This window comes from Ramlibacter sp. WS9 (assembly GCF_003797765.1).
In the GTDB taxonomy this organism is placed as follows: Bacteria; Pseudomonadota; Gammaproteobacteria; order Burkholderiales; family Burkholderiaceae_C; genus Ramlibacter.
Window position 1 is genome coordinate 1 of the sequence record NZ_RKMB01000021.1, and the last position, 57,671, is coordinate 57,671.

Here is a 57,671-nt window from a genome sequence, read left to right on the forward strand (position 1 = left end):
TTGCCGCTTAGCTGCGATCAGCTGAGCCTTGAATTCTATACCAGTTTTTGATCACCAGTCAAACTCGATTTTCTTTTTTTCCGCCGCACCCGCCGCTTTCGCGTCGTCTTCAGCAGAGCCTGCGATTCTATACCGGAATTTTCGCATCCGTCAAAAATTTTTAACCTTCTTCACTCGGCACCTGCGACGCGAAGTCAGCCTCCATCCCCATCTTCTGACGCTGACTTCCGATCGGCGCGCTTTCGGGTGATGCCATACGACGTGGCGGCCAATGTTCTTGTCTATCTTGGCGCTGCACAATCGACCATCACGATGGCAACCCAGGGGAGCGCATCAATCGATCCGACTTCCTGGTACTCGCCACCGACGAGCCCCACCGCATTCAGCACCCGAGGGATGAGCGCGTTATCGACCGATGCGGGTCTGTGCAGCGGATATCCCAGATTCGCTCAGCGTTGCCATGCAGGCGAAGAGAGATTTGAAACTTGCGAGACGCGGGGCGTTGCCTCAGCTCGCCTTGCCGCACTGCCACGCGTCCGGTTCCAGGGGGTTGCGAAATGACATTGCAGATTCGATGCCGGCGCGCAGGCTAGTACATGGCCGATTGTCGTGAGCAATGGCTCACGACACCGCGGAATAGCCAGGGCCCCAATACTCAATCGCAACAACAACTCGCAACCAAGTCGCTAGGATCAGAGCGGCACAAAGAAAACGGCACCGCATTTGACTGCGGTGCCGTGTGAGCGTGTTGTTGAATCGAATCGAACAAACTCGAAAGTCTGTTGACTCGCAACGATAACTGGCGGAGTGGACGGGACTCGAACCCGCGACCCCCGGCGTGACAGGCTCAATATAGTATGATCTTGGAACCTAGTATTCGTGCGGGTTCCAGCGAAATTGGGCCGGGATTTCTCCCAAACGGGGACAATTTGGGGACAGTAAGGATTCGTTGATGGCAACTTTCACTCAGCGAGCCGGTGGCCGCTGGCAGGCCAAGATTCGCAGGTTAGGTTGGCCTTCACAGAGCGAGACCTTCCAGACGCGCGCGGCCGCCGAGGCTTGGGCTCGCCACATTGAGCGGGCAATGGACACTGAATCGTTCCTGCCTTCGGACGATGCAGCTCGAACGACGTTCGCCCAGCTGGTCGAGAGATATCAAAACGAGAAGCTGCCAAAACTTCGCGGCCAAGTCCAAGACCAGTATCTTCTCAAGCGTGTCGCGGAGGCGTTCGGGGAGTATTCCCTGGCGAGAATTACGCCGGCCATGTTGTCCGAGTACCGAGACACGCGATTAAAGGCAGTGAAAGAACAGACTGTGGCCCACGAACTCGGCATGGTTTCACGCCTGTTCAATGCCGCAATTCTTGACTGGAAGATCGCAATCCCCAAGGGCAACCCGGTCCAACAGGTGCGCAAGCCAAGCATCTCGAACGATCGGGATCGGCGTCTGGAGGGCACCGAGGAACAGCTACTCCTCGATGCCCTCCTAGATCGGGAGTCGCCGTGGCCGCACGCCGCGGCGGTCTTAGCGATCGAAACGGCTGCACGGATGTCCGAGTTGTTGGCCCTTCGATGGGCGGAGATCGACCTCGATGTACGAGTCGCCCGTGTCCGAGGCAAGGACGGGGGCGTGACCAAGGGTGGAGACCTCTACAGAGATGTCCCGCTGACTTCCCGTGCAGCGGCCCTGCTCAAGGACTTGCCCCGCTCAATCAACGGCCTGGTTCTGCCGATATCCCAGAACGCGCTGCAGATTGCATGGGGGCGCGCCCTGAGGCAGGCACGCAAACGCCATGTGCACGGCGTGCTTTGCCAACAACTCGGCTCTGCAGGGTACAACGAAGAAGAGCAGGCACGGGAAGTCCGGGCGCTCGTCTACAAGAAGCGAGAGCCGCTTGCGCTGACGCGTCAGCTCGTGGAAAAGATCGAGACCGAGGATCAAGTTCTGGTGAACCTCCACTTTCACGACTTGCGGCATGAGGCAACTTCCCGTCTGGCCGAAAAACTCGCCATGCACGAACTCATGAAAATCACCGGCCACAAGTCAAGTCGCATGCTGGCGCGGTATTACCATCCTCGGGCGGCCGACCTGGCGCGAAAACTTGCCTGATTTCGGACGGTCCCATGGGCGCATGGCAAGTGTTCGTCGCTTGCACTAGCGAGCAGACGGACTCTTAATCCGTAGGTCGAGTGTTCGAGTCACTCAGGGCCCACCACCCACTGCCTTGCACGGCCGGTTAGCAGCAGCTAACCGGCCTTTGCACGTAGGGGTCCATGTAATCGCCATGTAAGCGGTTTGCATCGAAAAAAAATGTTCGCCGTGCAACCCGTGTGTAAAGTGGCAAGAGCATTTCCGGGGCTATCAACTTGAAGAGTCTTCTTCTTTTTATCCTCGCGTTTCTTGCAGCGGCTTCTGCGGTCACCGTCACTGCACCGTATGCTCTGGGCCGTGTGCTGACAGGCACGGAGTTCGCCGCTGTCGCCCTGCTGATAGTCGCGGTGCTGGCTCGCTTGGCTCTGCTGGTACGCAGGCGTCAAAGGCGAAAGGTCGAGGGAATGCGGGACTCGGCACTTTGGTAGCGGCCGTCCGCCGAAGAACATCATCAGATGTTATCCAACCCACGGCGAGGGCATTCTTCAAGTTCGTATGTCGGAAACCACCAAGCTCTGCCGACTTTGCCGCACGCGAAGCGACTTCATCAAGGCCCATTGCATTCCGGAGGCGTTCTTCCGCGAACTTCGGCAGGGCCATCGTGCCCCGCTGATGGTCGCTGACCGCTCAGCAGGACCCGTGAGGCGCGCACCGATCGGCGTTTACGACTCCGAAATCCTGTGCACCGACTGCGAATCATCGTTCGCGGCGGTGGACACGTATGGGGTGCAGGTGCTGCTGCAGCGCTTCGAGGAGCTGTTTGCGCCCATGTACAACGGCAGTCGGCTTGTCGCCTGGAGTAGCCAGGACGTGGACTGCCCGACGCTTCTGAAATTCCTGGTGGCGGTGCTTTGGTGGGCTTCGGTATCCAGCCATCCGTTCTACGCGCGGGTACAGCTGGGACCGCACGAGGAGGCTGCCCGCGCGATGCTCCTGCAGCCCGAAGGCAACTCACCACCAAGGTTCGATGCAGTCTTCCCGCGATGGGGAGACGCCCAGGATACGGTAGACCTCACCACTTCCATCAACCAAGCGGGGCGAGCAATGCTGCCCAGCTCCGAGCCGCAGCCTGCATCCGGCGTTGCTCCCGCACGGGCAAGTTGGGCCACACGGTACCAAGATGGACATCCAGATCGGACGGCAGATCGATCCCGGCGGCCTGAATCATGAGGATTCTCTGCGCCGCGACTTTTCGATGACCACGGCGCATGCTCTGCCGGGCGAGCTGTTCAAGTGAACGCGCATTGCCTGCAGCTCTTGCCGCTGGCAGAGGCTTCGCAGCAGGTGGGGATTGCTTGGGCCACGGAGGACCCCCAATCCAGGATGTAGCGATGGGCAGCCGCGGCATAGCGCCTTGCTCAATTGCTCTCAAAATACTCCGCACTCACCGGCCCTCATCTACAGAGGCCTGAACCCGCTGAGGGCACATAGCCGATCGCAACGGGTTAATTGCGCAGTGGCTTACCCGTCGCGAGCATATGCTCCATGCGCGCGAGGGCGACGTCAGTCTTGGCCAAGCTCACCATGCACTCCACCTCGAGCCTGAGGATGTCGGTCGCAGTCAATACCGATCCCGCCGCCGCACTGCCGCCGGTCATCACGTAGGCGATCGCCCGCGCGATCTGAACATCGCTACCAGTCAACTTTCCCGCGGCCTGCCCGGCATCGATCTGCTCCACGAGGCGATTGAAGCCGACGGGACCTGCTGAGATCCACTGCGGCATGGGCGCCGGCGAGTAGCCCGCACCAGACAACGCAATCGCGTGAGCATGGGCATCCGCAACCAGCCGGTCACGGTTCATGGTGATGGGATCGCTCTCGCGCAACAGTCCCTTGTCGCGGGCGAGCAGCGCCGAGCCCGAAGGCGTGCCATCCAGGATCACCGCAAGGGCGGCCTGCGCACCCGCAACGACATCGCCTTCATTGCGCAAGGTCCACCGCTGCAGCAAGCGCATGCAACCGCCCCAACCCGGCAGGATGCCGACCTTCAACTCGGGCAGTCCGGCATTCAGTTCGGCATGGGCGACGCTGGCATCGCAAGCCAGTTGCAGTTCACAGCCGCCGCCCAGCGCCAGGCCGAACGGGGCGGCCACCACCGGGAAATTCGTGCCGGCAAGCGCATACAGTGCGTCCTGGCCGCGCTTGACGAATGCCGTCAGCCCCGCCCAGTTGCCCGCCTTGACGAGCGACACGAAGCTTCCCAGGTCCGCACCCACCGAAAAGGCCCGCGGATGGTCACTGGCGACCACGAGAGCGCGGAAGCCCCGACTCACGTGCGAGGGTGCCGACTCGATGACCTCGACCACCTGCTCGTTGCAAGCGTTCATCTTGGTGTGCACTTCCAGACCCAGCACGCCCTCGCCCAGGTCCCAGAGCGAAGCCGCGGCATTGCCCGCCACCGGGGTCTTGCTCTTCTTGGTGAGCGACAAGGTGCCGCCGTTGGCAACACGCCCGCCGGCGGGGACTGCCTGGGAGGTGGGCATAGCCACACCACCGCCGTAGAAGCCGTTGCCGGCCGCGGCTCGGGCCAGCAGCGGCGGCACCGGGTCGCCCTGCGCCTGCAGCCGCTTCGCGATCCAGTCGGCGCCGACCTTGTCGGCCAGTTCGAACGGGCCTGCCGACCAGTTGTACCCAAGCTTCATGGCCGTGTCGATCGCGGCGACGTCGTCCGCGATCTCGGGGCCGACCTCGGCTGCGTACACGACGGCGTGCGACAAAACACGCCACGCGTACTGGCCACCGCGATCAGGTTGCTCGCACAGTGCCTTCAGGTCACGCGCGGCCAAGGACAGGCTTTCGAGCGCGGCGGGCTGAACCGCGTGGTAGTCGCCCTTGACCAGATCCAGCGCTTCCCGGACCTTGCGGCCATCCACGTCACGCGTGCGGTAGAAGCCGGCGCCGGCACCACGCCCGGTCCAGCCCTTACGGGTCATGTCGGCGATGAGCGGGTTGCGGGTGATGTCGTGGCGCCGGTGCGCGTCGTCTGCGGCCAGGGCTTTCATGAAACTGCCCCAGACCAGCGGGACCAGGTTGAGCCCCACATAGTCGAACAGTCCGAATATACCGGTCCGCGGAATGCCGAAGGGTTGGCCCATCACGGCGTCGGCCTCTTCCACGGTCAAACCCAAGGCCATGGCTTCCAGCACGGCAACCGACATCCAGTAGTTGCCGATGCGGTTGGCGATGAAACCGGGGGTGTCGCGGCAGGAGATCACTGTCTTGCCCAGCACGTGGTCGCAGATGTCGCCTGCTCGCTGCAGGGTGGTGGGCAGGGTCTTGGCCCCGCCAACAAGTTCGAGCAGCTTCATCACCCTCGGAGGGTTGAAGAAATGCGTGACCACGAAGTCTTCCTGGAACGAAAGCGGCAGCCCTTCGGTCAGCTGGTGCAGGGGAATGGTCGAGGTGTTGGAGGACACGATGGACCTGGGCTTACGCAGTGGCTCGAGCTTGCGGTAAAGCTCTTGCTTGATCGCGAGATCCTCGAAGACCGCCTCGACGATCCAGTCGGCCTCGGACACCCTGTGCAGATCATCTTCGACATTGCCTGTCTCGATCAGGCTGGCCCGGTCCGCGTGCATGAAGCCACCAGTTTTGAGCTGCCTCTGCACAGCCTGTTCCGCCAGCGAATTGCGCGATGCGCTCTGGGGATCAACCCTGTCGAGCAGGATGACTGGCACCCCGGCATTGGCCAGGTGCGCTGCGATGCCCGCACCCATGTTGCCGGCGCCGACGACCGCGGCTTTCGAAATGAGTTTGTTGGTCATGCCGATTCCTACCGAACCAGGTTTTCAACGACGAGCGCAATGCCCTGCCCGCCGCCAATGCACATCGTCACTACGCCGTATTTCCCGCCGGAACGTTGCAGTTCGTACAGCGCTTTCACCGTAAGGATGGCGCCGGTCGCACCCAGCGGATGGCCCAGTGCGACAGCGCCGCCGTTGGGGTTGACCTTGGCCGGATCGAGCTTCAGTCCGTCGATGACCGACAAGGCCTGAACGGCAAAGGCCTCGTTGGATTCGAAAACATCGATGTCAGCGATGCCCAGGCCGGCACGCTCGAGCGCTACAGGCACAGCGTGCACCGGACCGATGCCCATGATCTCCGGCGGCACGCCGGCCAGGCCCCACGAAACCAGCCGGCCTATCGGCGTCAACCCGCGCTCGCGCACAGCCTGCTCGCTTGCCAGCACAACGGCCGCGGCACCATCGTTGATCCCGGAGGAATTCCCCGCCGTCACCGACCCTGCCTTGTCGAAGGCCGGCTTGAGCTTGGCGAGGTCCTCCATGGTGGTGTTCGGCCGCACATGTTCGTCGGTGCCGAACAGCACCATCCCCTTTTTGGTCTTGACCTCGATCGGAACGATCTGGCTGGCGAACCGGCCGTCGGCGATGGCGGCCGTGGCCCTTCTGTGGCTTTCGACCGCGAAGGCATCCTGGCGCTCACGGCCGATGCCGTATTTGTTGGCCACGTTTTCCGCCGTGCAACCCATGGCGCCATGGCCGAAAGGATCGGCCAGCGTGTTGTGGAGCCAGTCGTAAATCAGGCCATCGCCCATGCGCTGGCCGTAGCGGTGCCCCTGAATGGAAAACGGCGCCCGGCTCATCGCCTCGGCACCGCCTGCGACAGCAATGGAGGACTCTCCGAGGCGGATCATCTGGGCAGCGCTGATGATCGCCTGGGCGCCCGAGCCACACAGGCGGTTCACCGTCAGGCCCATGGAACTGACTCGCATGCCTGCTTCGATGGCGGCTGTCCTGCCCAGAAAGAGGTCAGCCGCTTCGGTGGGGATCACCGTTCCGAACACGGAATGATCGGGGACATCCAGTTCCAGTTTCGCGCGGCTGATCGCTTCGCGCACGACGGTCTTCGCCAGGTGCGTGGGCGAGAAGTCCTTGAGGGAGCCTCCAAAGCCACCGATGGCCGTCCGGGCGCCTGCCAGGATGTAGATGGGTTCTTGCATGAAAATTTTTGAGTTTGAGAAAAAAACGTCTTGCCTGTTGCCAACCGGCGGAGCTCAGGCAGCCTGGGTTCACGCCTGCCTGGCTCTGGACTGTCTGGCTCAGGCCTGGTAGAAGGTTTCGCCGCCCGCCGCCATCTCGCGCATGCGCGGCGTGACGTGGAAAACAGCGCCCAGCGGGGCGAGCTTGTCGGCGCGCGCGACCACCTCGGCCAAGCCGAGCCAGTCGGCGTATTTCAATGCCCCGCCGAGGTAGGCCGGCAAGCCGACCCCGAGCAGCAGAGCCATGTCGAGTTCGGCCGGCGTGCGCACCACGCCCTCCTCCAGCGCGCGGGCGGCCTCAAGCATCAGCGGCAGCATCATGCGGTCGACGATCTCCTGCGGCGCAAACTCCCGCGGGCCATCGGACTGCAGCGTTGCCAGCAGCGCATGGGTGTCCTGCGCAGTGCTGCGGCGTGGCTTGCCTTCCGCGTCGGCCTCGTATTTGTAGAAGCCGCTGCCGCTTTTCTGGCCCAGCCGCCCGTGCTCCACCATCAGGCGCAGCGCGTTGCGCGGCGGCGGGGTGAGCCGCTCGGGGTAGCCCGCGCCAATGACGTCGCTGACGTGGCGGCTCGTGTCCATGCCCACCACGTCCTGCAGGTAGGCCGGCCCCATGGGCCAGCCGAACTCCTCCATCACCTGGTCGACCTTGACGAAGTCGGCACCCTCGTTGATAAGCTGCAGGAAGCCCGAAACGTAGGCCGTCAGAATCCGATTGACGAGGAAGCCTGGACAGTCCTTCACCACGATCGGTGTCTTGCCCATCGCGACGCAATGGCCCACGGCCATCGCGACGGCGGCATCGCTGGTACGCGCGCCACGGATCACCTCAACCAGCGGCATGACGGGCACCGGGTTGAAGAAGTGCATGCCGACGAAGTTCTCGGGCCGCTTCAGTGGCGCCGCGATGTCGTCAATGCGCAGGCTGGACGTGTTGGTCGCAATCACTGCGTCGGGCCTCACACGCTGCTCCAGCTCGGCGAGCACTGTGTGCTTGAGCTGCAGGTTCTCCACCACGGCCTCGATGGTCAGGTCCACCTCATCGAAGCCGGCGTAGTCAAGCTGCGGCTTCACGGTAGCCAGGATGGACTCCGCCTCTGCGGGCTGCTTGCGGGCACCCTTGACCAGCCGCTGAAGCTGCTTGCGCACCTCCGCGACGCCCAGGTCAAGTTGGGGCTGGGAGATGTCCTTCAGGCGGACGGGAACGCCTTTGAGCACGCTGGTGTAGGCGATACCGCCCCCCATGATGCCGGCGCCGAGCACCGCCGCCTGGCGCACCGGTTGGCCCTGGCGCGCCAGTTGCCTGGCCTGCTTCTTGACTGCCTGATCGTTGAGGAAGTTTTGAACCAGCGACGCGGCCGCCTGGGTGCGCGCTACCTCGCCGAACCAGGCCGCTTCCCGGCCAAGCGCCTCGGCCCGCGGCAGGACCGCGGCCTCGCGCATCATGTCGAGCGCCATCAAGGCGGCCGGCTGATGCCTGGGTGCCCGGGCAATCAACTTTGCGCGCATCTCGTCGAAGAGCGCCGACTGCACCCCGGCCGCCATGGGCACCGGTTGGCGCTTGCGCTCCTGGGCGGCTTTCCAATCGACCTCGCCAGCCATCGCGCGGCGCAGCAGGGCCAGCGCTTCGTCGCGAACCGCGGCTGGCTCGGCCACTGCATCGACCACCTTGGCGGCAAGCGCCGCCGCGGCCTTCACGGGCTTGCCACCGCAAACCCACTCGAGGGCGACCGGCAGCCCGGCGATGCGAGACAGGCGCACCGTGCCGCCAAGACCGGGGAACAGTCCGAGGTTCACCTCCGGCAAGCCGATCTGGCTGTTGGACGACATCACGCGCAAGCTGGCGCCCAGCGCGAGTTCCAGCCCGCCCCCCAGAGCAAAGCCGTTGATGGCGACCACCGAGGGCACCGCCAGGTCCTCGAACGCGATGAGTCCCTGGTTCTTCTCCTTCGCCAATTCCGCGATGGCCGCCGGCGACCGCGAAAAGCTGGCACCGAACTCGGTGATGTCGGCGCCGGCGATGAACATGTCCTTCGCGCTGCTAACAAGCACTCCTCGCACCCCCGGCGTGTTGCGTATCTCGGCAACGGCCTGCTCGAACTCGACGAGCGTGCGGTCGTCGAGCTTGTTGATGGCTTCGTTCTCACGGTCGAAGCGCAGCTCGAGCACGCCCTCGCCCAAATCCAGAATCTGGATGCTCTTTCCCTTCATCGAATCGTTCTCCTTGCGCGGCTTCTTGCCGGGTACTGACTGCGGGCGGCGGACCGCCACGCGAGTAGCGATCCTTGAAGCCATCTTCCTGCGAAGGCGCGCGCGAGGCGTCGTCGAAAGCGACGAAAGTCGCCTACCCGCCGATCGGAGCCGGCTCGCGCCGCATCAAGGCCGCGAGCGCGGGGATCAGCAGCACGGCGCCGACCATGTTCCACAGGAACATGAAGGTCAGCAGCAGGCCCATGTCGGCCTGGAACTTGATGTTCGAACCCACCCAGGTGAGAACCCCCGCGGCCAGCGTGACACCGGTGAACAGCACGGCCAGGCCGGTGGTGCGCATGGTGCGGTAGTAGGCCTCTTCAAGGTTGAGGCCTTCGGCGAGAAAGCCCTGCAGCCGGTTGTACAGATAGATGCCGTAATCCACGCCGATGCCCACACCCAGTGTGATCACGGGCAAGGTCGCCACCTTCACGCCCAGGCCGAGCTTGGCCATCACCGCCTCGCACAGCACCGATGAGATGAGCAGCGGCACGAGCACGGCGAGCATCACCTTCAGCGAGCGAAACTCCAACAACAGCAGCAGCGCGACGATGGCGTAGACCATCGCCAGCATCGGCCACCAGGCGCGGCGCACCACCTCGTTGGTGGCCGCTTCGACACCGGAATTGCCAGCGGCCAACAGCAACTGCGCCTGCGCGGCAGGATGCGCGGCGGAAAACTTGCGCACCGCGTCCACCGCCCGGTCGAGCGTCTCGGCTTTGTGGTCGTTGAGGTAGACCATCACAGGCAGCATCGAGCAGTCGTTGTTGTACATGGCCTGCGGCACGTTCTTGTGGGCGGCGTTCGAGATATAGCGGTTGCGCGTGATGGTGGCCCACTTCAGATTGCCCCCATAGTTGCTGACGATGGCCTTCTTCATCACATCGAAGAGCGACACCGTGCTCTGGACACCGGGGGTCTCCTCCATCTGCCACTGCAGCCGGCTTACGAGGCTGGCCACCGCGTACGAGCCACACTCGCCGGAGGCGGTCTTCACCATCACCACGAATACGTCTGCGCTGGTGGCGTAATGGTCGGTGAACCAGCCGGAGTCGCGGTTGTAGCGCGAGTCGGCCCGCAGTTCGGGCGCCCCCGCGTCCAGGTCGCCGATCTTGAGGTCGCGGCTGGCGGCATAGCCCCAACCGCCGATCACGGCCGCGACCGCGACGACGACCCAGGCGCGGCCAGGCCGCGCGAACGAGGCAATGAAGCGGGCGGGGCGATGGCGGCCTTTGTCGCGCTCGACCGCTTTGCGCAGCCCCGCGGGCGACAGCCCCGCATACGACATCAGGATCGGCAGCAGGAACATCTTGGTAAAGATGATCACGCCCACGCCGACGCTGGAACTCACCGCCAACTCGCGGATGACGCCAATGTCGATCATCAGCATCGTCGAGAAGCCGACAACGTTGCACAGCAAGGCGACGGTGCCAGGCACGAACAGCTGGCGGAATGTGGCGCGGGCGGCGTCGATCCGGCTGGCCCCGGCCAGGCTTTCACTGGCCAGGGTGTTGACGTTCTGCATCGCGTGCGAGACGCCGATGGCAAACGTCAGGAACGGCACCAGCATCGAGTACGGGTCCAGGCCGAAGCCCAGCAGGTGCATGATGCCCAGGTGCCAGATCACGGCCAGCAGGCAGCAGCCCACCGTAGCCGCGGTGCTTCGCCAGCATCGGGAATAGACATACACCAGTGTGGTGGTGAGCAGCACGGTCACCAGGAAGAACAACACGATGTCGCGGGCGCCCTCGATGAGGTCGCCGATGAGCTTCGCGAAGCCGACGATGTGCACCCGCACGCCTTCCTTCTCGAAGCGCTCGCGCACGCGCTCCTCCAGCCGCTGCGAGAACACCGCGTAGTCGATGTGCTGGCCGGTCTGCGGATCGGCCTCGAGCACCGGCGCGAGAATCATCGAGGAGCGATGGTCGTTTGCTACCAGCTGGCCGACCAGCCCGGCCTTGAGCACGCTATTGCGCACCCCGGCCACCTGCTCCGGCGTGCCACTGAAGTTGGCGGGCACCACCAATCCGGATCGAAGGCCGTCCTCCGACGCTTCGATCCACAGCGTGTTCGCCGTCGTCAGCGATCGCAGGTTGCCGCGGTCGATGCCGGGGACGTAGAAAACCTCGTCGGTGATCTCCTTGAGCAAGCGGAGATAGCGCGCGTTGTAGATGTCGCCGTCGGGCGCCTCGACCGCGATGCGGATGCTGTTGCTCAGCGGGCGAAGCTGGTTCTCGTACTTCAGGTAGTTCTGTACGAACTGATGTCCGAGCGGCACCATTTTCTGCAGGCTCGCGTCGGGGCGCAGCATCACCGCCTGCCACAGCAGCAGGGCCGATACGACCAGGAACCCCAGCAGCCACAGCGGGCGGCGCGCGAACAGAGCACGCTCGGCCAGGTCGATGACACGGGTCGTCTTCATTGATTCACCTTCTGTACCGGCACATTCATTCCGGTCATGCCCTGGGTACCGGCCACCAGGAGACGCTCGCCGACGGCCAGGAAATGGTTGACGTTCTCGCCGGGCACCCTGCCCGCGGCAGTGAAGGTCCGGCCTGCGTCGTCGCTGCGCAAGAGCTCGCCATTCTGCGCAAGGAGCCAGATGATTCCATCCTTGACCATGCCGTGCACCAGCGTATGGGCTACGGGTGCCCGTACTGGCGCCCAGCGCTCGCCGCCATCCTCGGAGCGGAACAAGTGCCCGTTGAAGCCGTAGGCGATGCGGACCGCCCCGCCCGGCAGCGCGAGCACGCCGTAGATATGACCGGCGTACCCGAGCTCGATCGCCTTCCAGGCCCGTCCGCCGTCAGTGGATCGAAACACCGTGCCTGCCTCGGCCGCGACCAGAAGGTCACCGTTTGATGCGACGGCGATTCCGTTCAGGTGGTAGCCATTGGGATTGTCCAGCCGGTCGCCGATGGATTCCCAATGGGCTCCGCCGTCCCGCGTGGCCAACAGCTGTCCAAAGGAGCCGGCGGCGTACCCGACCTTTGCATCGACGAAGGCCACGCCCAGCAGCGGGCGCGAGGGTCCCACCTGAGTCAATTCCTCGGCCTCGGCGAGACGGTCCTGAGCCCGCGCCAGGTTGCGCTGCGCGTCCTCCGACGCCGCGGGACGCGACCGCAGTTCCTGCAGCCGGCGTTGCGCAGACGCGAGCACCTGCTCGTTCGCCTGCCGGCCGTCGAACTGGCGCTGCCAGGTCTGCCCGCCATCGGCCGTGTGCAGGATGAGTCCGTCATGCCCCACGACCCACCCGCTGCGTTCATCGACGAAGGTCACGGCGGTGAGCATTACCGACGACGGTGCGGTGACCTGCTTCCAGCCTTGGCCGCCGTCCTCCGAACGAAGGATGAGGCCGCCCTCGCCCACCGCCACGATACGCGAGCCGGCCTGGCTCGCCTGCAGCAACAGCCGCCGCTCGCCGTGCGAGGTTTGGCTCGAAGGCAGCAGCAGCAGATCCAGCTCGCGCGGGACCACTTGTGTCAGTGGGGCGCCGATGGCGAGCGCGGCCGCGATGCAGGCGGCAGACAGCAGTGCCACACCCCCGAGCCGCTTGCGAACGCGACCTGACGGATTGACATTGAACTTCATGGAGTCTCCTCAGTGCGGGCTCCGCAGTCTTGGCGGGCCTCATGGTATGCGGCGGGACGAATCCCGGATCAGCACCCAGTCTATGGAGCGCCCTGTTGACGAGCGTCGTCGAAATCGACGAATTGCCGCACCGTCTCGGCACGCGCACGGCGCAGTGGACGCGCCGGGTTCAGCGGCTACGCCAAACCGGCGCGCGTTTTCCGAAGAAGGCCTTGAACCCTTCTTGAAGATCCTCACTGTGCTTGATCGTCTCGAACGCGGCCTCGGTGGCGGCCCAGCCATGCAAATCGTCCGCCGCCAGCACGTCGTTGACCGCACGCAGGCTGTGCTGTACCGAAAGCGGCGCATGCGCGGCGATCCGCTGCGCGAGAGAGAGCGCCGCCGCCAGCGTGCCGCCTGCAGGCGTCAAGACGTTGACGAAGCCAAGGACATGCGCTCGCGCGGCATCGATGGGGTCACCCGTGAGCACGAGCTCCCGAGCCACATTCGCCGGCAAGGCCCTGGGCGCGCGGAAAAGCGCCCCGCAGGTCGGTACCACCCCGATAGCCACCTCGGGCAGGCCGAACAGTGCGTTGTCGGCCGCCACGACCATGTCACAGGCCAGCACGACTTCGAACCCGCCGCCCAATGCACGCCCTTCGACGGCAGCCACCAGCGGCTTGCGGCGACGGCGGCGAATCAACCCGTACTCGCCTCCACGGGGAGTGACGTAGTCGCCCTTCGCGTTGAGGTCGCTGCCCGCGCAGAAGTCACGGTTGCCGCCGCTCAACACGCCCACGTACAGATCGGGGTCATCGTCGAGTTCGTTGAAGGCGAGTTCGAGGGCGTCGGCCATCGCCCGGTCGATGGCATTGCGCTTGGCCTCGCGCCGTAGGGTAATCACCAGCACGTGACCGTGTCGCTCGGTGCGCACCCGCTGTGAAGCGGGCGTTGCGTCTGCTGCGTCCGCCATGCCGGTCATGCCTCCACCCATTGCACTGACTGGTCGAGGCTTGCCCGGCTGGTGCGGAACCGATTGGCCGGATGGTCAGGATCCTCGTAGCCGAACGAAATGCCGCAGAACACCTGCCGATGCGCGGGCAGTTCGAACCACGATCGCAGGAAGGCCGATCGCGATGCGAGCGCCGCCTGTGCGATGCAGGCGACGCCCAGGCTGCGTGCCGCCAACATGAAGTTCGACACGTAGGCACCACAGTCGGCGGTACCGTAGGGCCCGAGCACGGCCTCGGTGGTCACGAGGGCCATATGCGGCGCGCCGAAGAAGCGCAGGTTTTCTAGCGCTTGACGAGCGGACGCTTCGCGGTCCCCGGGAGTAACCCCCACGCTCTCGTACAGTTGCAGGCCGCATTCGCGGCGCCGCTCGCGGTAAACGCCGTCGTAGGCCTGCGGTGGTGCGATGTCGTAGCTGTCAGCCGCGCGGAACACCTCGGGGCCGAACATGGCCTGCCGCAGGCGCTCGGTCGCCAACGGCGTGGTGACGATCACCTGCCACGGCTGCGAGTTGCACCACGACGCAGTGCGCTGCGCCATGCGCAGGATCTGCTCAATGACATCGCGTTCGACGGGGCGCGCCAGAAAGCCACGGCAGCTGTAGCGCGTCTGCAGCAAGGTTTCGAAGTTGTCGGCGGGGGTCGAGTTGGAGGGTTCGGTTAGCATGTAAGTATGTCGACGAGGTCGGATGAAAAGGTCAAATTCGCAGAGTCAGGCCGCCGTCGACCACCAGGCCATGCCCGGTGATGAAGTCGGCTTCGTCACTGGCCAGCAATAGCGCGGCCCGGGCGACGTCGATCGGCTGGCCCAATCGGCGCAGGGCCGTTTTCTTCTCCCAGACCTTTCGAATCGGGTCCTGGTCGAACCTTTGGCGGGTCATTCCGGTGTAGATGGCGCCCGGCAGCAGGTAGTTGACGGTAATGCCCCAACGGCCGAGGTCCAGCGCCATCGTCTTGCTGAGCCCGGCCACCGCGTGCTTGGAACTGGCATAGGCGCTCAGGCCGAAGTCGGTGCGTTCAGCCATCACCGAGGCCGTGTTGATGATGCGCGCCCGACCGGTCTGTTCGGCGCGGCTGCGCAGGTGTGGAATGGCCTCGCGGGAAAGCCGGAACACGGCGCGTGTGTTGACGGCGAAGACGTGGTCCCAGGTTTCATCTTCGATGATCGCGTCGCCTGGATCAGTGCCGACGCCGGCATTGTTGAAAAGGATGTCGATGCCGCCAGCCGCGCGCAATGCCGCCGCGACGATCGCAGCGGGCGCGCTGTCCTGCGTGATGTCCTGCTCGAACGGGACGATGCGCTCGCAACCCTCGTGGGCCGCCTGCACGGCAGCGCCCGGACGATCAACCGCCAGCACCGTGGCCCCCTCCTGCGCGAACAGCCGTGTGGCTGCGTGCCCGATGCCTGACGCCGCCCCCGTGACAATTGCCAGCTTGCCGGCCAGCCGATGCTGCTGACTCACAGGCTATTGCGGCTTGAATTGGGCGCGCAGCGCCTTCTTGTCGAGCTTTCCAAGCCCCGTCACCGGCAGCTGATCGATGAAATGAATGGCCTTGGGCGCGTAAACAGGTCCCTTGCGTTCCTTCACCAGCGCAATCAATTCCGCTGCATCCACTACGACGCCCGGCCGCCGCACCACGGCCGCCGTGACCGCCTCGCCCCACTTGGGATCGGGTAGGCCGAACACCGCCACGGCCTGCACGCCCGCATGGCCGGCGATGGCATCTTCGACCTCGCGGGGATAGACATTGAAGCCACCGGTGATGACCATGTCCTTGGACCGGTCGACGATGTAGAGAAAGCCGTCGGCATCGCGGCGCGCCCGGTCGCCGGTGTACAGCCAGCCGTCGCGCCACGCCTGCGCTGTCTCCTCGGGGTTGTCGATGTAGCCATGCGTCACCAGCGGCCCGCGCAGGCAGATCTCGCCCACCTCGTCCCCGGTGACCTCGCGTCCGGCATCGTCGAGCAGCTTGAGCTGGGCACCGAACATCGGCCGACCGCAAGACGAGAGCCGCTGCGGATATTTCACCGGATCATGGTCGTCTCGGCGCATGACGGTGATGCACATCGGCACCTCGCTCTGGCCGTAGATCTGCATGAAGATCGACCCGAAGCGCTCGATGGCCTCGGCCAGCCGGCTCGCCAGCATGGGCGCGGCGCCATAAGCAATGAGTTCCAGGCTGCTCAGGTCCGCCGCGCGCGCGCGCGGATGCTCGAGCAACGCGTAAACCATGGTCGGCACCAGGAAGGTCGCCGTGATCCGGTGGCGCTGCACGAGGTCGACGAAGCGGTCAGGGCTGAAGCCCTGGTGCGTGACCACGGTGCCGCCGCGCAGCAACGTGGACGTGATGAATGCGCCGCCGCCATGCGTGATGGGAGACATCACCAGGTAGCGCACCTCCTTCGGCCAGTCCCAGTCAGCCATCTGCAGCAGCGTCATCGTGACCTGCACGCCATGGCGATGCGAAACGCCCTTGGGCTTGCCGGTCGTTCCGCCGGAGAAGACGACGAGACACTCGTCGTCGCTGTTCGCGCAGGGCTGCAGCGGCTTGGCCTCGAAGGACTGGGCCACGTCGAGCAGGTCGTCAAACCCCTCGAAGGGGCCCAGGCCGAAACACATTTCCAGGCCCGGCACGCGCGCTTTCAGTCGCCTGGCCCGGTCGCCGAAGTTCGGCGGATCGACGAAGAGCGCACGCACCCCGGCAGTCTCGAGGATCAACGCATGGTCGTCCTCGGAAGCATTCGGGTTGATCAAGGTGATGCGAAACCCGGCCACGTGGCTGGCCGCCTGCATCAGGTAGGCCTCGGGGCGGTTGGCCGACAGCGTGGCGACCGAGTCGCCCTTTTTGAGGCCACGCGCTTCCAGTGCCTGGATGATGCGGCTGATCAAGTCGCCGCATTGGCGAAAGCTCAGCTCCGCATCGCCGTGGATGAAGGCGACGCGGTCGCCACCGAACTGGAATGCCGAGGCGATGATCTCGCCCATCGAGGGTCCCTGGTGGAAAAGATCAATGCTCATAGTCGATCCTTGCACTACGCCGCGACGCGGTGCTTGGCGCTGGGACTTTGCGCCACCCAAACGTCCCGCCGGTCGCCGTAGCGCTTGATGAGCAGGCGCGCGAGCTGGTCCAGGTGCACCTCGTCCGGGCCGTCGGCGATGCGGATGACGCGAGAATTCGTCCAGTAGATCGCTGCCGGCGTGTCATCGGACACGCCCATGCCGCCATGCACCTGGATCGTCCGGTCGGCCACCTGCTGAGCCATACGTGGCGCAGCGACGGTGATCGCGGCGATGAGGTCCATCGCCGCCTTGTTGCCCTCGCGGTCCATCTTGTCGGCTGCTTGCAGGGTCAGCAGGCGCACTTGCTGGGTCTCGTAGTACGACAGCGCGATGTCTTGGCGGATGGAGCTTTGCTCGCTCAGCTTGCGGCCGAAAGCCACGCGCGATTCGGCGCGCTCGATCATCAGTTCCAGGCAGCGCTGGGCCGAGCCGATCATGCGCATGCTGTGGTGAATGCGGCCCGGGCCGAGCCGGCCTTGCGCCACTTCGAAACCTCTGCCCTCGCCCAGAATCAGGTTCTCCTTGGGCACACGCACGTTCGTCAGCGACACCTCCGCCTCGCCGCCGGGCGAGTTGTGGCGGCCGAAACATAGCATCGTGCGTTCGATCTTGACGCCAGGGGCATTGCGCGGCACCAGGATCATGGACTGCTGGCGATGCTTGGGCGCCGTTGGGTCCGTCTTGCCCAGGACGATCAGGACTTCGCAGCGCTCGTCCATGATCCCGGAAATCCACCACTTGAGGCCGTTGATGACGTAGTCGTCGCCATCACGCACGATCGACGTCTCGACGTTGGTCGCGTCCGACGAGGCCACGCGTGGCTCGGTCATCAGAAAGGCCGAGCGGATGCGCCCTTCCAGCAGCGGGACCAGCCAGCGCTCCTGTTGCGCTGGCGAGCCGAACATCGACAGCACCTCCATGTTGCCGGTGTCCGGCGCACTGCAGTTGAATATCTCGCTGGCCGGTATGCAGGCGCCAGTCAACTCGGCAACCGGCGCGTATTCGAGGTTGGTCCAGCCCTCGGCATGGCCGGGAATCGGGTGCGGCATGAAGAGGTTCCAGAGCCCTTCGCCGCGCGCCTTGTCCTTCAAGGCATCCAGCTTGGGCCAGGCCTTCCAGAGGTTGGCTGGGTCGTTGTTCCATTGGAACCACTCCAGCTCCAGGGGCCGAACCTCGCGGTCGATGAAGCGCGCGGCGCGGTCGTGCAGGTCTTGCGCCTTGGATGTGAAAGTGAAGTCCATTTTTTCCTTTGTTCAATGTCAAATAAATTCGGCTCAGTCCGCCGCGCCCGCGCGTCCCAGGATGGCGAGCATGTCCTCGATGCCGTCGATCGGCCTCGGATTGGTCTTTGCCCAGATGTCGTGCAGGGCGTGCTCCGCCACTTCATGCAGCTGCTGGCGCGTCACCCCCACCTCGGCCAGGCGCCGCGGCAGGCCGAGGCCACGGATGAAGTCATCGAGCACGTCGCCCAGGGGGCGCCCGCCGGCATCGAAGCAGGCCGCGGCCCGTGCATGGCCATGCGTATCGACCTCGGCGTTCCAGCGCTGCACTTCCGGCGCCATCACGCACGAGGTGTAGCCGTGCGGCACCTTGCAATGCCCACCCAGCGCGTGGCCAATGGCATGGCTCGCGCCCATCGGCACCCCGCCCACCAGGGGCAGCATGGCATGCCAGGCACCGACCTGGCAGCGCAGCCGCGCCTCCATGTCATCGGGATATTCCTTGACCTGGCGCAGCCCCTGCGCCAGCAGACTCAGGCCGCTCTCGGCCAGCCCATCGGCGTGATCGTTGGACCGCCTGGAAACGAGCGTCTCGACAGCGTGGTCGACCGCTCGCACACCCGTCGACAGCCACAACCACTCCGGGGTATGCCGGGTGATGGCCGGGTCGAGCACAACCGCCGTCGGGCTCATCACACGATCGGCGTAGCCCTCCTTCTGGCCGCGCGCCTCGTCGGTCGCCCCGGCCATCGGATTGAACTCACCTGCCGACAGCGTGGCAGGCACGAGCACCAGGCGAACCACGGGCCCCTGGCCCTCGGGCGCCGGCGGCTGGCCCATGCGAAGCGGTGCCAGGTCCTCCACCGTCCTGGCGCCGTGGCGCAAAGACAGCACGACCATCTTGGCAGCATCGATCACGGATCCACCACCCACCGCGACGACAAGGTCCACCCGCTCGTCCGCGGCTCGCAGGGCGGCCGCGATGACGTCGCTTTTCATCACATGGGGACGGATTCCCTGATGCGTCAGCACCGCACGCGGACCCAATGCCGCACGGATGCGGTCGATCTCGTCCGTCTCCGTCGCCAAGTGGCTACCGACGATCAGCATTACCCGCTGGGCGCCGAGCAATTGCGCTTCGCTGGCGACCGCTTCAGCGGCCGCCACGCCAACCCGGACGCGCTGGATGGCGCTTCCGTTGATCGTGGCGCTGCGCATCACAGCTCCAGGCGGTAGCCGCCTTCGTCGCGCACCACGCGGCCGGCAGTCGGACCAGCCCAGTGCGTGCCGATGATCAGCGTCTGCGTGTCGGCGAATTCCTCACAGAACGATTGCCGCGTGCGGGTCGATTCCTGGCTGTCCGTATCGAAGCCGGAGGCCCAGTTGTGGGCGGCCAACTGGCACGGGTGGTGGAGCATGTCGCCGGTGATCACGGCTCGGCTGCCACCGGACTCGATGACAACGGAAACGTGCCCCGGCGTATGGCCCGGCGTATGCATCAGGCGAATCCCGGGTGCGATCTGCGCATCGACCTCGACCAGCTCCACCAGCTTCGCGTCGATCACGGGCTGCACGGAATCTTCGAACGTGGCGCGCGTGTCCATCCAGGCCAGCGTCTCGGCCGTTTTGCCCGGCGTCACGTCCTCCCCGCGCAGTTCCCTGGACCAGAACTCGTATTCGACCCGGCCCATGTAGTACTTGGCCTTGGGGAAGGTCGGAACCCAGCGGCTGCCGTCCCACATGGTGTTCCAGCCCACATGGTCGATGTGCAGGTGGGTGCACAGCACGCCATCGATGCTGTCGCGTGTCCAGCCCAGGCTTTCAAGATCCGCGAGGAAGCTGGTGTTGAGCCGGTTGAAGTGGTCCGACGTGCGCTCCTTGCCGTTGCCGATGCAGGTGTCAACCACGATGCGTTTGTCCGGCGTCTGGATCAGCAAGGCGTGAACGCTCATCTTGAGGAGGCCGAGCGCATCCGCGAACGCCGGATACAGCCATCGCATCTTCATCACCTTGTCGGGTGTGGCATCGGGCAAGGGGCCGTCGGGACCGCCAGGCATGGTCGCCTGGACTTCGACAAGACGCGTGATGGTGATGTCTCCCACCCGCCACATATGATTGATCAAGGCTGTCTCCTAGTTGGGTTTCGCACCCGCCCCGAATGGGGTGCGGTGCATGCAGGCTCTGATGCCTTCCGGTCATTCTGAAACTCGGCCCGCAACGCTGGATCGTCTGAACCGACGAATTGGGATCGGGCCCAGACCGCCGGCGTCAGCGCCCCTCCTGTCCGTCGTCCACCTGCACGCAGGTGCCGGTGACGCAGTCGGACGAAGGCGACACCAGGAACAGCAGCGTGCTGTCAAGCTGGGCAGGCCGGCCCAGCCGGCGGCGCGGAAACTGCTGGCTGATGTCGCCGACGCGCTTGATCATGCCGTCCGTCATCTCGGACTCGAAGGCACCGGGGGCGATCGCGTTCACGTTGATGTCGAAGCGCGCCCATTCCACGGCGAGCACTTCGGTCATGCGCACCAGGCCAGCCTTGCTGACCGAGTACAGCGCCGCGCCTTGCCCGCCGTAGCGGAAGGCCAGCGACGAGGCGATGTTGACGATGCGCCCGGGCTGCTTGGCCTCCATCAGGCGCCGGGCCACTTCGCAGGACAGCACGTAGGGCGCCCGCAGGTTGGTGTCGAGCACCCGGTCGATCAGGTCCAGCGGCATCTTGACCGCGCGCTGGGCGTCCGGGATGCCCGCGTTGTTGACCAGGATGGTCACGCGGCCGAGTGCCGACTCGGCCCGGGCTACGACATCGACCAGCTGTTCGGCGTCGGTGACGTCCAACGCCAACGGCACGGCCTCGCCGCCGGCCGCGCGGATGTCGCGCGCCAGGGCCTCGAGCCGATCGAAGCGCCGGCCGGTGACCGCGACCTTCGCACCGCAACGCGCCAATGTCTGCGCGAACCGCAGGCCCAGGCCCGACGACGCACCCGTGACCAACGCGGTCTGGCCACTCAGGTCAATCGAAAAATGGGGAAGAGGAAATTCCATGGCAGATCACCGTCCCTTGTAGCTTGGTGCGCGGCGCTCGACGAAGGCAGCGATGCCTTCGTCGAAGTCCTCGGTCTGCGTGCACAACACCTGGTTGCGGTCCTCCAGGGCAATCACCGCCTCCAGGCTTGGGGCATCCACCGCCAGCGACAGCGCGTCCTTCGTCAGGCGCAGCCCGAGGGGCGAGGCTTGCAGCATCTCCGCGGCCAGCACGGCCGCCTCCTGGCGCAGCGCATCCAGCGGCGCGACCTGGCTCACGAGTCCGAGCGTCAAGGCCCGGTGCGCGTCCATGAAGCGGCCGGTGAGCAGGTACTCGGCCGCAACGCTGCTGCCCACCATGCGAGGCAGGAAGTAGCTGACGCCGGCATCGCAACCGCTGAGTCCCAGGCGAATGAACGCCGCGTTGAAGCGAGCATCCGGCGTGGCGAGCCGGACGTCCGACGCGAGCGCGAGCGCGAAGCCGCCGCCGCTGGCCGCGCCCTGGACCACGCTGATGATGGGCTGGGGACAGCGGCGCATCGCCAGCATGATGTCCCTGAGGCCCTGCTGCTGCTCCAGGATGTCCACCACGCCGGGACGCGGCCCCAGCGCTTGCTGGTCCTTCAGGTCGAGGCCGGCACAGAACGCCCGCCCCTCGCCCCGCAGCACCACCACACGTGCCGGGGAGCGGCTGTTGAGCGACTGGAAGTACTCGCGCAACGCCCGAATCAGGCTGGCGTTCAATGCGTTCAGACGGTTTGGCCGATTCAGCGTCAGCCACGCCACGCCGCCGGCTTCGGCGACCTCCAGTTCTTCGACTGCCATGTTCGATCTCCTTCGTGAATGCCGACGGCCACGCCAGCCTGCCGGTCGCTGGATCGTGGGCGAGCAGAGGACGTTCGCCATCGTCGTTTGCGACGAATCCGCCACGCTAAAACCGTCGATTCCGACGAGCCGTGTGGCATCGGTCGATTGCTACAGTGCCCCGACGGCTTCGCAGCCGCGGCTGAATCTGTAGGCGGGTCTTTAACTGGGCACGGTCATAAGGAATCGAAGATGAACTACTTCCGTGCGTTGGCTGACCGGCTGCCCAGCACCTTGAGCGATTTCGGTGACGCCATTTGCTGTGCGGCGGTCATCGTTGCAGGGATCACGGGGTTGGTCGCGCTCTACTGGGTGGTGTGCCACATGCCATTGCTGCGCTGATCATCAGGTTGCGGACAAACCGTCGAATCCGACGAGCCTCATGGCCATGGCGGATTGCTACAGTGGCCCGACGGCTGCAGGCACGGGCCTGCTTCGCAACACATAGGATCTCTCGACATGGAAAAACGCAGCAACTTGTTCGACCTCACCGGCAAGGTCGCGATCGTGACCGGCGGCAGCCGCGGTCTCGGCCTGGAGATGGCCAAGGCGTTCGCGGAGCAAGGCGCGCACGTCGTGATCGCCAGCCGCAAACTCGAAGCGTGTGAGCAGGTCGCGCAGGCCCTCGCCCGCGACTTCGGCGTCCGCGCACTGCCGGTGGCGTTCCACGCCGGCAAATGGGACGATGCCCAGCGCTTGATCGAAACCGCCGAAGAGGCGTTCGGCCGCATCGACATCCTGGTCAACAACGCCGGCTCCTCGCCCCGCTACAGCTCGCTCACGGCAATTGACGAAGCGCTCTGGGCCAAGGTGCTGGACCTCAATTTGCGCGGCCCGTTCCGCCTGTCCACGCTGGCTGCCGAGCGGATGCACAAGGCCGGCGGCGGGAGCATCATCAACATCAGCAGCGCCGGCGCCCTGCAGCCCAGCGAGCACGAATTGCCGTACGCCATGGCCAAGAGCGCGCTGCACACGATGGCCGCCGGCATGTCCCGCCTGTACGAGGGCAAGGTGCGCATCAACACCCTCGTGCCCGGCGTGTTCCAGACCGACATCAGCAAGGCATGGACGGACGACATGATCCAGACAATGAGCGGCCTGGTGCCGATGGGGCGCCTCGGCCAACCGCGCGAGATCGTTGGTGCCGCGCTGTACCTGGCGTCGGACGCGGCTTCGTACACGACCGGCGCCGTGCTTAAGGTTGATGGCGGCTGGGCCTACAGCCGCGGTTGAATCTAAAGGCGGGTGACAGGCGGGTCGTCCCGCCTGTCCATAGCGGTTTTCTAGCGCCCGTCCCCATGGCTGCCGCCCAAAGACCGAGCCTGCGCGTCGCTCAAGCCCCAACGCGCAAGCAACTCCTGGGGCTCGACTGGCGCGGCGCTGCCAGGCCTGGCAGCGGGCGTGCGGCTGAAGCGCGGCGCGGGCGCGGGTTGCAACACACCGTCGACGGTGACGAAGGTTTCGCGCGCAACATTGTGCGGATGCCGTGGCGCCTCGTCCCAGTCGAGCACCGGCGCGAAACATGCGTCGGTACCTTCCAGCGCCGCGCACCACTCGTCACGGGTGCGAGTGCGAAACACATCGGCCATGCGCAGCTTCAGCAGCGGCCAGCGCGCCATGTCCATCTGGGCGTCAAAGGACGTGTCGTCGGCGATGCCGCAGATTTCCCTCAGCAGCGCATAGAACTGGGGTTCGACCGCTCCGACAGCGACGTACTTGCCGTCGGCACAGGCATAGGTGTCGTAGAACGGCGCCCCGCTGTCGAGGATGTTCTCGCCGCGCTGATTGCTCCACATCCCGGCGGCCTTGAAGCCGTACATCATGGCAGAGAGCAGCGACGCGCCGTCGGTCATTGCCGCATCGATCACCTGGCCGCGCCCGGAGCGATTTGCCTCGTACAGCGCGCTCATCACGCCCACCGCCAGCAACATCGCGCCGCCCCCAAAATCGCCGACATAGTTCAACGGCGGAACCGGGGCCTCGCCCGACCGGCCGACGGCGTGCAGTGCGCCGGTGATGGCGATGTAGTTGATGTCGTGCCCGGCTGCGTGGGCCAGCGGGCCTTGCTGGCCCCAGCCGGTCATGCGGCCGTAGACCAGGCGCGGCTGGCGCGCGAGGCATGTGTCTGGGCCCAGGCCCAGACGCTCCATCACACCGGGCCGAAAGCCCTCGATGAGGACGTCCGCTCGCTCGACCAGTGCAAGCACCGGCTCACTCGCCCCCTCGCTGCGCAGATCGACCGGCAGGAAAGTGCGGCCGCGCGAGAGGATGTCGAACCGGTCGCGCTTCGCGTTGGGCCTGGTCACACAAACGACCTCCGCCCCCAGGTCTGCCAGCACCATGGCACAAAACGGAGCGGGGCCGAGGCCCGCAAACTCGACGACCTTGAGTCCTTGCAAAGGGCCTGCCATGATTTCTCCTGGAGTTGCGCGCGGTGGCGTATCAGAGACGTTCGACGATGGTCACGTTGGCCATCCCACCGCCTTCGCACATGGTCTGCAAGCCGTAGCGCTTGCCCCGCTGGCCCAGCGCGTGGATCAAAGTGGTCATCAGCTTTGCACCCGAGCCGCCCAGGGGGTGGCCCAATGCGATCGCGCCGCCATTGACGTTCAGACGCTCGGTGTCCGCTTCCAGCACCTTCTGCCAGGCCATGGGCACCGAGGCGAAGGCTTCGTTCACCTCGTACAGATCGATGTCGGACATCTTCATCCCCGCCCGCTTCAGCGCGAGCTGGGTGGCCGGAATCGGTGCCTCGAGCATGATCACCGGATCGTGGCCGAGCACCGTCATGTGGTGGATGCGGGCGAGCGGCTTCACGCCCAGGGCCTTGAGGCCGCGCTCATTCACAACCATGAGGCCGGCCGCGCCGTCGCACACCTGGCTCGCATTCGCCGCGGTGATGCGGCCGCCTTCTTGCAGCAGCTTGACGCCGGCAATGCCTTCCAGCGTCGCGTCCAGGCGGATGCCTTCGTCGGTCATGTGCAATTCGTCCAGCAGTTCGCCCTGCGCGTTGCGCAACTGAACCGGCACGATCTCGGCCTCGAACCGGCCTTCACGGGTGGCGACCGCCGCTCGCTTGTGGCTGGCGAGCGCGAAAGCGTCCATCGACTCCTTCGACAGTTCGTACTTCCTTGCCATCATTTCGGCGCCCATGAACTGGCTGAACTCGACACCGGGGTAGCGCGCCTGCATGCCGCTGCTCACATAGGTGCCCATGCCGTTCTTCAGCGGCAGCAGGTACGGCGTGCCCATCGGGACGCGCGTCATGCTTTCGACACCGGCCGCGATGACGCAATCCATGCTGCCGGACATCACCGCCTGTGCTGCGAAATGCAGCGCCTGCTGGGACGAGCCGCACTGGCGATCGACCGAGGTAGCCGGAACAGAATCCGGCAGCCTGGACGACAACACCGCGCCGCGGGCAATGTTCATCGACTGCTCTCCGACCTGGCCGACGCAGCCCAGAACGACGTCCTCCACCGCTGCCGGGTCCACGCCCGAACGGTCAAGCAGCGCGTTGATCACCTGGCCCGCGAGATCGGCCGGGTGCCAGCCACTCAAGCGCCCTGCCCGACGGCCACCCGCCGTCCGAACCGCCGCCACGATAAATGCTTCTGCCGCCATGAGAGATATCCCTTGATGATGATGAATGATGGGGCGCCTTGCGGACCCTTGAAAAGATTTTCCCGGGCTGAACCGGCGCAGTCGTCGTCCGAAGCGACGATTCCGACCGGCAGCCCACGCCTCACAGCGCGCGCGCGATTACTTCTTTCATGATTTCGCTGGTGCCGCCGAAGATGCGCTGGACACGGGCGTCGGCGTACATGCGGGCGATGAGGTATTCGTTCATGTAGCCGTACCCGCCGTACAGCTGAAGCAACTCGTCGATCACGCGGCCCTGGGTCTCGGTGGCCCACAACTTGGCCATGGAGGCTGTCGCGGTGTCCAGCCGGCCTGCCACCATCTGCTCGATGCAGCGGTCGATGAAAGCCCGGCCCACCGTGATCTGCGTGGCCACTTCCGCCAGCTTGAACCGGGTGTTCTGGTAATCGGCTACCGGCTTGCCGAAGACGCGGCGTTCGCGCACATAGTCCAGCGCGTGCTGGAAGGCCCCCTCCATCGCCGCCACGGACATGAGCGCGATGACAAGGCGCTCGTAAGGGAGATCGCCCATCAACTGGTAGAAGCCCTGGCCCTCGACGCCGCCGAGCAAAGCATCGGCGGGGACCTGTACGTCGTCGAAGAACAGCTCGGCGGTGTCCTGCGATTTCAGGCCGATCTTGTCCAGCAGGGGGCCAACCCGGAAACCTGCGCAGTCTTGCGTCTCGACGATCAGGATGGATGTACCCCGGGCGGCTTGAGCGGGATCGGTCTTGCAGACCACCAGCACCACACCGGCGAGCAGGCCATTGCTGATGAAAGTCTTGGCACCGTTGATGACGTAGCCGTCGCCGCGCCGCTCGGCGCGAGTGCGCAGCGCCTGCAGGTCCGAGCCCGCTTGCGGCTCGCTCATGGCAATGGCACCGACCCATTCGCCGGAGGCCATGCGCGGCAGGTAGCGGCGCTTCTGTTCCTCGGTGCCATGGTTGAGGAAGTAGTGCGCGACGATCGAATGCACTCCGGTGCACATGCCGGTGAGGCCCCGTCGCGCGAGCTCCTCCAGCAACACGGCTTCGTGGCGAAAGTCCCCACCGGCGCCGCCATAAGCCTCGGGGATATCGGTGCAAAGAAATCCCAGTTCGCCGGTCTTGCGCCAGAGGTCGCGCTCCACGTGGCCCGTCCCGCGCGCCGCGATCTCCGCGGCTGCGATTTCAGCCTGTGCGAAGCGCGCCGCGGCGTCCCGGTACTGGCTCAGGTCATCGTTGCTCCATGAGCGCTCGAATTGAAGTGCCACGGCCCTCTCCGCCTCGGGTTACTGAGGTGCCATGCGGATGGCACCGTCGAGCCGCACGCTCTCGCCGTTGAAGTAGCCGTTCGTGATCATGCTCTCGGCCAGGGCCGCGAATTCACCCGCCCGGCCCAGCCGCTTGGGAAATGGCACCGATGCGGCCAAGGCCGTGCGCACCAACTCCGGCGCACCCTGCAGCAGAGGCGTGTCGAAGATACCCGGCATGATGGTGTTGACGCGCACCCCCTCGTTCATCAGGTCGCGCGCAATCGGCAGCGTCATTCCGACCACGGCCGCCTTGGAAGCCGCGTAGGCGGCTTGCCCGATCTGGCCGTCCTGCGCGGCGACCGACGCCGTGTTGATGATGACGCCACGCTCACCATCGTCATCATCCGGCGGCAAAGAGAGCATCCCCGCGGCCGCCAGGGCGGTACACCTGAAGGTGCCGAGAAGATTGATCTGGATGATCTTCTCGAAGCTCGCGATCGGGAAATGGCGGATGTCGCCGGTCTTCCTGTCGCGACTGGCCGTCTTCACGGCGTTGCCGGTACCGGCGCAATTGATCAGGATGCGCTCCTGTCCGTTGGCGGCCCGGGCCTTGGCGAATCCGGCCTGCACGCTATCGTCGGAGGTCACGTCGACGCGGCAAAACACGCCGCCAATTTCGCGGGCAAGCGTTTCGCCCAACTCCACGTTGAGATCGAACAGGGCTACCTTGACGCCGCTCGCAGCCAGGCGGCGGGCAGTGGCGGCACCCAGGCCGGAAGCGCCGCCGGTAACGACGGCGGAGACGGAAGCGTTCAGTTGCATAAAGTAGGACCCTCGAAGAAAAAAGATGTGGTTCAGCTGTTCGTTCAACAACTGTCTTGGCCAACTCTACGAGCGCACCATCACCTCGGCATCGTCGGATTGGACGAACGTTGGCCCCTTGGCAATCGACGTGACGGGCAGCACGGAGATGCGTATGCTTCGGGTCGCGCGCGCCCGAATTCGCGAACTCGCGGCTGGGCGGCGATACGCAGGGAGACAGCAAAGTCTCGGAGACAACACAAGTGCATCCCCCATCCAACAACAGCCCGTTGACGTCGGCCGTCCTTGCGACCAAGCTCGACATGCGCCTTCCCAGCACCGGGCAGATCATGCGTGAAGCCCTGTGCGAGCAGGTTGCGCGCGCGTCATCGGCGAAGGTGGTCTTGGTGCGTGCACCAGCCGGCTTTGGCAAGACCACCGCCATGCTTCAAAGCAGGGAGAGGCTGGAGGCCGCCGGCATCGAGACAGCGTGGTTGACGCTGGACGATGCGGACAATGACCGGCCCCGTTTCCTTGCCTGCATTGGCCGTGCCCTTGAAGCGCTCGGCGCCGAACCTTCCCAGAGCGAGGGCAAATCGGACATTGCCGAGGTCCTCGCGGGGCTGCCATCGCCGTTCGCGCTGTTCCTGGACGACTTCGAGACCCTGCGCGAACCTACCGTGTTGACGCTGGTGCGCGACATGATCGCCCACTTGCCGCGGCGGGGGCAGCTGATCATCGGAACGCGCAGCCTGCCGGACATCAGCCTCGGGCGCCTGCGCGCCAAGGGCGACCTGGTCGAGATCGATAGCGACCACCTGCGCTTCAGCCTGGAGGAGACGGCGCAGTTTCTGAAGCTGCGGTGCGGCGAACCGATCTCGGCGGACGGCGTGGGCCGGCTGCATCGCAAGACCGAAGGCTGGGTTGCCGCCCTGTGGCTGGTGGCGATGGCACTGGGCCGGCGCTCGTCGCACGAGCAGTTCATCGAGCGGTTTTCCGGCACCACGGGCTCGATCGCCGAATACCTGGCCGACGACGTTCTCAATCAGCAGCCCTCCGAGATTCGCCGTTTCCTGCTGCGCACCAGCGTGCTGCGACACCTCAACGCTTCGGTCTGCCAGGCAGTGAATCCGCACGCCGATTGCGCGCGGATCCTGAGCACGCTGGAATCAGCCAACCTGTTCCTCACGCCGGTCTCCGGTGAGGCCTTGACCTATCGGTACCACAGCCTTTTCGCCGACTTTCTTCGCGGCCAGCTGGCGCGCGAACACCCCGACGACGTGGCAAGGCTACACCTCGCAGCTTCAGGCTGGTACGAGTCGCAGGGCCGGCCGGTGCCCGCGATCGATCACGCCATCGAAGGCGGCGACTACAACTATGCCCTGACGCTGCTTGCGGAGCACGCGGAGCCGCTGCTGGAACAGGGCCGCATGCGGCTCCTGGAGCGCTGGTTCACCGCCATTCCCGAAAAGGATATGCGCGCTCATCCACGCATCTTCGTCATCTGGCTATGGGCCTCCGGCTTCACGATCGGCCCATGGGTCGCCATGGAGCGAATGGAAAGTTCCGGGCTGGCCAGCAGCGACGACCCGGTCGTGCAAGCCCACCTGAACGCGCTGCCGGCGGTGATGCTGGAGATGCAGGACCGAGGCGCCGAGGCATACACCGTGGGCCATGAAGGCCTGGCGCGGCTGCCAACCTGCCGGCCGTTCGCCGACACCGTGCTCGTCAATGCAATGGCCGAAATCGTGCTGGAGCACGGGGAGCCTCAAGAGGCCCGCCGGTTGCTCAGCGCCGCGCGCCAGGCGCCCGGCGATAGCGCGTTCAACCGCATGTTCACCGACAGTGTCGAGGGTGTGCTCGACCTGGAAGAAGGCCGAATGCGCCAGGCAACGGCGCGCTTTCGCATGGCGCTGGGTGCCAGTGAGCGGGCGGCGTACAACCCGTCCAACGGCAACGCCTGGGCGGGCGTGCTCTACACCGTGGCGCTGTACGAAGCCAACGAGCTGGACGAGGTTGGGCACCTGCTGAACGTGTACCTGCCGGTGGCCACCAATCTCGGCTCTCCCGACCACGCGATCCTGTGTCACTGGTTGCGCTCGCGCGTCGCTTTCTACCAGGGCGACATCGACCGCGCGACCCAGACCCTGATGGAACTCGAGTACCTCGGTCACCAGCGCCGGCTGCCGCGCCTGGTGGCCAGCGCGAGGCTGGAACGCGCCAGGTTGCTGCTGCTGCAAGGCAACGACCGGGCCTCGAAAGAGGAGATGGACCGCGCCGACGATCCGGCGATCTGGCAACGCGTCGACGAACGCCACCTGCTTGCCCACGACCTGGACTACATGGCCATGGCCCGGTTGCGCTGGCAGGTTGCGTTTGGCGACGCCGGTGCGGCGCTTCCCCTGTTGGCAGACGCCATCTTCCAGGCGGCGGCGGGACGGCGCCACCGGCGCGTGCTCAAGCTGCGGGTGCTGCAGAGCCTCGCGCTGGAGCGAGCGGGCGAGAGTACGTCAGCGGTGTCGCACATGAGCGACGTGCTTCGCCAGGCGAGCCGCGAAGGCTTTGTACGGCTGCTGCTGGATGAGGGGCCGGCCATCGGCCCCGTGATTTATCGCTGCCATCTGGTGGAGAGTGCGAACCCGCATGCAGACCCGCTGATGACCGGGTACCTGGAGCAGCTGCTCGCGGTGCTCGGCCCCGCGGCGGCGTGGGGCGATGCGGGCCGGGCGCCCGAGTCGCCGATCGAGCCGCTGACCGGTAAGGAAATGCGCGTCCTGCAGCTGCTGGCCGAAGGCTACGGCAACAGCGCCATCGGCGAAAAGCTGTTCGTGTCGGACAGCACCGTGAGAACCCATCTGCGCAACATCAACATGAAGCTCAACGCACAGAGCCGCACCCACGCCGTGGCGATAGCACGGCGCCTGGGCTTGACCCGCTGAGTGCGGCGATGAAGGGCCCGCCGGTTACGGTGCGGCGGACCTCTGGTTGCGGATAGCGCGGCTCAGATGGAACGGCCAGCTCCCTCCCAGTACGCCGCCCGAAGTTTGCGCTTGAAGATCTTGCCCGAGTCCTCCCGCGGCAGTGCGTCGTTGAAGTCCACGCGCCGTGGCACCTTGTAGCCCGCGACATGCTGCCGCAGAAAGCTCTTGACGTCCTCGGCGGTCAGCTTCACCCCCGGCTGCGGCTGCACCACCGCGCAAACTGCCTCGCCGAAATCATCGTCCGGGATGCCGAAGATGGCGCAGTCGGCGACTTCGGGCATCTTGTGAAGCTCCGCCTCGATCTCGGCCGGGTAGATGTTGACTCCGCCAGAAATCATCATGTCGGTTGCGCGGTCGCACAGGTACAGGAAGCCGTCCTCGTCCAGATAGCCGACGTCGCCCGGCGCGATCAAGCCGTCCTTCTCAACGCTTCGCCGCTTTTCGGCATCGCCGTGATAGGTGAACTGAGGAAAGCCCGCGTTGACGGCCACCACCTCCCCCACGGTGCGCGGCGGCACCACTGCGCCGCTGGCGTCGACCACCCGCACGGTCGCCCCCGGCATCGCACGGCCAACCGTGCCCGGGTGCGCAAGCCACTCCTCGGCGGTGCAGAAGGTGACGTTCCCGATCTCGGTGGAACCGTAGTATTCGCAGATGACGGGCCCCCACCATTCGATCATGGCTCGCTTGATGGGCGGGGAAACGGGCGCCGCGGCATGGGCCACGAACCGCAGCGACGACAGGTCGTAGCGCTCGCGGACAACCTTCGGCAGCTTCAGCAAGCGGTTCAGCATGATCGGCACCAGGTTGAGGTGCGTAATGCGATGCTGCTGAATCAGGGCGAGCAGTTCTTCGGCATCGAAGCGCGGCACGATGACCACGTTGACGCCGATCCGCGCCGAGAAATTCGCGTGCATGTTCGGGGCGGTGTGGTACATCGGCCCGACCACGGCGGTGACCACCTCGTCGGGCCGATTCAGGTAGTCCTGATAGCCAAAGGAACGTGCCAGCATGCCGCCCACGGCAGCCATCTGCTCGGGCGTCATCGCGGAACGGCGCACGCCCTTGGGCCGGCCGGTGGTGCCCGAGGTGTAGACGATGGTGCTGGGGATGTCCAGCACCGCGCTGGCGCGCGGCTCGAACCCCTCCCGCCAGGCTTCCCAGTTGGTCAACCCCTGCGGAACCTGGCCGCAGTCCTCCGACAGCTCGTAGGCCTGCCGCACATCGGGCGGGACCGGCACCACCAGCACGGTCATGCCCGCAGGGATGACGGGCCGCAGCCCGACCAGCAAGTCGGCGTGGATCACAAGGAGTTTCGCGCCCGAGTCCTCGAGGATGTAGCGGGCCTCCTGCTCCGTGTAGTGCCAGTTCAGCGCAACTGGAAAAGCGCCCAGCATCGAGACGGCGCCGCTTGCCTCGAGAAATGCCAGGCCGTTGCGCAGGCAGATGGCCACGCCATCGCCGGTCTTCACGCCCAGGCGGTCGAGCCCGGTCGCCGCCCGCGCGCAGCGCAAGCGAAACTCGTCGGTGGACAGACGGCGATCGCCGCTTGTAATGGTTCCCATGATCAGGTTCTCTCTATCTATCTATCGTGCACTTCGGCTCAGTTGCCCATGCGCCGAAGCGCGTCCGGCGTGAATTGCGAAGCCTTCAGCGGCACGTTGAAGACGACCGGCTTGTCCTCGTTGCTCAGATTGCTGCTCACGTACCGCCGGGCCTGCAGGTCATACTGCGCCATTCCCGCGATGTAGAACGCGGGCGCCGTGTAGAACTGCGTGCCCATGACCTCCAGGACGCGCCACAGTTCGCCACGGCCGTCATACAGGTCGCCATGGACGACCTGCCAGCTGTCCTCGTCGAGGTAATACATCCGCTTGTGGTAGACGTGGCTCTTGTCGGCGCGCAGGGTTGCTTCGATGGCCCACACGCGGTGCAGCTCGTAGCGGACGAGCTCCTGGTTCATGGTGCCGGGCTTGATGATGTCCTTGTACTTCAGGCTGCGATCGGTGAGCCGGTAGTTGTTGTAGGAGACGATCATTTCCCGTTTGCCGATCAGCTTCCAGGTAAACCGGTCCGGAGCCCCGTTGTAGCCGTCGTAGTCGTCGACGGTAGACAACCCATCGACACCATTGCGGGGCGTATCGTAGGATATCTCTGGCGCGCGCAGCACGCGCCGGGTGCCGGGGTTGTAGATCCACGCTGCGCGCGACTGTTTCATCTGGTCGGTAAAGTCCTTGACGATCAGCGCCTCCCCCGAGATGCTGGAGGGCGACTTGAACACTGTCGAAAAGGCAAACAGAAGCTCCGGGTCTTTCAGCGCGTGGCCGAACACAACCTCCTCTTGCCGCTTTACGGGTGTGAACGTACCGTCCGGCAACACCGGAAACTCGGTCATGTCGCGTGCGAACGACTCGCCGCGGTAGCGGAAGATGTGGTTCCAGATCGCCTCCACCCCATTGCCCGGAATCGGAAACGGCACCGCGCTCTCCACCCGGTTGACCACTGAATTGCCTTCATTGGTCGTGTCGATCTTCGCTGCCTCGCGCTTGATCCCCGCGTATACGGCGTCGGAATAGCCGGCTGATCGGCGCGTGGGATACACAACCAGCTTGTAGGAGGAATAGCGCTTGAGCAGCGCCAGTTGACCGGGTGCAAGCTTGTCCTTGTACTGCTCGGCGTTGGCGCCGGTGATGGTGTAGAGCGGCTTGTCGGCCGCGAAGGGATCGGCATAGCCTTTCTGGATATCGAAACCGGCCGGTGGCTTGACGATGCCTCCAGTCCAGGCCGGGATGGTGCCGTCCTTGTTGGCTGCGCGTTCCGCCCCCATGGGCGTCAAGTCCTTGCCGAGCCGGTCGATCTGGTCGGCTGGCGCCTTGGCCTGTGCACCGGCCATCGCCAGAACAAGCAGCACGGCCAGGCCGATGGAACGGGATTGTTGTCGAATGCAATTCATGATGAAGAGTCTCCGGGGGTTCGGGGCGTCAGAAGCTCATGCCGAGCGCGAGTGCCGCAAAGTCGCGGTCGCGCAAGGTGTCGAAGGCCGCCTTGCGATTGAAGCGGGTGTAGCTCAGGTCAAGCCAATAGCTCTTTTCGTAGGTGAAGCGGACACCCGGTGCGATGACATGCCGACCCTGGCTGAAGACATAGTCGGCCGACCAGCCCCGCAAATCCTTGGACAGGAACAGGCGAGGCTTGGTGAGGACGCCCGGGATCAGATTGGGGTACTCGGCCTCGACCAGCGCCCGCACGCCGTAGGCGTTGCTGGTGAAGTACCCATCCTGCGTGCAGTTCGCGGGATTGGGATTCAGGCACGCCCCACCCAGGGTTGCGTGCTGCGCCGAGCCGAACTCGAAATTGCGGCCGTAGCGAACACTCGTGAACGGGTCTCCGATGCCGCTCCAATGCTGGAACGCGAATTCGCCCACGAGGCTCACCGAGGACGCGCCGAGCACGTTGGAGAACAGCTTGATCGTCGATACCTGGAACTGCGCCTTGTTCTTGTACTCCCGGCCTTCCAGGTACGTGTTCGAGCCGAGGGGTGCGACCGAGGAATTCCATTTCGACGCCAACGGGCCGATGCCCACGGTGCCGTCGGGCGCCGGCACTGCCATCGCGAAGAAGGCGTCCGTGGTGTTCACGCCCACGGGAACGTCCTTCGTGTACGAGAGTTCGCCGGCGACCGCCCAGCCTCCCAAAACGGTCGAACCGCTGAGCCCGTAGACCTTGGTGGGCTTGGCATCGTAGTCCCAGAAAACGGAGCCGAGCGGCGCGGCGGAATAGAACAGGGACCCCGGGACGGCGTTCAGGTCACGCACGCCGGAAAGTGTGGCGAAGCGGTTCTTGTAGCGCACGAAATACGCGCCTAGCTCCGTGTCCAGCGCTTCGACGTTCTTCTTGAAGGCGAGACCGAACTGGCCACTGTCGGACGGCTCACGGTCGGGCCTTTGCGAGAAGTTGGCATTCGCGCCTCCCAGGGCCGGCACGCCGTTCCAGTAGGCTCCCGATGGTTGAGGGCCCGCCGGGGTCGTGTCGGCGCCCACAAGGATGGCCCCGGCACCGCAATTCAAGGGGTTGCCCATGGACCAGTACGTACCGCAGCCCTCCAGGACCGAGCGCCGCCACTTGAACTGGTAGAACGCTTCCACCGAGTTGCCGCCCGGCAGCCCCAGGTTGAACGATACCTGCGGCACCGGCAGGATCGCCTCTTTGAGCTGCGTTCCGGGGGTGCGCAATGCCTGCAGGTCCAGCACCGAATACTGGTTCACTCCGGGCACAAAGATGCTTTCCCCGAAGTTGACGGCGTGCTGTCCAAAGCGGACCGCGGCCTGTGTGTTCGAGGTCAGGTCGAAGGTGCCGTACACGTAGGCGTCCAGCAGCGCAACGCCGCTGAACTTTGACAAGCGGGTGTCGAAGTTCGAATCGTCGAGGCGGGTGTTCGGCTGAAAATCGTTGCTGGGCGCACCGAAAGGCACTGTCTTGTGGCTCAGGCGGTAGTTGTCCCAGGCCTTGGCCCGCAGCAACAGGCCATAACCGCCCTTTCGAATATTGACGTCGCCCAGGACGCTTGCCTGGGTCATGAAGCTGTCGCGCTTGGCGAAGTTCAGGTCCGTGCTCTGGCTATAGGCGGCTGCGGCGCCACCATCGCCCAGGCCAATGAGGGCCGGTTCAGGGTTGGCCATGCGCCAGCCGTTGGTGAATGACGCGTTGAGCGACCACACGGCCTCAACCCCGTCACCAAGGTCGACGGTACCTGCATGGGCCAATGGCAAACCGCCCCACACAAGCGCAACGGCAAGCGCTCCTCGCGTGAGTCGCGCGCACTGGGCGGGTGGACGTGGTCTGTGACGCGAGCTTGTGCTCGCCATGAATCGCTGTTGCATGTGTTGTCTCCTGTTGTGCTGTCGGCCCGGGGCATGTACCGCTCGACGATTCGCTCTGGAAGTGCCGGATCACGTCCAAGGTGAGCCGAACTCTACGAATGGCACCCTCCCCCGGCATCGTCGAAAGCGACGAACCTGGCGCCGCCGCAAATCAGCCGGACGCGAGCTTGGTCTGAGCCGCGACGCGGCTCGTCCGATCCGACGACGCGCCGGTTGGCCCTGCCTCCTATCCTTCGCCGAAAACCCGCCCCCCACCCTCAACTCACACTCGCCATGAACAATCTACTTTCCGCCCCCCTCCAGCTGCCGTGCGGTGCCGTGCTGAAGAATCGGCTCGCCAAGGCCGCCATGACGGAAGGCCTCGCCGATCCGATGAACCGCGTCACCCCGGAACTGCTGCGCCTGTACAAGCGCTGGGCCGGCAATGGCTTCGGCTTGATGCTGACGGGCAATGTGCAGGTGGATCGCCATCACATGGAACGATCGAGCAACGTCGCCATCGACGGCAATGGCGGCTTGGAAGACTTGCAGCGCCTGGCCGAAATCGGCCGGCAGGATGGCGCGCACTTCTGGGTACAGCTCAATCACACCGGCCGCCAGACGGCGATGGACGTCAACGCAAGCCCGTTGGCGCCCTCGGCCATCTCATTGCCGATGGCCGAGGCCGGTTGCGGCCAGGCGCGGGCTATGACACAGGAGCAGGTGGCCGATGTCATCCGCCGGTTCGCCGACGCCGCCGCGGTGTGCCGTGAAACTGGCTTCACCGGCGTGCAGATCCATGCGGCCCACGGGTACCTGCTTTCACAGTTTCTCAGCCCCCTGGCGAACGCGCGCAACGACGAGTGGGGTGGACCGCTGGAGAACCGGGCGCGGCTGCTGCTGGAAACGGTGCGCGCCGTTCGCCGGGCGGTTGGCGCCGACTTCCCGGTATCGGTCAAACTCAATTCCGCGGACTTCCAGCGCGGTGGCTTCGACTTTGAAGAGTCGATGACCGTCGTCTCCTGGCTGAGCGAGGAGCGCATCGACCTGCTGGAGATTTCCGGTGGCAACTACGAGCAGCCGCAGATGGCCGGAATGGGCGAGTCGGCGGATCACCAAGGCAAGCCGGTGACCGCGAGTACGCGCGCCCGCGAGGCGTACTTTCTCGACTATGCCAGGCAGGTGAAGCCCCGCGCCTCCGTGCCCCTGATGATCACCGGCGGCATGCGCGGCGTTGCGAGCATGAACGAGGCCTTGTCGTCGCAGGCCTGCCAGGTGGTCGGCATCGCCAGGCCGATGTGCACCCATCCAGACAGTCTCGGCAAATATCTCTTGAACGGTGACAGGCAGGACCTGCCGTCACTCGAACGCCTGCTGGAGATACCGCGCGATGCGCTCGGCCCGGACATCGACGATGCCACGTTCAAGCGGCTGGAATCGTTCGGCGTGCTGGGGTGGTACTGCGAGCAGATCGAGCGCATTGGCGCTGGCCTTGAACCGGCACTCGATCTGACGGTGCTGGAAGCCCTGCAGAACTTCCAGCAGCACAAAGCCGACAAGACCCGCGATTGGGCGCGCCCCTGAGACAGGCAACCGGCCTCAGAGACAGGCGGGGTCGAGCGTGCACAACACGCCGCTTGCACCCCGTACGACCGCCGCGTGTGTGTGCAGCCGCGGCAGCAAAGCGTCGAAGTAGAACTGCGCTGTCACCTCCTTGGCGGCCGCACGCTGAGGGTCGCTGCCTGCGCGCTGCGCCACGGCAGCCTGGCGCGCCCACATGAAACCGAGCGTCACGTAGCCGGACAGCATGAGGTAATCCACCGCCACCGCCCCCACCACCAGCGGGTCCTGCACAGCAAGCTCACTGATCTCCTGCGTGACCTCGCGCCAGGTCCGCACCGCCGCCTGCAACGCCGTCACGCGGCTCGAGGGCACGGCCTGCGCGCACCAATCGTCGATTTCTTCGGTGAACGCCGCGAGCAGCCGCGGATCGGCCAGCACCTTGCGGCCCAGCAGGTCACCGCCCTGGATGCCTGTGGTTCCCTCGTAGATGCGGGTGATACGCACGTCTCGCAGCCGCTGCTCGAGGCCCCACTCCCTCACGTAGCCATGGCCCCCGAGCACCTGGATCGACAAGTCCACCGACTCGAACGCCAGCTCCGAGAGACAGGCTTTTGCAATGGGGATGAGCAGGGCCAGCCGCAGCACGGCCCGCTCGGCCGTTGCCGCATCGCCGTGGTCGGCCAGATCCACCCAGCGGGCGCATTCGTGAACCAAGGCCCGCCCGCCCTCCGCGACCGCTTTCTGGATCAGCAGCATGCGCCGCACATCGGGGTGGGCGGTCAACGGGTCAGCCGGCAGGTCGGGCCGCGTTGCGCCGCCTGGCGCACGCCCCTGCAGCCGTTCGCGCGCATAGGCGAGGCTTTGCTGATAGGCGGCCTGCGCCTGGGCCACTGCCTGCACGCCCACCGCCAGACGCGACTTGTTGATGAAGATGAACATGTTGGCCAGGCCCTTGTGCGGCTCACCAACCAGCCAGCCCTCGGCCCCGTCGAAAGCCATCGCGCAGGTCGCGCTGCCTTTCAAGCCCATCTTGTGCTCGATGGAAAGGCAGCTCACCGCGTTGCCCACCCCCGGCGTGCCATCGGGCGCGGGCATGAATTTCGGCACCACGAACAGCGAGATGCCACGCACGCCGGACGGCGCGCCGGGCAAGCGCGCCAGCACCAGATGCACGATGTTGGGCGCGAGGTCGTGCTCGCCCGAGGAGATGAATATCTTGTTGCCGGTGATCCGGTAGCGCTTCGCGGCGGGGTCGCCCACCGGCTCGGCCCGTGTGTGCAACAGTCCCAGGTCGGAGCCGGCATGGCTTTCCGTCAGGCACATCGTCGCAAGCCATTCGCCACTCACCAGCTTGGGCAAGAACGTCTGGAGCTGTTCACGGGCCGCGCCGGCGAGCAGCGTCTTGATCGCGCCGTCGTTGAGCATCATGTACATGCACCACGACTGATTGGCCGCCTGCAGGTACTCACCGGCGGCAAGCTGCAAAGAGTACGGCAGGCCCTGGCCACCCCACTCGGGCGATTGCGCCAGCGCCGGCCAACCGGCGTCGACATACTGCCGATAGGCTGCGCGGAAACCGTCGGGTGCGCGCACCTGTCCGTCATGCCACACCGCCGACTGCGCGTCCGCAGGCGCGTTCAGGGGTGCCAGCACGCCCTCGGCGAACTTTGCCACGGCCTCGAGCAGCGCTTGCAATGTGGAAGCGTCGAGTTGCGCCTCGGGCGTTAGCGCGGCGTAGTGCGCGGGGAAGTCCAGCACCTCGAGGAGCGAGAAAAAAGTGTCCTGGACAGGAGCTTGATAGGTGGTCATGTGTCAGTCGGTGAGGTGCCGCCCGCGAGGGCCGCAAAGGAAATCCCGGATCGGCAACGCGGCCGATCCGTTCGGCAGGTCAGAGCGATCCGCCTTCGATCCACTCGACGGCTCGGCCAAGCAGGGACACCGCCTGGCGATGGAGCTGGTCACCGGCCGCTTTGGGCGCGTGGCCTGCGCAGGCGCGTGCATAGGTTCCCTCCAACACGATCGCCAGCTTGTAGCACGCAAGCACCGCATACCAGCGGATGGCCGTAATGTCGCGCGGGCTCTGCTGCCCGTACCGCGCGACCAGTTGCGCCGGCGTCGGAAAGCCGCTCCACGGACGCAGACGGAGCAACTGCCCCTCGGGCTCGTCGCCCCGCGGCCAGGTGGCCAGCAACCAGCCGAGGTCGAGCAGCGGGTCGCCCTGCGTGGCCATTTCCCAGTCGATGACAGCCGCCAGCTCCGGCCCGTCGTGGCGGAACATCACGTTGGCAAGATGGTAGTCGCCGTGCATCAGGCCCACCGCTCCTTGCGCGGGGCGATGGGCTTCCAGCCAGGCCCCGACAGTGTCGACATGGGGCAGAGCGGCCGGGCCCGGCCATTCGGTGAAAGCGGCATAGCCGTCCAGTTGCTTGCGCCAGCGCTGCACCTGGCGCTCAAGGAAACGCTCGGGTTTGCCCAAATCGGCGAGTCCCAGGGACTGCGGATCCAGTTGGCCCAAGGCGGCGATTGCATCGACCATGGCCAGGCCCATGCGATGGCGGATAGACGGGTCCGAGGCATGCAGTGGCGGCAGGCCGTCGCCAAGTGCGTTGAAGCCGTCGATCGCCTCCATGATGAAGAAAACGGCGCCGAGCACCTCGGTGTCCTCGCAGACCGCGATGATGGCCGGATGCGGCACGCCACTTGCGGCCAGCGCCTTGAGCACCCGCGCTTCACGGCGCATGGTTTCGTTGCTCTCCGCGCGGGGATGCATGGGCGGCCGGCGCAGCACATAGCAACGGTCCTCCTGCTGAAAGCGGACCAGTATGTTTTGTGTGCCCCCAGTCAGCAGTTTGAAGTCGGTGATGGGCGCACCGGCAAGGCCTTTATCGTCCATCCAGCGCCGCAGCCGGTCGACGTCGATGGGGAGATTCGGCATCGACACCACGCTCATTGGGCCGCTCCGTACGCGACGAAGGCAAAGTCCGCCTGCGACGCGGGCCGACAGGTTGGAATCAACTCGAAATGGGTCATTGAAAATCCTGAAACAATCCGGTGCCCTCAGCGCCCGAGCACCTTGCCGAACAGTTCGAACCTCGATCCATTGAAGCGGGCAAGCTGAAGGCGTTCGACGGGACGAAAATCGTCTGGGCCCGTTCTGACGTCGATTCCCGGCAGCAACATCGGCACGGTCATCGACAGGCTCGACGCCTGCTGCATGAGATTGGCGCGTGTGAGGTTGTCACCGCACTGCCTGAGCGTATGGACCAGGGTCTGCATGAGCGAGTAGCCGAACACGTTGTACGGATCGTTGGGATCGCCGGCCGCGTAGTGCGCCTTCATGAAAGCAAGATATTCCTTCACTTCCTGAGTGCTCGCCTGGGATGGGTCGGACGGGTCGCGCATGAACATTGCAGTGACCAGGCCGGTGGAATGGTCCAGACCCGCCGGCTTGAGCACGGACGCCACGGAAGCGGACACCGCGCTGAGATAGTGGAACGGCTTCCAGCCCAGCTCTCCCACTTTGCGGATCGATTGCGCCGCGAATTTGGGTGATGAGATGTTGAACAGGACGTCGGCGCCGCTCGCCTTCAGTGCGATGAGCTGGCTGTCGATGGTCGGGTCCGTGACTTCGTAGCTGATCTGCGCGACGATCATTTTCTTGGCCTTGTCGCCCAGCGCGTCGGTCAGGCCGTTCAGGTAGTCCTTGCCGAATTCGTCGTTCTGGTAGAGCACGCCGATCTTTGCATTGGGCATGTTCGCCTGCACGTACTCGGCGAAGATGCGGGCCTCGGCCCGGTAGCTGGGCATCCAGCCCAAGGTCCACGGGAAGTTCTTGGGGTCGTCGAACCGGCTGGCGCCGCTCAGCAAGAACAACTGCGGCACCTTCTTCCCGTTCAGGTAGCGCTGGACGGCAAGTATGTTTCCCGAGCCCATCATGGCGAACATCGCCAATACCTCCTCTTGTTCCACCAGCTTTCGCGTCTGCTCCACGGCCTTCGCCGGGTTGTAGCCGTCGTCCAGCGAGAGCAGGTTGATCTTGCGGCCATTGACGCCGCCTTCCGCATTGATCTTGGCCGCGTAGGCGCTCATGGCCCGGCCGATGGTGCCGTAGGCCGAAGCAGGACCGGAATACGGCGCGGAGTTTCCGATCCGGATCTCGGTATCGGACGCACCAGGGTCGTACTTCTTCTGGGCTTGTGCCGCCAACGGAACTGCCAGCATCAGCGCCCCAACCACCGCAGCGGACCAGCCCGCGCGCAACCGTCGAAAAAATGTCATACCTGTCTCCTTCTTTCTTGATGAATTGACCACCGTGCCTTCAGCTTGTTGATCAGCCCCGCGACTCCGCCGGGCATCAGGACCATGAATCCGATCAGGACGACGCCGTACACTGCCCACGGCGCGGACTTGGAGATGTTCTCGGACAGCGCTGGAACGAACATGATGAAAACGGCGCCAAACAGCGCGCCCCACAAGGTTCCCACGCCACCCACCACCATGCCCACCAGTAGGGCAATGGACAGGTACATGTCGAAAGCATCGGGCGACACGTACTCCACCGCGAGGGCGGCCATTGCGCCGCCGACGCCGGTATACGCCGCAGAGATGCCAAAGGTCATGGCCTTGTAGTGTTTGATGTCGACGCCCATGGCCTCGGCCGCCATCGCGTGATCCCTGATGGCGACCATTGCCCGGCCGGAGCCGCTGCGAACCAGGTTGCGAGCCATGACGAAGAGCACGATGGCCACGAACAGCGCGAAGAGATAGAGCCACTGATCCGGCGTCAGGGGAAGCCCGAGCGGAACTTCCGGTTTTTGCACCGTCAGCCCTTGCACGCCTCCTGTCCATCGCTCCAGGTGTTTGTACTTGAGCAGCTGGGGCAGCGACACGCCCAGCGCGAATGTGGCCAGCGCGAGGTAATGCCCTTCGAGTTTGAGCGCCGGACGGCCAAACAGGTACCCCACGACTCCGCACACGCCCGCAACTGCCGGGAGGACGGCCCAGTACGGCCAATGGGCCTGAAGAATGAGGATGGCTGCGCAGTACGCTCCAATGGCAAAGAAGGCACCGTGCCCGAGCGATATCTGTCCGTTGTATCCGGTCAGGAGGTTAAGCCCAAGCAACGCGATGAAGTAGGCCAGCACCATGGTGGCCTGAAAGAGCTGATAGCCCTTGGCTACGAACGTCAAGGCCAGCGCAGCGGCCAGGAGGGCCAGCACCCACCACGCATTCGACGCCGAACGAACAATCAACCGGGGTTTGATACCGGCATCGCGTGTTGCGGCTACAACAGGGACGGTGGACAACGAAGAAAGGGGTGAACTCATGTGCGGTGCTCCATCAGACCCGGGCGACGATGACTCGCCCCAACAACCCCGAGGGCTTCACGACCAGCACGCCCATGATGATGGCGAGCGCGACGGAGAGCTTGAGCTCCGTCCCCACCAGGTAGGTTCCGACCAGGTTTTCGAGCACCCCGACGATGAAGCCCCCGATCACGGCGCCGATGGGGTTGTCCAGGCCGCCGATCAGCGCGCCGGCCAGCGCATACAGGAGCACACCCGACATCATGTGTGGATCGAGGAAGACGACGGGCGCGACCATCATCCCGGCGACCGCCCCGATGGTGCCGGCCAGGCCCCAGCCGAGCATGAGCATGCGCTCGACGTTGATGCCCACCAAGCGCGAGGACACCGGGTTCTGCGCCGCGGCGCGCATCTTCAGGCCGAGCGAGGTAAAACGGAAAAAGCAGAACACCAGCATCACCACCACCAGCGTGACAGCGATAGCGCCCGCCTCGCGCCGCGACATGAAGACACCGCCCTGCCAGGCACCGCCGTCAAATGGGCTGGGAAATTCCTTGATGGTGGAACCGAACAGTAAGCCTGCAATGCTGTGCAACAAGACCAGAAGGCCCGCGAATACCACCACCACCGACAGGACGGGCGCCCCGTGCATGGGCCGGATGACCATCGCTTCGATGCAGGCGGCCAGCACGAACGAGAGCACCAGGGTGGCTGCGAATGCGCCCCAGTAGGGCATCCCGGCCTGGATCAGCATCCAGGCCAGATATGTCGAAAACATGGCCATCTCGCCTTGTGCGAAATTGACGTGGTGCGTGGCCTGGTAGATCACCACGAGTGCAAGAGCAACACTGGCATAGATCCCCCCCGCGGCCAGTCCGGCGCCCAGTTGCTGCAGCAGTGCTTCCATGCGGAATCCCTTCAAACGCCGAGGTAAACGCGACGCACGGCGGGGTCGCAGCGAAGATCCGAGGACGGACCGGACAGCACGACGCGGCCCGTTTCGATAACGTAGGCGGTGTCGGCCAGGTCGAGGGCCAACTTCGCGTTCTGTTCGACGAGCAGCACAGAGACGCCATCCTCCTGGTTGATGCGCCGCAGGATGGCGAAGATTTCGCCGACCAGGAGAGGCGCCAACCCGAAGGACGGTTCGTCCAGCAACAGCAGCATGGGACGCCCCATGAGCGCGCGTCCGAGCGCCAGCATTTGCTGCTCGCCGCCCGAAAGCGTGCCAGCCTGCTGTGCGCGGCGCTCACGCAGCCGCGGAAAGTAGCCGTACACCTTCTCGACATCGGCGGCAATCTCCGCCTTGTCGCGCCGCCGGCTGGCACCCAGCAGCAGGTTCTCCTGGGCAGTCAAGGCGAGGAACGTGCCTCGACCGTCCGGGACATGGCCTACGCCCAGGCAAGCGATCTGCGCGGTGGATTTCCCGTCGATGCGCGTTCCGTCGAAGTGGATCTCGCCTTGGGTGACTACCGTCATCTGGCACAGCGCGCGCAGCGTTGTCGTCTTGCCGGCGCCATTCGCACCGAGCAGCGCTGTGATGCCGCCGCGCTCGATGCCCAGCGAGATGCCGTACAGCACCTGGGTGCCCCCATATCGCGCATGCAGGTCGCGAACTTCAAGCAGTGGGGTCAAGCTCAGCTCCATCGGTGCCCAGATAGGCCTTGATCACTTCCGGGTGTGTGCCGACCTCGGCGGGCGTGCCTTCGGCCAGCTTGCGCCCGAAGTTCAGTGCAACCACCTTGTCCGAAATTCCCATCACCAGGCTCATGTGATGTTCGACGAGCAGCACGGTGACGTCGAAGCGGCGGCGAACGTCGAGGACGAGGCTGCCGAGCGACGCCATTTCTTCGTGGTTCAAGCCGCAGGCAGGTTCGTCGAGAAGCAGCAGCTTCGGCTTCGCGGCCAAGGCGCGGGCCAACTCCACGCGCTTTTGCGTTCCGAAGGGCAGGCTGCCGACTGCCCGGCTCGCGACGCCTTCAAGTGACAAGAACTCGATCAATGTGTTCGCCTGCTCGCGCGCGGCGGCCTCGACACCGCGCGTCCCGGGCAATCGAAAGGCATTGCGCAAAATTCCGGCATGGTGCCTGGCGTGGCAACCCACCAGCACGTTGTCCAGCACGGACATGGTGTTGAACAACGCCAGGTTCTGGAACGTGCGGCCGATGCCGATCGCTGCCATGCGGTGGCGCGGCAGTGCCAGCAGGTTGTGGCCGTCGAATTCGATGGCGCCGCTGTCGCACGAGTACAGCCGTGAAAGGCAATTAAACAGGCTGCTCTTGCCGGCGCCATTGGGACCAATGAGGCCGCAAATCTGACCGGCCTGCACATCGAACGACACACCGTCCAGTGCCGCAATGCCCCCAAATCGCACTGACACATCGTCAATGCGCAGCAGGGGTTGGGTTGGGTTTGGCATTCGGTCTGGCGCTTGGTACTGCCGGTATGGTCACCGTCTTAGTCCGCCGACGCCTCGTCGAATTCGACGATTTCAATTTCACATGCGACAGGGCGAGCTCGTGGTTCGCCGTGACAAGCGCATCAATCCGGATGCCGTAAGTCACGGGCGGGTCGCGGCGTCGGCCGTACGTTTCAGCCCCGCCAACAACAGCTCGAGCTGGGTTGAAATGTATCGGTCCACATCAAAGGCCTCACCGGTCATGGAGAAGGCAGCCAGCGACTGCTGGTTCATTGCGATGAACAGCAGCGGTGCGATCAATGAATACAAGACGTCGTCCAGTGGCAGTCGCCGGAATTCACCGGATGCGATACCGCGAAGGATCGCCTTGCCGAGCACTTCGCGCAACGGCGCCACCACCTGGGCGGCCCAGAGCTCGGCAAGTGCCGGGAACGTTCGAGTCTCGCCGGCAATGATTTTCAGAACGCCGAAAGCCGGTTCACGCGCACCACGTTTCCACCACTCGCCCACCACGGCACGCAGCCGCTCCGCATCGCCGCCTTTGAATTCCTCGGATGGTTCGGCTTCGTTCACCCTCAGCAAGGCAAGGTTCTCGCACACGACGGCCTTGAATAGATCCTCCTTGCTTCTGAAATACAAATACAGCGTGCCCTTGGAGACTCCGGCGCGCTCAGCGACATCCTCGGCACGCGAAGCGGTGAAGCCCCTCTCGACAAACTCCGCCAGAGCCGCACGCATCAGTTCGCCGTAGCGTGCCTCCTTCCGGCGCCTGGTCCTGCGCTGTGATCGCGGCACGCCAGGCGCCGCCGGATCGAGCGGCATTGGCCCAGTCATCGGGTATGCGCCATGGCCTTCGGCTCCGTTCCACTTCTCCACACTGTGCCGATTCTGGATCCTGAGTGTTTGTGTCAACCGGGGGCGCCGACCGTGAACAAGGGCGGGCGCTTGCCGATGAAAGCCCGGACACCTTCGGCGAAGTCCGGCCCATCGATCAGTACGCGTTGCCGCGCTGCTTCGAGATCGAGCTGCGCCGGCAGCGTGTTGGATAGCGCGGCGTCCACGAGCGCCCGGATTTCGCGCGCGGCCCCAGCGGGCAGCGCCGCCAGCCGCGCCGCTAGCATCATCGCCTGCGCAAGCAATTCGCCGTCGGGCACCACAGCATGGACCAGGCCCCATTGACGGGCCTGCTCTGCAGGGAGGCGTTCGCCGAGCAGCATCAACGCCGTCGCGCGGGCCACGCCGAGCTGCCGGGTGAGGAACCAGGACGACCCCATGTCCGGCACGATGCCGAGGTTGGGCATGAAAGGCAGGTAGAAAAACGCCGAACTGCCCGCGAGCAGGAAATCGCCGCTGAGCGCCAGCCCGACGCCCGCGCCGGCGGCCGCACCGTTCAATGCAATGACCACGGGCACTGGAAAGTCGCGCAGTTTGAGCACGAGGGGGTTGGTCAACTCTCGCATCACGTCGCCAGTGGTGTTGCCGACGCTCGTGGGCGAGCCCGGCGGCCCCGCCTCGCCCATCGACGAGAGGTCCGCGCCGGTGCAGAAGGTCCGCCCGGCGCCCGTCAGCACGAGTGCGCCAACTGACGGATCGCCGGACACCTCGCCCAGGATGGCCAGCAGGTCGCGCTGCACCGCGATGGTCAGCGGATTGGCTTTCGGCCCGGTGCAAAGCGTCAGCACGCAAATGCGGCCTTCGTGGCGACGCGAGACGGTAGTTTGGGTCTGTTGTTCCATGGCAACCTCGGGCTCAAGCATGCATGTTGTGCGCCTGGGCGCTGGAGCCACCCAGCGCAAACCCGCCGTCCACGGGCAGCACCACGCCGTTGATGTACGAGGCTTCCTCCGAGCACAGCCAGCGGGCGACCAGGCCGATCTCGCGCTTCGTGCCGAAACGGCGAAGCGGCACGCTTTGCGTCCACGCCTTTTCCGATGCCGGCGTGGGCGCCAGGCGCCGCATGCCCTCGGTGTCGGCGATCGGCCCCGGGGAGATCGCGTTCACGCGCACGCCCATCGGGCCCCACTCCATGGCGGCCACCCGGGTCACCTGGTCGGCACCCGCCTTGGCCGCGCACACGTGGATCTGATGCGGCGTGGGCTGGGTGGACTGCGGTGCGCTGATGTTGACGATGGACGCCCCCGGCTTGCGCAGGTGCGGCAGCGCCGCGCGCATGACGTTGAAGGCACCGAGGAGGTCGATGTCGATCACGGTCTTGAACCCGTTGGCCGAGAGCTCCGCCGCGGGCACCACAAAGTTTCCGGCCGCCCCCGAAATGAGGACGTCGATCGGCCCCCAGGCCGTGACTGTGGCCGCCATCGCGTCCGACAGGGCCTGGTACTGGCGCACGTCGGCCGCAAATCCCATCGCCTCGCCGCCCATGCCACGCAGATGCGCCACCGCGGCGTCGACCCGCTCCTGGTTGCGGCTCAACACCACCACCCGCGCACCGTCCTCGGCAAACACCTCCGCGATGCCGAGGTTGATGCCACTGGTTCCGCCGGCGACGAAAACGACCTTGTTCTGAAAACTCATGTTGAAAGTCCTGATTCGATGCCGCCCGTATCGCCAGAGGGGCGAATGCGTCTGCGAGGTGATGGAAAGGTAGGGACCGATCTTCGGCGCGCACACTGAGCCGTTCATCGTCGCAACGGACGAATTTTCGGCCGATCCAACCCGGGCCATCTTCGGTGTTCCCGCACCGCATTCGTCGCTTTCGACGACGGCACCCGCTGGCCCGGCTGGAACAATCGCCGATGCGCCTGCACGACATGCGGCGAATTGCCCTCCTCGTCGAGGCCCCGAACCTGCCGAGCCGCACGACCAACCCATCCGCGAACCATGCAACTGACCCACGAACACGAGCAACTGAGGCAAACATTCCAGCGCTGGATCACCACGGAGGTGAACCCCCACGTGGACGAATGGGAGCGCGAGGAGCGGTTCCCCGCTCGCCAGGTCTTCAAGCAACTCGCGGCACTGGGTTTGCTTGGACTGGACAAGCCGGAAGAAAACGGCGGCTCCGCGCTGGACTACTCTTACCCGGCCGTCATAGCCGAGTTGATGGGCGAGATCCACTCCGGCGGAGTGCAGATGGGCATCGGCGTGCAAACCGACATGTGCACGCCCGCCCTCGCAAAACACGGCAGCGCTGAACTGCGCGCCGAGTTCCTCACGCCAGCCATCAGCGGAGACTACGTCGGCTGCATCGGGGTGTCCGAATCGGGCGCCGGATCCGACGTCGCGGCCATACGCACCAAAGCTCGCAAGGATGGCGGCGACTACGTCATCAACGGCGAGAAGACCTGGATCACCAACGGGACCCAGGCCGATTTCTGCTGCCTGCTTGCCAACACCTCCGACGGATCGCCGCACGCGAACAAGTCGCTGATCATCGTGCCGATGAAGACCAAGGGCGTAAGCGTCTCGCGCAAGATCCGGAAAATCGGCATGCACGCTTCCGACACGGCGCAACTGCATTTCGACGACGTCCGGGTGCCGCAGCGCTACCTCATTGGCCAGGAGGGCAGCGGCTTCACCTACCAGATGGAACAGTTCCAGTCCGAACGCCTGTGGGCGGCGATGCAGTGCTGCAGCATGGCCAGGCGCGCCATCCGCGAGACCATCGCCTACACGCAGGAACGCAAGGTGTTCGGCCGAAGCGTGCTGTCCAACCAGGTCGTCCACTTCGCCATTGCAGAAATGCAGGTCGAGGTAGAGGCACTCAGCGCCCTTTGCTGGAAGGGCGTGGAGATGGTGGTGCGGGGCGAGGACGCGACACCATTCGCCACGATGGCCAAACTCAAGGGCGGTCGCCTGGTGCGCCAGGTGGCCGACGCCTGCCTGCAGTACTGGGGCGGCATGGGCTACGCCGACGAAAGCTCCATATCGCGCATCTACCGTGACGTCCGCCTCTGCTCCATTGCAGGCGGCGCCGACGAAGTCATGCTCCAGGTTTTGTGCAAGGTGCTGGGGATTTTGCCCAAACGGGCCTGAGCGTCCCCACCTGGCCGCGCCCCGGCTCACATTCATGTTTCACCCTGTCTAAGAAAGGACTCCCCGTGTCTCGCTTGCCCCCCGTCTTGCAGAAACTTCCGCTCCCACTGATCGGTGCGCCCCTGTTCATCATCAGCAACCCGGCCCTCGTGATCGCGCAGTGCAAGGCGGGCGTGCTGGGCTCGATGCCGGCGCTCAACGCCAGGCCGGCCTCGCTGCTGGACGAGTGGCTGCACGAAATCCGCGAGAGTCTCGCCGCCCACGACCGGGCCCATCCCGACCGGCCGGCAGCCCCCTTCGCGATCAACCAGATCGTGCACAAGAGCAACGACCGGCTCGACCACGACCTCGACATCATGATCAAGCACAAGGTGCCCGTGGTGATCACCTCGCTGGGCGCGCGCGCCGAGATCAACGACGCCGTCCATGCCTACGGCGGTGTGGTGCTGCACGACGTGATCGACAGCCGATTCGCCCGCAAGGCGATCGAGAAAGGCGCCGATGGCCTGATCGCGGTGGCCACCGGCGCCGGCGGGCACGCGGGCACGCGCAGCCCGTTTGCGCTCATCCAGGAAATCCGCCAGTGGTTCGACGGTCCGCTCGCGCTGTCGGGGGCGATCGCCACGGGCAACAGCATCCTGGCAGCTCTGGCGTTGGGTGCCGACTTCGCCTACTCCGGCTCGATGTTCATCGCCACCGACGAGGCCCAGGCCAGCGCCGCGCACAAGCAGTGCGTGGTCGACTGCAACTCGGACGACATCGTGTACTCCAACCTCTTCACCGGCGTGCACGGCAACTACCTGCGGCCCAGCATCGTCGCTGCGGGGTTCGATCCCGACAACTTGCCGCAAAGCGACCCGAGCCAGATGAACTTCAGCGAGATGGCCAATGGCAAGAAGGCCTGGAAGGACATCTGGGGCTGCGGCCAAGGCATCGGCGCGATCGACCGCGTCGGTCCCACGGCCGAACTGGTAGCACGGCTGCGCCGGGAGTTCGAAGCCGCGCGCGAACGTGTGGCCTGCCTGCGGCTCGCGGCCGCGCACTGAGCGAAAACGGCCGCGCGGCGGCGGCCCCGCGTCAGACATCCAGCCGGTACGCGCTGCCCTCGCGGATCAGGCGCCCGGCGGTGGGGCCGCCCCAATGGGTGCCGATGATGAGGGTCGGCGTGTCCGCGAACATCTCGCAGAACGATTGACGGGTATCCGTTGACTGCTGGTTGTCGGTGTCGAAGGCCGAGCACCAATCCATCCGCGCGATCTGGCAGGGGTGGTGCATCATGTCGCCCGTGATCACCGCGCGCGAGCCCTTGGACTCGATCACCACGCTCACGTGGCCCGGCGTGTGCCCGGGCGTCGACATCAAGCGGATGCCGGGCGCGATCTGTGAATCCACTTCGACCAGTTCCACCAGGTCCGCGTCCATGATCGGCTTGACCGAATCAGTGAAGGTGTTCATCGTGTCCATCATCGCCAGCGCGTATTCATCCTTCTCGCCCGTGACGTCCATGCCCCGCAGCTCGCTCGCCCAGTGCTCGTACTCGACCCGGCCGAGGTAGTAGCGCGCCTTCGGAAAGGTCGGCACCCAGCGCCCGTCGCGCAACACCGTGTTCCAGCCCACATGGTCAACGTGCAGGTGGGTGCACAGCACACCGTCCACGCTGTCGAGCGACCAGCCCAGGCTCTCGAGGTCGGCCAGGAAATTGGTCGCGAGCTGGTTGAACCCGGGGCTGTTTCGCGGCTTGTCGTTGCCCACGCAGGTGTCGACGATGAAGCGTTGGGTCGGCGTCTGGATCAGCAGCGCATGAATGCTGCCCTTGATCCAGCCCTCGGCCGTGGCGAAGGCCGGGAACAGCCAGCCGATCGGACGCACGTTTTCCGGCGTCGCATCGGGCAGCGGCGACCCCGGCCCGCCGGGAATGGTCAATTCCATTTCGACCAGCCGTGTAATGGAAATGTCACCCACGCGCCACATCAGATTGATCATGCTTGTCTCCGTTTCGCGGTCTTGCCGCAAGGTTGTTGAATGGGATCGAAGCCCCCGATGAGGTCGCAGTCGGCTGCGGCACTGCATCGAGGGTCTCGACTCCACTTTATGAAGGCGAGCCGTGCGATGCCTCGTCGGATCGGACGAACAGCATCGAAGCGGTCACGCGAATGCAACCCTCATTGCCCAAACGAAGTGGAGCGGCGTTGCTACTTGATGAGTTTTCCGTCGCTGTCGATCATCGTCAGCTCGACAAAGCTGGAACTGCTTGCGGCGCCCCGGCCAAACGACACCATGAGGCCGCCAGCGTCGTATCGTTGAAGGGTGTGCAACGCACTGATGAACCCCGGTCGCGTGAGGTTTCGTCCCGCCCTTTTCAGACCCTCCGCGAGGATCCGGCCGTTGATATAGCCCTCGAAGCTCAGGTGAGTAAAGTCGGTGTGGCCGGCCTCGGTCATGGCGGCGCGGTACTCGCGCGCAAGGCTCATGGTGGGGGATGTGGGCAACGGCACCACCTGGCTGACCACCACGCCGCGTCCCAACTTGCCCAGCGCCCGCAGATTGGCCGGGGTTGCCAGAATGGAGAGCGCGTACAGCTGAATGCCCGCGTTGGCGCCTTTCACGGCCTTGATCACTTCGATCGTGCTCTTCCCCGCGATGCCCAGAATCAAGACCTCCGGTTTCGCCCCCATCGCCTTGGCTGCCATTGCCTCTGCGTTCGAGCTGTCCGGTTCGATCGCGCCGGTCCACACGGGCTTGATCCCGCGCTTGCCCAACGAATCGCTCACGCCCTGAAGAATTTCCTGCCCGAGCGTGTTGTTCTGGTAGACCACGGCAATCTTCCTCACGCCGAGGGTGTGCAATTGCTTTACCAGGTGCTCGGCCTCGTCCGCGTAGCTGGCTCGGATGTTCATCGTCGACTTCAAATCCTTCGAGCGCAAAGACAGCGCCCCCGTGAAAGAAGCGAAGAGCGGCGTGCCGCTTGACTCGGCCAGCGGCAAGATCGCCTCATTCGTCGGCGTGCCGAAATTGCTGAACAGGCAGAAGACGGATTGCGAGTCGATGAATTGTTTCGCGTTGTCGAGCGCCCTGGCCGTGATGTAGCCATCGTCCTTGCTCACCAGCTCCACCTGGCGTCCATGAATTCCACCGGTGCGATTCAACACGTTGAAATATGCCTGGGAACCTTTCAAAAGTTCACGCGCGATATCGCCGAACGGGCCGCTCATGGCGATCGTTTGCCCCACGGTGATCTTGTCCGCCGTGACCCCCGGGGCCGATTGCGACCGCGCACCCGTGGGGAGCAACAAGGCCGCAAGCGCGCAGGCCGCCAGGAATGCCAAGTTGGCCGACCTGAAAACGGGCAAGGCTACGCCCAGCCCCAATGGCAATGTCATGAATGTCTCCTGGTTAGATACGGCGCAGGCGGCGCAGCGCTTCGCTCAATTCACCGACGATCCCTTTGCGGAAAGCCAGAACGCAAGCCATGAAAACAAGGCCGATCACGACCGTGCTCCATGAGCCCGCGCCGGCCAGCACGTTCTGCAGCGCGACAACCACTGTCGCGCCGACGATCGGGCCGAACAGGGTTGCGACCCCACCCAGCAACGTCATCAGAACGACTTCGCCGGAGGCATGCCAGTGAACATCGGACAGCGTGGCAACCTGAAACACCAGTACCTTGAGCGAGCCGGCGAGTCCAGCGAACGCGGCCGACAGCACAAAGGCGAGCATCTTGAAGCGGTCCACGTTGTAGCCCAGGGAGATCGCCCTGGATTCGTTCTCGCGGATCGCCTGCAGTACTTCTCCGAACGGTGATTGGACCGTCCGGTGCAGGAGCCACACCGCACCAACGAAGACCAGCAGCACAACGTAGTACATCGCGGCGTCGTTGGCCAGATCGATGACGCCGAAGAGGCGGCCACGAGGCACGTTCTGAATGCCATCTTCGCCGCCGGTGAATGGCGCCTGTATTGCGACGAAGTAGACAAGCTGTGCAAGGGCGAGGGTGACCATCGCAAAGTAGATGCCCTGGCGACGGATCGCGAGCCCCCCCATAAGCGCACCAAGCAATGCTGCAACGGCGACGCCGGCGGCCAAGCCCATGCCAGGGCCAAACGCCATTGCCTTGCAGAGATGGGCTGTGGTGTATGCGGCAGCCCCGAAGAACGCCGCATGCCCGAACGAAAGAAGGCCACCGTAGCCCAGCAGCAGATTGAATGCGCTCGCAAACAACGCAAAGCACATGATCTTCATCACGAAGACAGGGTAGAGCCAGGGCTGGAACGGGATGGCCAGGGCGGCGATGGCAATCGCCAGGACCAGGCATGCACGGAACATGTCGTGTTTTTTGAGCGGCTTGGCAGCTGTGGCGTGAGCGCCAGCGAGGGATGCCGTGAGGTTCATAGGGGAGTTCATCTCAAGCTTGCCTTCCAAAGAGTCCGGCGGGGCGCACCAGCAGGACGATTGCCATGATCACGAAGATGACGACCGCCGACGACTGCGGATAGATCACCTTGCTCAGGCCTTCGATCAAACCCAGTCCCAGCCCGGTCAGGATCGCGCCTCCGATCGAACCCATGCCGCCGATGACGACCACCGCAAAGACGATGATGATGAGGTTGGAGCCCATCAGCGGACTGACCTGAAAAATCGGTGCGGCCAACACACCCGCGAACCCCGCCAGGAATACGCCGTAGGCGTAGGTCAGCGTGATCATCAGCGGGACATTGATGCCAAAGGCCCGCATCAGCCGGGGGTTCTCGGTGCCCGCCCGAAGGTAGGCGCCCAGTCTTGTTCTCTCGATCGCCCACCAGGTGGCCGCGCAAACGAGCAGCGAAGCAATCACGACCCAGACGCGATATTTCGGCAGTACGACACCCAGGGAGTCGATTCGCACCGGGCCCGACAGCGCGGACGGGACGCTGTAGCTTTGGCCCGCGGCGCCGTACCAGTGGCTGAAAAGGCCCTCGAGCACGAGCGCCAGGCCGAACGTGAACAGCAGGCTGTAGAGGTGGTCCAGCTTGTACAGGCGGCTGAGCATGGTGCGTTCGATCACGACGCCGAAGATGGCAACCACCAGCGGCGCCAGCACAAGCGCCACCCAGTAGTTGACGCTCAGGTCCGGGATGCCGAGCCATGGGCCCAGCTGCGTCATACCCATCCAGGCTGCGAAGGCCCCCAGCATGTACAGCGCGCCGTGCGCAAAATTGATGACGCCCAGCAGGCCGAAGATGATGGCCAGCCCGAGACTGAGCATCGCGTAAAACGAGCCGTTGATCAGCCCGATCAGCAGTTGTGCCGCCAGGGCTTGCGAGCTCATGCCCAAGAGTTCTTGCATTTCCTTTTCTCCAGTCGCTACACGGCGAGCAGTTCGCCGAGCAGTTGTTCCTTTGAGGCGAGTTCGTCGCGGGCAATGGTCTCGACAACCTGACCGTGCTCGATCACGTAGTGGCGATCCGCCAGCGGGCCCGCAAAACGGAAGTTCTGTTCGGCCATGACGATCGTGTAACCCCGCCGGCCCAGATCGCGTATGACTTTGCCGAGCGTCTGCACAATGACGGGTGCCAGCCCCTCGGTAATCTCGTCCAGAAGCAGCAACCTGGCACCCGTGCGCAGGATGCGCGCCATGGCCAGCATTTGCTGCTCGCCTCCGGACAGCCGAGTCCCCGGACTCTTGGCGCGTTCCTTGAGGTTCGGGAACATGGTGTAGATCTCGTCGACCGACATGCCTCCCGGCCCAACGACCGGCAGGAGCATGAGGTTTTCCTCGGTGGTCAGGCTGGAGAAGATGCCCCGCTCTTCCGGGCAATAGCCGATGCCGAGATGGGCCAGCTTGTGATCGGGCATGCGCATGGTTTCGGTGCCGTTGACCATCACCGATCCCGTCCGCCGGTCGGTCATGCCGAGAATGGCCTTGAGCGTGGTCGTGCGCCCCGATCCGTTGCGTCCCAGCAAAGTCACCACCTCGCCCGCGCGGACCTCCAGATCGATGCCGTGCAGGATGTGCGACTCGCCATACCAGGCCTGAAGGCCCTTGACCTGGAGCATGGGGATGGGGGAGTTTGTTGTCGTGTTCATGTGTGCCCCCTGGTCAGTGAACTGTGCCCATATAGGCTTCGATGACGCGAGGATCTCGCGACACCTCTGCGTACGCCCCTTCGGCCAGCACGGCGCCGCGCTGCAGGACCGTGATGCGGTCGGCGATGCGTGACACCACGTTCATGTTGTGCTCCACCATCAACACGGTTCGTTGCGCGGACACGCGCTTGATCAGTTCCATGACCCGGCCAACGTCCTCGTGTCCCATGCCCTGAGTGGGCTCGTCCAGCAGCAGCAGTTCGGGCTCGAGCGCCAAAGTGGTCGCGATCTCCAGCGCACGTTTGCGGCCGTAGGGAAGTTCCACCGCCGGCGAATCGGCGAAGCGGGCTAGATCGACCTGCTCGAGCAGCCCGACGGCCTTGTCGTTCAGCACGTCGAGCATTTGGCGAGAACGCCAGAACTGGAACGAAACACCCAGCTCTCGTTGAAGCGCGATCCGCACGTTCTGCATGACGGTCATGTGGGGGAAGACCGCCGAAATCTGGAACGAACGGACGATGCCCATGCGCGCCGTCTGGGCCGGCCCGGCGTTCGTGATGTCCGCGCCGTTGTAGAACACCTGGCCTGCCGAGGGCCGCAGGAACTTGGTCAGCAGGTTGAACATCGTCGTCTTGCCCGCGCCGTTGGGGCCGATCAGCGCGTGGATGTGGCCCCGCTGGACCTTGATCGACACATCGTTCACGGCGACGAAGCCCTTGAAGTGCCGCGACAGTCCCCGCGTTTCGAGGATGGTCTGAACAGCGGCGCTCACCGCATGCCTCCCATGCACAAGTACTTGATTTCGAGATAGTCTTCGATGCCGTACTTGGAACCCTCACGGCCCGAGCCGCTTTCCTTGATGCCGCCGAATGGCGCCACTTCGGTGGAAATGAGGCCTTCGTTGATGCCGACCATTCCGTATTCCAGCGCCTCCGCGACGCGCCAGACGCGGCCGATGTCGCGGCCGTAGAAGTACGACGCCAGGCCGAACTCGGTATCGTTGGCCATCTTGATGGCTTCCTCTTCGGTATGGAAGCGGAACAGGGGAGCGACCGGGCCGAAGGTTTCCTCGCGGAAGATCAGCATGTCAGGCGTCGCGTCGGCCACGATCGTGGGCGCATAGAAGTTGCCGCCGAGCGGATGCTTCTCGCCGCCCAGCACGAGCCTGCCGCCTTTGGCGAGGGCGTCCTGCACATGCTCTTGCACCTTCTCTACCGCCTTCCCGTCGATCAGCGGACCGATCTGCACCCCCGAGTCGACCCCGTTCCCTACCTTGAGCGCCCGCGTTGCCTCCGCCAGCTTGGCGGCGAAGGCGTCGTAGACGCTGTCCTGCACCAGAAACCGGTTGGCGCAGACGCAGGTCTGGCCGGCGTTTCGGTACTTGGAGATGAGGGCGCCGGCCACCGCGGCGTCGAGGTCGGCGTCGTCGAACACGATGAAGGGCGCATTGCCGCCCAGCTCCATGGACGTCTTCTTGACGGTCGCGGCGCATTGCGCCATCAATACCTTGCCGATCTCGGTGGAACCCGTGAAGCTCAGCTTGCGCACCGTCGGGTTCGATGTCAGTTCGGCGCCGATCGCCTGAGCCGACCCCGTGACGCAGGACAGGACACCCGGCGGGACGCCCGCCCGTTCGGCCAGCACGCACAAGGCCATCGCGGAGAACGGCGTCTGGCTGGCCGGCTTGACGACCATCGTGCAACCGGCCGCCAGCGCAGCACCGGCTTTGCGCGCGATCATGGCTGCCGGGAAGTTCCAGGGTGTGATGGCCGCGCACACGCCGACGGGTTGCTTCAGCACGACGATGCGTTTGTCGCGGGCATGGGCCGGGATCGTGTCGCCGTAGACCCGCTTGGCCTCCTCGGCGAACCATTCGATGTACGAAGCGGCATACGCGATTTCGCCGCGGCTTTCGGCCAGCGGCTTGCCCTGCTCGGTCGTCATCAGGAGAGCGAGGTCTTCCTGGTTCTGCATCATGAGTTCGAACCAGCGCTTGAGAACCGCAGCGCGCTCCTTGCCCGTGCGCGACCGCCACTCCGCACCCGCCAATTCGGCCGCTTCGATAGCGCGGCGGGTCTCTGCCGCCCCCATTTTGGGAACCACGCCGATCTGCGTTCCCGTCGCGGGGTTCGTGACGGCAATGGTCTCGCCGCTGTCGGCGCAAATCCATCGGCCCGCGACAAAGGCTCGCTGGCGCCACAGCTCGTTGTCTGTAAGTTTCATCACTGCTTTTCCACTAAGAGTTGTACATCCGCGGCCAGCTGCTCCTTGAGCTTGAATCGCATCACCTTGCCCGAGCCAGTGCGGGGAATGGCCGAAACAACGTGCACCGACTGCGGCACCTTGTATGAAGACAAGAGGACGGCGCAGTGCTGCTTGATCGAGTCTGGGTCGATCTGCCGGCCGTCACGGGCCACCACACAGATCACAGGCACCTCGCCCAGGTGCTTGTGCGGCATGCCGAGAGCGGCACAGTCCAGCACGTCCGGAAAGGACAACACGGCTTCCTCCACCTCGCCCGGCGCAATGTTCTGCCCCCCCCGGATGATCAGTTCCTTCAGGCGCCCGGTGATGGTGAGGAAGCCGTTCGGATCGCTGCGGGCCAGGTCGCCGGTGCGGTACCAGCCATCGACGAGTGCCGCGGCGGTTTCGGCAGGTTTGTTGA

47 protein-coding genes and 1 tRNA gene (1 of these 48 running past the window's edge) are annotated in these 57,671 nt (G+C 64.9%); 9 read left to right on the forward strand and 39 right to left on the reverse strand.

What is annotated here, in order from left to right:
* Positions 1–952: 952 nt before the first annotated feature.
* From EEB15_RS24425 to EEB15_RS24435, 3 genes are all read left to right on the forward strand, one after another.
* A complete protein-coding gene (locus EEB15_RS24425; protein ID WP_141512566.1) occupies positions 953–2,110 on the forward strand; it encodes a site-specific integrase in 1,158 nt (385 codons plus the stop codon).
* Positions 2,111–2,126: 16 nt separating this feature from the next.
* A tRNA-Lys gene (locus EEB15_RS24430) sits at positions 2,127–2,216 on the forward strand.
* A gap of 431 nt (positions 2,217–2,647) precedes the next feature.
* Entirely contained in the window at positions 2,648–3,322 is a 675-nt protein-coding gene (locus EEB15_RS24435; protein WP_141512567.1) for a hypothetical protein, read from the forward strand.
* Positions 3,323–3,597: 275 nt separating this feature from the next.
* Here EEB15_RS24435 and EEB15_RS24440 read toward each other — a convergent pair whose 3' ends face one another.
* The 14 genes from EEB15_RS24440 to EEB15_RS24505 form a co-directional block, all read right to left on the reverse strand.
* Positions 3,598–5,916 carry a 3-hydroxyacyl-CoA dehydrogenase/enoyl-CoA hydratase family protein gene (locus EEB15_RS24440; protein ID WP_141512568.1) on the reverse strand — a complete coding sequence of 773 codons (2,319 nt, stop codon included), beginning with the start codon at positions 5,914–5,916 and terminating at the stop codon, positions 3,598–3,600.
* Between the two features lie 8 nt (positions 5,917–5,924).
* The gene (gene bktB, locus EEB15_RS24445; RefSeq protein WP_141512569.1) at positions 5,925–7,112 is read right to left on the reverse strand and encodes a beta-ketothiolase BktB; all 1,188 of its coding nucleotides are present in this window, start codon (positions 7,110–7,112) and stop codon (positions 5,925–5,927) included.
* 99 nt (positions 7,113–7,211) lie between these two features.
* The gene (gene fadB / locus EEB15_RS24450) at positions 7,212–9,359 is read right to left on the reverse strand and encodes a fatty acid oxidation complex subunit alpha FadB (protein WP_141512570.1); all 2,148 of its coding nucleotides are present in this window, start codon (positions 9,357–9,359) and stop codon (positions 7,212–7,214) included.
* Between the two features lie 133 nt (positions 9,360–9,492).
* Complete coding sequence (locus EEB15_RS24455) at positions 9,493–11,820, reverse strand: RND family transporter (RefSeq protein WP_141512571.1); 2,328 nt, start codon at positions 11,818–11,820, stop codon at positions 9,493–9,495.
* A complete protein-coding gene (locus tag EEB15_RS24460) occupies positions 11,817–12,989 on the reverse strand; it encodes a YCF48-related protein (RefSeq protein ID WP_141512572.1) in 1,173 nt (390 codons plus the stop codon). Before EEB15_RS24460 ends, EEB15_RS24455 begins: the two co-directional genes overlap by 4 nt.
* Positions 12,990–13,158: 169 nt before the next feature.
* Positions 13,159–13,950, reverse strand: a complete 792-nt coding sequence (locus EEB15_RS24465; protein WP_233259603.1) for an enoyl-CoA hydratase-related protein — start codon at positions 13,948–13,950, stop codon at positions 13,159–13,161.
* Positions 13,947–14,645 carry a nitroreductase gene (locus EEB15_RS24470; protein ID WP_141512573.1) on the reverse strand — a complete coding sequence of 233 codons (699 nt, stop codon included), beginning with the start codon at positions 14,643–14,645 and terminating at the stop codon, positions 13,947–13,949. Before EEB15_RS24470 ends, EEB15_RS24465 begins: the two co-directional genes overlap by 4 nt.
* A gap of 31 nt (positions 14,646–14,676) precedes the next feature.
* Positions 14,677–15,441 (reverse strand): SDR family NAD(P)-dependent oxidoreductase, encoded by a 765-nt coding sequence (locus EEB15_RS24475; protein ID WP_141512574.1) that lies wholly within the window; start codon positions 15,439–15,441, stop codon positions 14,677–14,679.
* A 3-nt stretch (positions 15,442–15,444) separates the two neighbouring features.
* Entirely contained in the window at positions 15,445–16,998 is a 1,554-nt protein-coding gene (locus EEB15_RS24480; RefSeq protein WP_141512575.1) for an AMP-binding protein, read from the reverse strand.
* Between the two features lie 14 nt (positions 16,999–17,012).
* The gene (locus EEB15_RS24485; protein ID WP_141512576.1) at positions 17,013–18,281 is read right to left on the reverse strand and encodes an acyl-CoA dehydrogenase family protein; all 1,269 of its coding nucleotides are present in this window, start codon (positions 18,279–18,281) and stop codon (positions 17,013–17,015) included.
* 33 nt (positions 18,282–18,314) lie between these two features.
* On the reverse strand, positions 18,315–19,478 hold the full coding sequence (locus tag EEB15_RS24490; RefSeq protein WP_141512577.1) for an iron-containing alcohol dehydrogenase: 1,164 nt from the start codon (positions 19,476–19,478) through the stop codon (positions 18,315–18,317).
* Positions 19,478–20,383: an MBL fold metallo-hydrolase gene (locus EEB15_RS24495; protein ID WP_199236618.1), complete on the reverse strand. Its 906-nt coding sequence runs from the start codon at positions 20,381–20,383 to the stop codon at positions 19,478–19,480. Before EEB15_RS24495 ends, EEB15_RS24490 begins: the two co-directional genes overlap by 1 nt.
* 145 nt (positions 20,384–20,528) lie before the next feature.
* Positions 20,529–21,302: an SDR family NAD(P)-dependent oxidoreductase gene (locus tag EEB15_RS24500; RefSeq protein WP_141512578.1), complete on the reverse strand. Its 774-nt coding sequence runs from the start codon at positions 21,300–21,302 to the stop codon at positions 20,529–20,531.
* A 6-nt stretch (positions 21,303–21,308) separates the two neighbouring features.
* Positions 21,309–22,106, reverse strand: coding sequence for an enoyl-CoA hydratase/isomerase family protein (locus EEB15_RS24505; protein WP_141512579.1), 798 nt, complete (start codon positions 22,104–22,106; stop codon positions 21,309–21,311).
* 231 nt (positions 22,107–22,337) lie between these two features.
* On the opposite strand from EEB15_RS24505, the gene EEB15_RS33795 reads away from it, so the two are divergent.
* Both EEB15_RS33795 and EEB15_RS24510 read left to right on the forward strand, forming a co-directional pair.
* Entirely contained in the window at positions 22,338–22,487 is a 150-nt protein-coding gene (locus EEB15_RS33795) for a hypothetical protein (RefSeq protein ID WP_158290216.1), read from the forward strand.
* A gap of 117 nt (positions 22,488–22,604) precedes the next feature.
* Positions 22,605–23,378, forward strand: coding sequence for an SDR family NAD(P)-dependent oxidoreductase (locus EEB15_RS24510; RefSeq protein ID WP_141512580.1), 774 nt, complete (start codon positions 22,605–22,607; stop codon positions 23,376–23,378).
* A gap of 50 nt (positions 23,379–23,428) precedes the next feature.
* On the opposite strand, the gene EEB15_RS24515 is transcribed toward EEB15_RS24510, so the two are convergent.
* From EEB15_RS24515 to EEB15_RS24530, 4 genes are all read right to left on the reverse strand, one after another.
* The gene (locus EEB15_RS24515; protein WP_141512581.1) at positions 23,429–24,556 is read right to left on the reverse strand and encodes a CaiB/BaiF CoA-transferase family protein; all 1,128 of its coding nucleotides are present in this window, start codon (positions 24,554–24,556) and stop codon (positions 23,429–23,431) included.
* A gap of 31 nt (positions 24,557–24,587) precedes the next feature.
* On the reverse strand, positions 24,588–25,769 hold the full coding sequence (locus EEB15_RS24520; protein ID WP_141512582.1) for an acetyl-CoA C-acetyltransferase: 1,182 nt from the start codon (positions 25,767–25,769) through the stop codon (positions 24,588–24,590).
* Between the two features lie 121 nt (positions 25,770–25,890).
* Positions 25,891–27,039 (reverse strand): acyl-CoA dehydrogenase family protein, encoded by a 1,149-nt coding sequence (locus EEB15_RS24525; RefSeq protein ID WP_141512583.1) that lies wholly within the window; start codon positions 27,037–27,039, stop codon positions 25,891–25,893.
* A gap of 18 nt (positions 27,040–27,057) precedes the next feature.
* Entirely contained in the window at positions 27,058–27,843 is a 786-nt protein-coding gene (locus EEB15_RS24530) for an SDR family NAD(P)-dependent oxidoreductase (RefSeq protein ID WP_141512584.1), read from the reverse strand.
* 242 nt (positions 27,844–28,085) lie between these two features.
* On the opposite strand from EEB15_RS24530, the gene EEB15_RS24535 reads away from it, so the two are divergent.
* The gene (locus EEB15_RS24535) at positions 28,086–30,761 is read left to right on the forward strand and encodes a LuxR C-terminal-related transcriptional regulator (RefSeq protein WP_233259604.1); all 2,676 of its coding nucleotides are present in this window, start codon (positions 28,086–28,088) and stop codon (positions 30,759–30,761) included.
* Positions 30,762–30,823: 62 nt separating this feature from the next.
* Here EEB15_RS24535 and EEB15_RS24540 read toward each other — a convergent pair whose 3' ends face one another.
* The 3 genes from EEB15_RS24540 to EEB15_RS24550 are packed head-to-tail and all read right to left on the reverse strand — an operon-like array spanning position 30,824 to position 35,683.
* On the reverse strand, positions 30,824–32,368 hold the full coding sequence (locus EEB15_RS24540) for an acyl-CoA synthetase (protein ID WP_141512585.1): 1,545 nt from the start codon (positions 32,366–32,368) through the stop codon (positions 30,824–30,826).
* Positions 32,369–32,406: 38 nt separating this feature from the next.
* Positions 32,407–33,756, reverse strand: a complete 1,350-nt coding sequence (locus EEB15_RS24545) for a DUF1329 domain-containing protein (protein ID WP_141512586.1) — start codon at positions 33,754–33,756, stop codon at positions 32,407–32,409.
* Positions 33,757–33,784: 28 nt separating this feature from the next.
* The gene (locus EEB15_RS24550) at positions 33,785–35,683 is read right to left on the reverse strand and encodes a DUF1302 domain-containing protein (protein ID WP_141512587.1); all 1,899 of its coding nucleotides are present in this window, start codon (positions 35,681–35,683) and stop codon (positions 33,785–33,787) included.
* A gap of 273 nt (positions 35,684–35,956) precedes the next feature.
* Between EEB15_RS24550 and EEB15_RS24555 the strand changes: the two genes are divergently transcribed.
* Complete coding sequence (locus EEB15_RS24555) at positions 35,957–37,246, forward strand: NADH:flavin oxidoreductase/NADH oxidase family protein (protein ID WP_141512588.1); 1,290 nt, start codon at positions 35,957–35,959, stop codon at positions 37,244–37,246.
* Between the two features lie 15 nt (positions 37,247–37,261).
* Here EEB15_RS24555 and EEB15_RS24560 read toward each other — a convergent pair whose 3' ends face one another.
* The 10 genes from EEB15_RS24560 to EEB15_RS24605 all read right to left on the reverse strand — a co-directional run bounded on the left by EEB15_RS24560 (position 37,262) and on the right by EEB15_RS24605 (position 47,482).
* Positions 37,262–39,034 (reverse strand): acyl-CoA dehydrogenase C-terminal domain-containing protein, encoded by a 1,773-nt coding sequence (locus EEB15_RS24560; RefSeq protein ID WP_141512589.1) that lies wholly within the window; start codon positions 39,032–39,034, stop codon positions 37,262–37,264.
* Between the two features lie 79 nt (positions 39,035–39,113).
* The gene (locus EEB15_RS24565) at positions 39,114–40,160 is read right to left on the reverse strand and encodes a phosphotransferase family protein (protein WP_199236619.1); all 1,047 of its coding nucleotides are present in this window, start codon (positions 40,158–40,160) and stop codon (positions 39,114–39,116) included.
* A gap of 122 nt (positions 40,161–40,282) precedes the next feature.
* Positions 40,283–41,503 (reverse strand): ABC transporter substrate-binding protein, encoded by a 1,221-nt coding sequence (locus tag EEB15_RS24570; protein WP_141512591.1) that lies wholly within the window; start codon positions 41,501–41,503, stop codon positions 40,283–40,285.
* On the reverse strand, positions 41,500–42,552 hold the full coding sequence (locus EEB15_RS24575) for a branched-chain amino acid ABC transporter permease (RefSeq protein ID WP_141512592.1): 1,053 nt from the start codon (positions 42,550–42,552) through the stop codon (positions 41,500–41,502). Before EEB15_RS24575 ends, EEB15_RS24570 begins: the two co-directional genes overlap by 4 nt.
* Before the next feature lie 13 nt (positions 42,553–42,565).
* Entirely contained in the window at positions 42,566–43,438 is an 873-nt protein-coding gene (locus tag EEB15_RS24580) for a branched-chain amino acid ABC transporter permease (RefSeq protein WP_141512593.1), read from the reverse strand.
* Between the two features lie 11 nt (positions 43,439–43,449).
* Entirely contained in the window at positions 43,450–44,166 is a 717-nt protein-coding gene (locus EEB15_RS24585) for an ABC transporter ATP-binding protein (RefSeq protein WP_141512594.1), read from the reverse strand.
* A complete protein-coding gene (locus EEB15_RS24590) occupies positions 44,150–44,950 on the reverse strand; it encodes an ABC transporter ATP-binding protein (RefSeq protein WP_141512595.1) in 801 nt (266 codons plus the stop codon). The genes EEB15_RS24585 and EEB15_RS24590 overlap by 17 nt, the downstream gene beginning before the upstream one ends.
* Before the next feature lie 141 nt (positions 44,951–45,091).
* On the reverse strand, positions 45,092–45,772 hold the full coding sequence (locus EEB15_RS24595) for a TetR/AcrR family transcriptional regulator (protein ID WP_158290218.1): 681 nt from the start codon (positions 45,770–45,772) through the stop codon (positions 45,092–45,094).
* A gap of 86 nt (positions 45,773–45,858) precedes the next feature.
* Entirely contained in the window at positions 45,859–46,686 is an 828-nt protein-coding gene (locus EEB15_RS24600; protein ID WP_141512597.1) for an enoyl-CoA hydratase-related protein, read from the reverse strand.
* A 13-nt stretch (positions 46,687–46,699) separates the two neighbouring features.
* Positions 46,700–47,482, reverse strand: a complete 783-nt coding sequence (locus tag EEB15_RS24605) for an SDR family oxidoreductase (protein WP_141512598.1) — start codon at positions 47,480–47,482, stop codon at positions 46,700–46,702.
* Between the two features lie 306 nt (positions 47,483–47,788).
* On the opposite strand from EEB15_RS24605, the gene EEB15_RS24610 reads away from it, so the two are divergent.
* Both EEB15_RS24610 and EEB15_RS24615 read left to right on the forward strand, forming a co-directional pair.
* Entirely contained in the window at positions 47,789–48,943 is a 1,155-nt protein-coding gene (locus tag EEB15_RS24610) for an acyl-CoA dehydrogenase family protein (protein ID WP_141512599.1), read from the forward strand.
* A gap of 65 nt (positions 48,944–49,008) precedes the next feature.
* A complete protein-coding gene (locus tag EEB15_RS24615; RefSeq protein ID WP_141512600.1) occupies positions 49,009–49,989 on the forward strand; it encodes a nitronate monooxygenase family protein in 981 nt (326 codons plus the stop codon).
* A 31-nt stretch (positions 49,990–50,020) separates the two neighbouring features.
* On the opposite strand, the gene EEB15_RS24620 is transcribed toward EEB15_RS24615, so the two are convergent.
* The 8 genes from EEB15_RS24620 to EEB15_RS24655 form a co-directional block, all read right to left on the reverse strand.
* On the reverse strand, positions 50,021–50,926 hold the full coding sequence (locus EEB15_RS24620) for an MBL fold metallo-hydrolase (protein WP_199236620.1): 906 nt from the start codon (positions 50,924–50,926) through the stop codon (positions 50,021–50,023).
* A 209-nt stretch (positions 50,927–51,135) separates the two neighbouring features.
* The gene (locus EEB15_RS24625) at positions 51,136–52,269 is read right to left on the reverse strand and encodes an ABC transporter substrate-binding protein (protein WP_158290219.1); all 1,134 of its coding nucleotides are present in this window, start codon (positions 52,267–52,269) and stop codon (positions 51,136–51,138) included.
* 67 nt (positions 52,270–52,336) lie between these two features.
* Complete coding sequence (locus tag EEB15_RS24630) at positions 52,337–53,266, reverse strand: branched-chain amino acid ABC transporter permease (RefSeq protein WP_370283874.1); 930 nt, start codon at positions 53,264–53,266, stop codon at positions 52,337–52,339.
* A gap of 79 nt (positions 53,267–53,345) precedes the next feature.
* The gene (locus tag EEB15_RS24635) at positions 53,346–54,266 is read right to left on the reverse strand and encodes a branched-chain amino acid ABC transporter permease (RefSeq protein ID WP_141512603.1); all 921 of its coding nucleotides are present in this window, start codon (positions 54,264–54,266) and stop codon (positions 53,346–53,348) included.
* A gap of 17 nt (positions 54,267–54,283) precedes the next feature.
* Positions 54,284–54,976: an ABC transporter ATP-binding protein gene (locus EEB15_RS24640; protein WP_141512604.1), complete on the reverse strand. Its 693-nt coding sequence runs from the start codon at positions 54,974–54,976 to the stop codon at positions 54,284–54,286.
* A 43-nt stretch (positions 54,977–55,019) separates the two neighbouring features.
* On the reverse strand, positions 55,020–55,778 hold the full coding sequence (locus tag EEB15_RS24645) for an ABC transporter ATP-binding protein (RefSeq protein WP_141512605.1): 759 nt from the start codon (positions 55,776–55,778) through the stop codon (positions 55,020–55,022).
* Positions 55,775–57,229, reverse strand: a complete 1,455-nt coding sequence (gene gabD / locus EEB15_RS24650; RefSeq protein WP_141512606.1) for an NADP-dependent succinate-semialdehyde dehydrogenase — start codon at positions 57,227–57,229, stop codon at positions 55,775–55,777. Before gabD ends, EEB15_RS24645 begins: the two co-directional genes overlap by 4 nt.
* On the reverse strand, positions 57,229–57,671 hold the final stretch of the coding sequence (locus tag EEB15_RS24655) for a class I adenylate-forming enzyme family protein (protein ID WP_141512607.1). It continues 1,129 nt past the right edge of the window; the window shows 443 of its 1,572 coding nt (coding positions 1,130–1,572); the start codon falls outside the window, past its right edge; its stop codon occupies positions 57,229–57,231. Before EEB15_RS24655 ends, gabD begins: the two co-directional genes overlap by 1 nt.

Bases quoted from the DNA above. Each gene is read 5' to 3' on its own strand.
- EEB15_RS24610 (WP_141512599.1), top strand. From the start codon at position 47,789: ATGCAACTGACCCACGAACACGAGCAACTGAGGCAAACATTCCAGCGC.
- EEB15_RS24470 (WP_141512573.1), bottom strand. From the start codon at position 14,645: ATGCTAACCGAACCCTCCAACTCGACCCCCGCCGACAACTTCGAAACC.
- EEB15_RS24550 (WP_141512587.1), bottom strand. From the start codon at position 35,683: ATGCAACAGCGATTCATGGCGAGCACAAGCTCGCGTCACAGACCACGT.
- EEB15_RS24595 (WP_158290218.1), bottom strand. From the start codon at position 45,772: ATGCCGCTCGATCCGGCGGCGCCTGGCGTGCCGCGATCACAGCGCAGG.
- EEB15_RS24605 (WP_141512598.1), bottom strand. From the start codon at position 47,482: ATGAGTTTTCAGAACAAGGTCGTTTTCGTCGCCGGCGGAACCAGTGGC.
- EEB15_RS24620 (WP_199236620.1), bottom strand. From the start codon at position 50,926: ATGATCAATCTGATGTGGCGCGTGGGTGACATTTCCATTACACGGCTG.
- EEB15_RS24570 (WP_141512591.1), bottom strand. From the start codon at position 41,503: ATGACATTTTTTCGACGGTTGCGCGCGGGCTGGTCCGCTGCGGTGGTT.
- EEB15_RS24540 (WP_141512585.1), bottom strand. From the start codon at position 32,368: ATGGGAACCATTACAAGCGGCGATCGCCGTCTGTCCACCGACGAGTTT.
- EEB15_RS24465 (WP_233259603.1), bottom strand. From the start codon at position 13,950: ATGACCGGCATGGCGGACGCAGCAGACGCAACGCCCGCTTCACAGCGG.
- EEB15_RS24515 (WP_141512581.1), bottom strand. From the start codon at position 24,556: ATGGCAGGCCCTTTGCAAGGACTCAAGGTCGTCGAGTTTGCGGGCCTC.
- EEB15_RS24575 (WP_141512592.1), bottom strand. From the start codon at position 42,552: ATGAGTTCACCCCTTTCTTCGTTGTCCACCGTCCCTGTTGTAGCCGCA.
- EEB15_RS24520 (WP_141512582.1), bottom strand. From the start codon at position 25,769: ATGGCGGCAGAAGCATTTATCGTGGCGGCGGTTCGGACGGCGGGTGGC.
- EEB15_RS24545 (WP_141512586.1), bottom strand. From the start codon at position 33,756: ATGAATTGCATTCGACAACAATCCCGTTCCATCGGCCTGGCCGTGCTG.
- EEB15_RS24560 (WP_141512589.1), bottom strand. From the start codon at position 39,034: ATGACCACCTATCAAGCTCCTGTCCAGGACACTTTTTTCTCGCTCCTC.
- EEB15_RS24600 (WP_141512597.1), bottom strand. From the start codon at position 46,686: ATGGAACAACAGACCCAAACTACCGTCTCGCGTCGCCACGAAGGCCGC.
- EEB15_RS24640 (WP_141512604.1), bottom strand. From the start codon at position 54,976: ATGCTCCAGGTCAAGGGCCTTCAGGCCTGGTATGGCGAGTCGCACATC.
- EEB15_RS24485 (WP_141512576.1), bottom strand. From the start codon at position 18,281: ATGGACTTCACTTTCACATCCAAGGCGCAAGACCTGCACGACCGCGCC.
- gabD (WP_141512606.1), bottom strand. From the start codon at position 57,229: ATGAAACTTACAGACAACGAGCTGTGGCGCCAGCGAGCCTTTGTCGCG.
- EEB15_RS24555 (WP_141512588.1), top strand. From the start codon at position 35,957: ATGAACAATCTACTTTCCGCCCCCCTCCAGCTGCCGTGCGGTGCCGTG.
- EEB15_RS33795 (WP_158290216.1), top strand. From the start codon at position 22,338: ATGAACTACTTCCGTGCGTTGGCTGACCGGCTGCCCAGCACCTTGAGC.
- EEB15_RS24500 (WP_141512578.1), bottom strand. From the start codon at position 21,302: ATGGAATTTCCTCTTCCCCATTTTTCGATTGACCTGAGTGGCCAGACC.
- EEB15_RS24455 (WP_141512571.1), bottom strand. From the start codon at position 11,820: ATGAAGACGACCCGTGTCATCGACCTGGCCGAGCGTGCTCTGTTCGCG.
- EEB15_RS24490 (WP_141512577.1), bottom strand. From the start codon at position 19,478: ATGCGCAGCGCCACGATCAACGGAAGCGCCATCCAGCGCGTCCGGGTT.
- EEB15_RS24480 (WP_141512575.1), bottom strand. From the start codon at position 16,998: ATGAGCATTGATCTTTTCCACCAGGGACCCTCGATGGGCGAGATCATC.
- EEB15_RS24435 (WP_141512567.1), top strand. From the start codon at position 2,648: ATGTCGGAAACCACCAAGCTCTGCCGACTTTGCCGCACGCGAAGCGAC.
- bktB (WP_141512569.1), bottom strand. From the start codon at position 7,112: ATGCAAGAACCCATCTACATCCTGGCAGGCGCCCGGACGGCCATCGGT.
- EEB15_RS24630 (WP_370283874.1), bottom strand. From the start codon at position 53,266: ATGTTCCGTGCATGCCTGGTCCTGGCGATTGCCATCGCCGCCCTGGCC.
- fadB (WP_141512570.1), bottom strand. From the start codon at position 9,359: ATGAAGGGAAAGAGCATCCAGATTCTGGATTTGGGCGAGGGCGTGCTC.
- EEB15_RS24530 (WP_141512584.1), bottom strand. From the start codon at position 27,843: ATGCAACTGAACGCTTCCGTCTCCGCCGTCGTTACCGGCGGCGCTTCC.
- EEB15_RS24505 (WP_141512579.1), bottom strand. From the start codon at position 22,106: ATGGCAGTCGAAGAACTGGAGGTCGCCGAAGCCGGCGGCGTGGCGTGG.
- EEB15_RS24590 (WP_141512595.1), bottom strand. From the start codon at position 44,950: ATGCCAAACCCAACCCAACCCCTGCTGCGCATTGACGATGTGTCAGTG.
- EEB15_RS24565 (WP_199236619.1), bottom strand. From the start codon at position 40,160: ATGCCGAATCTCCCCATCGACGTCGACCGGCTGCGGCGCTGGATGGAC.
- EEB15_RS24460 (WP_141512572.1), bottom strand. From the start codon at position 12,989: ATGAAGTTCAATGTCAATCCGTCAGGTCGCGTTCGCAAGCGGCTCGGG.
- EEB15_RS24425 (WP_141512566.1), top strand. From the start codon at position 953: ATGGCAACTTTCACTCAGCGAGCCGGTGGCCGCTGGCAGGCCAAGATT.
- EEB15_RS24635 (WP_141512603.1), bottom strand. From the start codon at position 54,266: ATGCAAGAACTCTTGGGCATGAGCTCGCAAGCCCTGGCGGCACAACTG.
- EEB15_RS24510 (WP_141512580.1), top strand. From the start codon at position 22,605: ATGGAAAAACGCAGCAACTTGTTCGACCTCACCGGCAAGGTCGCGATC.
- EEB15_RS24440 (WP_141512568.1), bottom strand. From the start codon at position 5,916: ATGACCAACAAACTCATTTCGAAAGCCGCGGTCGTCGGCGCCGGCAAC.
- EEB15_RS24580 (WP_141512593.1), bottom strand. From the start codon at position 43,438: ATGGAAGCACTGCTGCAGCAACTGGGCGCCGGACTGGCCGCGGGGGGG.